The sequence below is a fragment of the Sphingomonas jaspsi DSM 18422 genome (assembly GCF_000585415.1).
Taxonomy (GTDB): domain Bacteria; phylum Pseudomonadota; class Alphaproteobacteria; order Sphingomonadales; family Sphingomonadaceae; genus Sphingomicrobium; species Sphingomicrobium jaspsi.
Window position 1 is genome coordinate 12,810 of sequence record NZ_KK073876.1, and the last position, 54,211, is coordinate 67,020.

General features: G+C 64.8%; 58 protein-coding genes, 1 tRNA gene and 1 pseudogene (1 of these 60 running past the window's edge). 29 read left to right on the forward strand and 31 right to left on the reverse strand.

Annotated elements, in window-relative coordinates:
• The first annotated feature begins 571 nt into the window (after positions 1–571).
• Entirely contained in the window at positions 572–871 is a 300-nt protein-coding gene (locus G570_RS00075) for a hypothetical protein (RefSeq protein ID WP_037497811.1), read from the forward strand.
• A 181-nt stretch (positions 872–1,052) separates the two neighbouring features.
• Here the strand turns inward: G570_RS00075 and G570_RS00080 are convergent, their stop codons facing one another.
• The 6 genes and pseudogenes from G570_RS00080 to G570_RS00100 form a co-directional block, all read right to left on the reverse strand.
• Positions 1,053–1,622 (reverse strand): DUF5681 domain-containing protein, encoded by a 570-nt coding sequence (locus G570_RS00080; protein ID WP_037497814.1) that lies wholly within the window; start codon positions 1,620–1,622, stop codon positions 1,053–1,055.
• Positions 1,623–1,829: 207 nt separating this feature from the next.
• Entirely contained in the window at positions 1,830–2,546 is a 717-nt protein-coding gene (locus G570_RS00085; RefSeq protein ID WP_037497816.1) for an IS6 family transposase, read from the reverse strand.
• Between the two features lie 100 nt (positions 2,547–2,646).
• Positions 2,647–2,943 (reverse strand): annotated as a pseudogene (locus G570_RS00090) (IS6 family transposase); the annotation flags it as partial.
• 129 nt (positions 2,944–3,072) lie between these two features.
• Positions 3,073–3,492 carry a hypothetical protein gene (locus G570_RS13515; protein ID WP_156930258.1) on the reverse strand — a complete coding sequence of 140 codons (420 nt, stop codon included), beginning with the start codon at positions 3,490–3,492 and terminating at the stop codon, positions 3,073–3,075.
• Between the two features lie 11 nt (positions 3,493–3,503).
• Positions 3,504–4,610 carry an RHS repeat-associated core domain-containing protein gene (locus tag G570_RS00095; protein ID WP_037497818.1) on the reverse strand — a complete coding sequence of 369 codons (1,107 nt, stop codon included), beginning with the start codon at positions 4,608–4,610 and terminating at the stop codon, positions 3,504–3,506.
• Positions 4,611–4,762: 152 nt separating this feature from the next.
• Positions 4,763–4,852, reverse strand: a tRNA-Ser gene (locus tag G570_RS00100).
• 122 nt (positions 4,853–4,974) lie between these two features.
• Here G570_RS00100 and G570_RS00105 point away from each other — a divergent pair.
• From G570_RS00105 to G570_RS00125, 5 genes are all read left to right on the forward strand, one after another.
• Positions 4,975–5,655 (forward strand): SDR family NAD(P)-dependent oxidoreductase, encoded by a 681-nt coding sequence (locus tag G570_RS00105; protein WP_037497821.1) that lies wholly within the window; start codon positions 4,975–4,977, stop codon positions 5,653–5,655.
• A gap of 100 nt (positions 5,656–5,755) precedes the next feature.
• Entirely contained in the window at positions 5,756–6,079 is a 324-nt protein-coding gene (gene hspQ / locus G570_RS00110; RefSeq protein ID WP_051504459.1) for a heat shock protein HspQ, read from the forward strand.
• Positions 6,080–6,219: 140 nt separating this feature from the next.
• Complete coding sequence (rplU, locus tag G570_RS00115) at positions 6,220–6,696, forward strand: 50S ribosomal protein L21 (RefSeq protein WP_037497823.1); 477 nt, start codon at positions 6,220–6,222, stop codon at positions 6,694–6,696.
• Between the two features lie 10 nt (positions 6,697–6,706).
• A complete protein-coding gene (rpmA, locus tag G570_RS00120) occupies positions 6,707–6,979 on the forward strand; it encodes a 50S ribosomal protein L27 (protein ID WP_037497825.1) in 273 nt (90 codons plus the stop codon).
• Positions 6,980–7,187: 208 nt separating this feature from the next.
• A complete protein-coding gene (locus G570_RS00125) occupies positions 7,188–7,739 on the forward strand; it encodes a GNAT family N-acetyltransferase (RefSeq protein WP_342665211.1) in 552 nt (183 codons plus the stop codon).
• On the opposite strand, the gene G570_RS00130 is transcribed toward G570_RS00125, so the two are convergent.
• On the reverse strand, positions 7,736–8,614 hold the full coding sequence (locus G570_RS00130; RefSeq protein ID WP_051503881.1) for a metal-dependent hydrolase: 879 nt from the start codon (positions 8,612–8,614) through the stop codon (positions 7,736–7,738). The genes G570_RS00125 and G570_RS00130 overlap by 4 nt on opposite strands.
• Before the next feature lie 61 nt (positions 8,615–8,675).
• Here G570_RS00130 and G570_RS00135 point away from each other — a divergent pair, with 61 nt between their 5' ends.
• The 6 genes from G570_RS00135 (at position 8,676) to G570_RS00160 (ending at position 14,812) form a co-directional block, all read left to right on the forward strand.
• The gene (locus G570_RS00135) at positions 8,676–9,266 is read left to right on the forward strand and encodes a TetR/AcrR family transcriptional regulator (protein ID WP_245600227.1); all 591 of its coding nucleotides are present in this window, start codon (positions 8,676–8,678) and stop codon (positions 9,264–9,266) included.
• 48 nt (positions 9,267–9,314) lie between these two features.
• Positions 9,315–10,361: a GTPase ObgE gene (gene obgE / locus G570_RS00140; protein WP_037497829.1), complete on the forward strand. Its 1,047-nt coding sequence runs from the start codon at positions 9,315–9,317 to the stop codon at positions 10,359–10,361.
• 41 nt (positions 10,362–10,402) lie between these two features.
• Complete coding sequence (locus tag G570_RS00145) at positions 10,403–11,263, forward strand: NAD-dependent epimerase/dehydratase family protein (protein ID WP_342665242.1); 861 nt, start codon at positions 10,403–10,405, stop codon at positions 11,261–11,263.
• A 61-nt stretch (positions 11,264–11,324) separates the two neighbouring features.
• The gene (locus G570_RS00150) at positions 11,325–11,570 is read left to right on the forward strand and encodes an acyl carrier protein (RefSeq protein WP_037503175.1); all 246 of its coding nucleotides are present in this window, start codon (positions 11,325–11,327) and stop codon (positions 11,568–11,570) included.
• A 1-nt stretch (position 11,571) separates the two neighbouring features.
• A complete protein-coding gene (gene spt / locus G570_RS00155; protein ID WP_037497840.1) occupies positions 11,572–12,774 on the forward strand; it encodes a serine palmitoyltransferase in 1,203 nt (400 codons plus the stop codon).
• A 46-nt stretch (positions 12,775–12,820) separates the two neighbouring features.
• Positions 12,821–14,812 carry an ATP-binding protein gene (locus G570_RS00160; RefSeq protein ID WP_037497842.1) on the forward strand — a complete coding sequence of 664 codons (1,992 nt, stop codon included), beginning with the start codon at positions 12,821–12,823 and terminating at the stop codon, positions 14,810–14,812.
• Here G570_RS00160 and G570_RS00165 read toward each other — a convergent pair.
• The 3 genes from G570_RS00165 to G570_RS00175 are packed head-to-tail and all read right to left on the reverse strand — an operon-like array spanning position 14,769 to position 17,105.
• The gene (locus tag G570_RS00165) at positions 14,769–15,632 is read right to left on the reverse strand and encodes a hypothetical protein (RefSeq protein WP_037497844.1); all 864 of its coding nucleotides are present in this window, start codon (positions 15,630–15,632) and stop codon (positions 14,769–14,771) included. The genes G570_RS00160 and G570_RS00165 overlap by 44 nt on opposite strands.
• Before the next feature lie 10 nt (positions 15,633–15,642).
• Complete coding sequence (locus tag G570_RS00170) at positions 15,643–16,617, reverse strand: diacylglycerol/lipid kinase family protein (protein ID WP_037503178.1); 975 nt, start codon at positions 16,615–16,617, stop codon at positions 15,643–15,645.
• Positions 16,617–17,105, reverse strand: a complete 489-nt coding sequence (locus tag G570_RS00175; protein WP_037497846.1) for a DUF2141 domain-containing protein — start codon at positions 17,103–17,105, stop codon at positions 16,617–16,619. The genes G570_RS00170 and G570_RS00175 overlap by 1 nt, the downstream gene beginning before the upstream one ends.
• A gap of 123 nt (positions 17,106–17,228) precedes the next feature.
• On the opposite strand from G570_RS00175, the gene G570_RS00180 reads away from it, so the two are divergent.
• A complete protein-coding gene (locus G570_RS00180) occupies positions 17,229–18,437 on the forward strand; it encodes an LptF/LptG family permease (RefSeq protein ID WP_037497848.1) in 1,209 nt (402 codons plus the stop codon).
• Positions 18,434–19,531: an LPS export ABC transporter permease LptG gene (gene lptG, locus G570_RS00185; protein ID WP_037497850.1), complete on the forward strand. Its 1,098-nt coding sequence runs from the start codon at positions 18,434–18,436 to the stop codon at positions 19,529–19,531. Before G570_RS00180 ends, lptG begins: the two co-directional genes overlap by 4 nt.
• Positions 19,532–19,582: 51 nt before the next feature.
• Here the strand turns inward: lptG and G570_RS00190 are convergent, their stop codons facing one another.
• Complete coding sequence (locus G570_RS00190) at positions 19,583–20,671, reverse strand: fatty acid desaturase family protein (protein WP_425423540.1); 1,089 nt, start codon at positions 20,669–20,671, stop codon at positions 19,583–19,585.
• A 160-nt stretch (positions 20,672–20,831) separates the two neighbouring features.
• On the opposite strand from G570_RS00190, the gene G570_RS00195 reads away from it, so the two are divergent.
• Positions 20,832–21,971, forward strand: coding sequence for a GNAT family N-acetyltransferase (locus G570_RS00195; RefSeq protein WP_037497852.1), 1,140 nt, complete (start codon positions 20,832–20,834; stop codon positions 21,969–21,971).
• A gap of 38 nt (positions 21,972–22,009) precedes the next feature.
• Here G570_RS00195 and G570_RS13520 read toward each other — a convergent pair whose 3' ends face one another.
• The 4 genes from G570_RS13520 to G570_RS00210 all read right to left on the reverse strand — a co-directional run bounded on the left by G570_RS13520 (position 22,010) and on the right by G570_RS00210 (position 24,586).
• On the reverse strand, positions 22,010–22,426 hold the full coding sequence (locus G570_RS13520; RefSeq protein WP_156930259.1) for a hypothetical protein: 417 nt from the start codon (positions 22,424–22,426) through the stop codon (positions 22,010–22,012).
• Between the two features lie 63 nt (positions 22,427–22,489).
• Entirely contained in the window at positions 22,490–23,269 is a 780-nt protein-coding gene (xth, locus tag G570_RS00200; protein WP_037497854.1) for an exodeoxyribonuclease III, read from the reverse strand.
• The gene (gene erpA, locus G570_RS00205; protein WP_037503183.1) at positions 23,269–23,592 is read right to left on the reverse strand and encodes an iron-sulfur cluster insertion protein ErpA; all 324 of its coding nucleotides are present in this window, start codon (positions 23,590–23,592) and stop codon (positions 23,269–23,271) included. Before erpA ends, xth begins: the two co-directional genes overlap by 1 nt.
• A gap of 37 nt (positions 23,593–23,629) precedes the next feature.
• Positions 23,630–24,586, reverse strand: coding sequence for a M23 family metallopeptidase (locus G570_RS00210; protein ID WP_037497858.1), 957 nt, complete (start codon positions 24,584–24,586; stop codon positions 23,630–23,632).
• A gap of 390 nt (positions 24,587–24,976) precedes the next feature.
• On the opposite strand from G570_RS00210, the gene G570_RS00215 reads away from it, so the two are divergent.
• A complete protein-coding gene (locus G570_RS00215; protein ID WP_037497861.1) occupies positions 24,977–26,098 on the forward strand; it encodes a phosphoserine transaminase in 1,122 nt (373 codons plus the stop codon).
• Positions 26,095–27,675 (forward strand): phosphoglycerate dehydrogenase, encoded by a 1,581-nt coding sequence (gene serA, locus G570_RS00220; protein WP_037497864.1) that lies wholly within the window; start codon positions 26,095–26,097, stop codon positions 27,673–27,675. The genes G570_RS00215 and serA overlap by 4 nt, the downstream gene beginning before the upstream one ends.
• On the opposite strand, the gene G570_RS00225 is transcribed toward serA, so the two are convergent.
• From G570_RS00225 to G570_RS00235, 3 genes are read right to left on the reverse strand one after another with little or no spacing between them, the layout of a single operon-like run.
• On the reverse strand, positions 27,672–29,126 hold the full coding sequence (locus tag G570_RS00225; RefSeq protein ID WP_037503187.1) for a S41 family peptidase: 1,455 nt from the start codon (positions 29,124–29,126) through the stop codon (positions 27,672–27,674). The genes serA and G570_RS00225 overlap by 4 nt on opposite strands.
• Positions 29,127–29,185: 59 nt before the next feature.
• The gene (locus G570_RS00230; protein ID WP_037497866.1) at positions 29,186–30,292 is read right to left on the reverse strand and encodes a helix-turn-helix domain-containing protein; all 1,107 of its coding nucleotides are present in this window, start codon (positions 30,290–30,292) and stop codon (positions 29,186–29,188) included.
• 41 nt (positions 30,293–30,333) lie between these two features.
• The gene (locus G570_RS00235) at positions 30,334–31,326 is read right to left on the reverse strand and encodes an alpha/beta hydrolase (protein ID WP_245600228.1); all 993 of its coding nucleotides are present in this window, start codon (positions 31,324–31,326) and stop codon (positions 30,334–30,336) included.
• Positions 31,327–31,418: 92 nt separating this feature from the next.
• On the opposite strand from G570_RS00235, the gene G570_RS00240 reads away from it, so the two are divergent.
• Complete coding sequence (locus G570_RS00240) at positions 31,419–32,036, forward strand: DsbA family protein (RefSeq protein ID WP_084607389.1); 618 nt, start codon at positions 31,419–31,421, stop codon at positions 32,034–32,036.
• Positions 32,037–32,102: 66 nt separating this feature from the next.
• Positions 32,103–33,392, forward strand: a complete 1,290-nt coding sequence (locus G570_RS00245; protein WP_037497869.1) for an adenylosuccinate synthase — start codon at positions 32,103–32,105, stop codon at positions 33,390–33,392.
• 889 nt (positions 33,393–34,281) lie between these two features.
• Here the strand turns inward: G570_RS00245 and fabI are convergent.
• Genes fabI through G570_RS00260 form a run of 3 tightly spaced genes read right to left on the reverse strand, consistent with a single transcriptional unit; the run spans position 34,282 to position 37,088 of the window.
• Positions 34,282–35,085, reverse strand: a complete 804-nt coding sequence (gene fabI / locus G570_RS00250) for an enoyl-ACP reductase FabI (protein WP_037497872.1) — start codon at positions 35,083–35,085, stop codon at positions 34,282–34,284.
• An 11-nt stretch (positions 35,086–35,096) separates the two neighbouring features.
• Entirely contained in the window at positions 35,097–36,125 is a 1,029-nt protein-coding gene (locus G570_RS00255) for a YihY/virulence factor BrkB family protein (protein WP_051503886.1), read from the reverse strand.
• A gap of 9 nt (positions 36,126–36,134) precedes the next feature.
• On the reverse strand, positions 36,135–37,088 hold the full coding sequence (locus tag G570_RS00260) for a DnaJ C-terminal domain-containing protein (RefSeq protein ID WP_037497875.1): 954 nt from the start codon (positions 37,086–37,088) through the stop codon (positions 36,135–36,137).
• A gap of 100 nt (positions 37,089–37,188) precedes the next feature.
• On the opposite strand from G570_RS00260, the gene pdxH reads away from it, so the two are divergent.
• Genes pdxH through G570_RS00275 form a run of 3 tightly spaced genes read left to right on the forward strand, consistent with a single transcriptional unit; the run spans position 37,189 to position 39,454 of the window.
• Positions 37,189–37,767, forward strand: a complete 579-nt coding sequence (pdxH, locus tag G570_RS00265) for a pyridoxamine 5'-phosphate oxidase (RefSeq protein WP_037497878.1) — start codon at positions 37,189–37,191, stop codon at positions 37,765–37,767.
• The gene (locus G570_RS00270; RefSeq protein WP_037497880.1) at positions 37,764–38,666 is read left to right on the forward strand and encodes a cation diffusion facilitator family transporter; all 903 of its coding nucleotides are present in this window, start codon (positions 37,764–37,766) and stop codon (positions 38,664–38,666) included. The genes pdxH and G570_RS00270 overlap by 4 nt, the downstream gene beginning before the upstream one ends.
• Positions 38,663–39,454, forward strand: coding sequence for a PhzF family phenazine biosynthesis protein (locus tag G570_RS00275; RefSeq protein WP_037497882.1), 792 nt, complete (start codon positions 38,663–38,665; stop codon positions 39,452–39,454). The genes G570_RS00270 and G570_RS00275 overlap by 4 nt, the downstream gene beginning before the upstream one ends.
• Here G570_RS00275 and G570_RS00280 read toward each other — a convergent pair.
• Together G570_RS00280 and mnmA are read right to left on the reverse strand one after the other, a co-directional pair.
• On the reverse strand, positions 39,451–40,026 hold the full coding sequence (locus G570_RS00280) for a PilZ domain-containing protein (protein ID WP_245600310.1): 576 nt from the start codon (positions 40,024–40,026) through the stop codon (positions 39,451–39,453). The two genes, G570_RS00275 and G570_RS00280, sit on opposite strands and share 4 nt — an antisense overlap.
• Before the next feature lie 48 nt (positions 40,027–40,074).
• A complete protein-coding gene (gene mnmA / locus G570_RS00285; protein ID WP_037497884.1) occupies positions 40,075–41,181 on the reverse strand; it encodes a tRNA 2-thiouridine(34) synthase MnmA in 1,107 nt (368 codons plus the stop codon).
• Positions 41,182–41,256: 75 nt separating this feature from the next.
• Here mnmA and G570_RS13815 point away from each other — a divergent pair, with 75 nt between their 5' ends.
• The 3 genes from G570_RS13815 to G570_RS00300 all read left to right on the forward strand — a co-directional run bounded on the left by G570_RS13815 (position 41,257) and on the right by G570_RS00300 (position 42,339).
• Positions 41,257–41,484, forward strand: coding sequence for a hypothetical protein (locus G570_RS13815; protein ID WP_169731711.1), 228 nt, complete (start codon positions 41,257–41,259; stop codon positions 41,482–41,484).
• Between the two features lie 97 nt (positions 41,485–41,581).
• The gene (gene sciP / locus G570_RS00295) at positions 41,582–41,881 is read left to right on the forward strand and encodes a CtrA inhibitor SciP (protein WP_037497888.1); all 300 of its coding nucleotides are present in this window, start codon (positions 41,582–41,584) and stop codon (positions 41,879–41,881) included.
• A gap of 203 nt (positions 41,882–42,084) precedes the next feature.
• The gene (locus tag G570_RS00300; protein ID WP_037497891.1) at positions 42,085–42,339 is read left to right on the forward strand and encodes a GlsB/YeaQ/YmgE family stress response membrane protein; all 255 of its coding nucleotides are present in this window, start codon (positions 42,085–42,087) and stop codon (positions 42,337–42,339) included.
• Positions 42,340–42,412: 73 nt separating this feature from the next.
• Here G570_RS00300 and G570_RS00305 read toward each other — a convergent pair whose 3' ends face one another.
• Positions 42,413–43,120: an SIMPL domain-containing protein gene (locus G570_RS00305; protein WP_037497894.1), complete on the reverse strand. Its 708-nt coding sequence runs from the start codon at positions 43,118–43,120 to the stop codon at positions 42,413–42,415.
• A gap of 80 nt (positions 43,121–43,200) precedes the next feature.
• Positions 43,201–43,470, reverse strand: coding sequence for a GlsB/YeaQ/YmgE family stress response membrane protein (locus G570_RS00310; RefSeq protein ID WP_037497897.1), 270 nt, complete (start codon positions 43,468–43,470; stop codon positions 43,201–43,203).
• A 210-nt stretch (positions 43,471–43,680) separates the two neighbouring features.
• On the opposite strand from G570_RS00310, the gene G570_RS00315 reads away from it, so the two are divergent.
• Genes G570_RS00315 through G570_RS00325 form a run of 3 tightly spaced genes read left to right on the forward strand, consistent with a single transcriptional unit; the run spans position 43,681 to position 49,348 of the window.
• Complete coding sequence (locus G570_RS00315) at positions 43,681–44,862, forward strand: efflux RND transporter periplasmic adaptor subunit (RefSeq protein WP_342665212.1); 1,182 nt, start codon at positions 43,681–43,683, stop codon at positions 44,860–44,862.
• 33 nt (positions 44,863–44,895) lie between these two features.
• Positions 44,896–48,057, forward strand: coding sequence for an efflux RND transporter permease subunit (locus G570_RS00320; RefSeq protein WP_037497909.1), 3,162 nt, complete (start codon positions 44,896–44,898; stop codon positions 48,055–48,057).
• Between the two features lie 31 nt (positions 48,058–48,088).
• A complete protein-coding gene (locus tag G570_RS00325) occupies positions 48,089–49,348 on the forward strand; it encodes a DUF445 domain-containing protein (protein WP_037497911.1) in 1,260 nt (419 codons plus the stop codon).
• Here the strand turns inward: G570_RS00325 and G570_RS13295 are convergent.
• The 4 genes from G570_RS13295 to G570_RS00340 form a co-directional block, all read right to left on the reverse strand.
• A complete protein-coding gene (locus tag G570_RS13295; protein WP_084607391.1) occupies positions 49,345–50,013 on the reverse strand; it encodes a phytanoyl-CoA dioxygenase family protein in 669 nt (222 codons plus the stop codon). The genes G570_RS00325 and G570_RS13295 overlap by 4 nt on opposite strands.
• Positions 50,014–50,022: 9 nt before the next feature.
• Positions 50,023–51,306, reverse strand: coding sequence for a UDP-N-acetylglucosamine 1-carboxyvinyltransferase (gene murA, locus G570_RS00330; RefSeq protein WP_037497913.1), 1,284 nt, complete (start codon positions 51,304–51,306; stop codon positions 50,023–50,025).
• A gap of 51 nt (positions 51,307–51,357) precedes the next feature.
• A complete protein-coding gene (clpS, locus tag G570_RS00335) occupies positions 51,358–51,693 on the reverse strand; it encodes an ATP-dependent Clp protease adapter ClpS (RefSeq protein WP_051504462.1) in 336 nt (111 codons plus the stop codon).
• 161 nt (positions 51,694–51,854) lie between these two features.
• Positions 51,855–52,592, reverse strand: coding sequence for a phasin family protein (locus G570_RS00340; RefSeq protein WP_051503888.1), 738 nt, complete (start codon positions 52,590–52,592; stop codon positions 51,855–51,857).
• 127 nt (positions 52,593–52,719) lie between these two features.
• Here G570_RS00340 and gmk point away from each other — a divergent pair, with 127 nt between their 5' ends.
• Complete coding sequence (gene gmk / locus G570_RS00345; RefSeq protein WP_037497916.1) at positions 52,720–53,379, forward strand: guanylate kinase; 660 nt, start codon at positions 52,720–52,722, stop codon at positions 53,377–53,379.
• Here the strand turns inward: gmk and G570_RS00350 are convergent.
• Complete coding sequence (locus tag G570_RS00350) at positions 53,376–54,065, reverse strand: ATP12 family chaperone protein (protein ID WP_037497918.1); 690 nt, start codon at positions 54,063–54,065, stop codon at positions 53,376–53,378. The genes gmk and G570_RS00350 overlap by 4 nt on opposite strands.
• Positions 54,062–54,211, reverse strand: partial view of a hypothetical protein gene (locus G570_RS00355; protein WP_037497921.1) — the 3' portion only. The gene runs 63 nt beyond the window's last position; the window shows 150 of its 213 coding nt (coding positions 64–213); its start codon lies beyond the right edge, outside the window — the gene reads right to left on this strand; its stop codon occupies positions 54,062–54,064. The genes G570_RS00350 and G570_RS00355 overlap by 4 nt, the downstream gene beginning before the upstream one ends.

Below are 54,211 nucleotides of genomic sequence, written 5' to 3' on the forward strand. Positions count from 1 at the left end.
CCGGTTCTCCAGCCGCCCGTCGTTCAGCCGCCGCTGCCCAACCAGGGCCCGGTGGCGATCCCGCAGCCGCAGCAGCCCCCGGTACGGACCCCGGTTCTCCAGCCGCCCGTCTTTCAGCCGCCGCTAAGACCGCGGCCGCCTCAGATCCGCGATCCGCACGACAAACTCGAGGTCGTCACAGTCCCGAGCAGACCAAACGATCGTCCGCTTATATCTTCCTACCTCGGCCGCGTGCCATCTGACGTCGTGGAAATCGATTCGTCTGAAGTCGATCGGCAATGCATGAACAGTGGGTTTGGGAGGCGCTATCAGTTGAGTCCCGATGGCAAGCTTTGGGCGAAGGGACTTGCGCCAGTGGTACGCTCTCCAGACAAGATTGCTCGCGATGTGCCTGCCGCGACTAATCGCTCCGCCGAATGCACCATCGCTCGCCAAAGAAGGTGGAAAGCCCGTTGACGCGGCCGCCGTGCGATGTCTCGATTTGCATAATCACAGTCTGGATTTGCCGATGGTCTCAAATCACAATTGATCCCAATATAGAACTTCCAGCCATCGTCGCGCGGAGGATTTCATGTCAGGCAAGCTTCTTTTCATCACAGCCGTCGCCGCATTAGCGGCGGCACCGGGATCGGCGAAACTGCCAATGCTCAACGCGACGTGCCCCGGCGGTAAGGAAATCCACGCCGACGCTGGGGGCCCCGTTTTCATCAACGGCAAGCGAGCAGCATTGAAGCGGATTAACAACAATTTCTACGAAGCCACTGGGCAGGGAATTAAGCTGTCGATCAGCGTCAATCCAGACGGAAGCGCTACGGTCTCCTGGACCGGACGTAATCGCGCTAACGGCATGTGCTCGGTCAAGGGCGCCTAAGCTCCTGCCGTTCGGACGGCGAGCACGCCGATCAAGTTCATCCGGTTTGAAATAATTGCATGAGCGCAATTAAGGTCCGCTTTGGGACGTTTCCGACGTTCGCAGCGATCCTGAACGAATGGCCGGTTTCGGGTTGCGCGAGACTCGCCCGTATCGGCCGCGATGGGCGCTTAGCGGACCGTCACCCGCGTACCGACCACCATTCCGGCCAATCGACCGTGTTGGGTTTATGCGTCGCAGCCCACACTTCGCGCTGCTCATGGATCATAAGCTGACGATCTCCCAACCGCTTGAGAGCGGCCTCCACAAGCCACCCCTTCAGCCGATATTCGGCATTGTCCGTATATTTGCGCAGTTTCACCGCCATCCCGAGCGCATCGAGCGAGCAACCCACCGAGCCGGGGCTGACCGACCTCCAGACAATCTTCGTGATCGTATCGGTCTCTTCCTGCCTGCCGCGCTTTGCCGTATCCAGCGCGGCCAGCGACGCTCGTGCCGCCGCCTGATCACCCTCCAGACCCTTCTTGGTCAGGTGGAGAAGGAACGCCTCTGCCGCCGTAATCCGTCGCTCCCGACCGTCTTCACGGATGGTCACCATTTGACCGAGCACATGGTCGTACGGCAGCTCCTTTCTGCGCGCCTTGGGTCTGCCTCTGGCATTGCCACTCACGCCTTTCCTGAACCGGGTCGAGCGCGGCGGATTGCGATAGCCGACCGCCGCCGGACCATCTTCCTGTTCGGGATCAGCCATGGATCGCTCTCCTTGGCCACTTCAGCTTCTCGGGTTCCAGCGTGTTGCGCTTGATGTCCTCGGCTTGCCTGCCGGTCAGCGTACGTCGCCCTGGTCGGCTTAGTCCGGCCTGTGCCGCCCAGGTCGCAAGCTTCATCCGCACAGGTGCTGTCAGACTAACTCGCACTATTCTCCGATTGGATGCAGCTCGGCCTTTGAGGCGAGCGCCTAGCTCATGAGCTGCTGCCACTCGGCCAGGGCGGCCGAGCGGCGATGCTTGTAGGTCTGTCGGTCGATGAGGTGTCGTTCGGTGTTGAAGTGGTTGTGGACATTGGCATGAACCGAGGCGAACTTCTGTAAGGTCTTCATTCGTCGGAACCGCAGCATCGATCGCTCCCGTCGTCGGAACGAGAGGTGGCTGTTCTCCACCCGGTTGTTCGCCCAGCGTTCGACCTCCTGCCTGTCGGCATTCCCGAGCTCGCTCATCGCTGCCTTGTAGGAACGCAGGCCATCGGTGGTTACCGCTTCCGGCCGCCCGTATCGTTTCATCGCTTTCTTCATGAAGGTCATCGCCGCGGCCTTGTCGCGGGTCCTGGTCAGATAGCTCTCGAGGATCTCACCCTCGTGATCGACGGCCCGCCATAGGTAGTGTATCTCGCCGTTGATCTTCACGTACATCTCGTCGAGGTGCCATCGCCACTGGCGGAAGCCGCGCATATGGCTCGCCCGCTGCCGGCGGATATCCGCGGCGAACATCGGGCCAAACCGGTTCCACCAGTAGCGCACGGTCTCGTAGCTGATGTCGATCCCGCGCTCAGCCAGCAGGTCCTCGACGTTGCGCAGGCTCAGCGGGTATTTGACGTACAGCATCACCGCCAGGCGGATCACCTCGGGCGAGGTCTTGAAGTAACGGAAGGGTGAAGCAGGAACGCGGGAACGGGGCATATCCCCTCTCCTAATCAGCCATTCTTACCGGTTGGTGCATTTGTTCTGACAGAGCCCTCTCGAGGATCTCACCCTCGTGATCGACGGCCCGCCAAAGCTAGTGCATCTCGCCGTTGATCTTCACGACCATCTCGTCGAGGTGCCAGCGCCACTGGCGCAAGCCGCGCATATGGCTCGCCCGCTGCCGGCGGATATCCGCGGCGATCATCGTGCCGAACCAGTTCCACCAATAGCGCATGGTCTCATGGGCAATGTCGATCACACGTTCGTGCAGCAGGTCTTCGACGTTCCTTAAGGACAGTGGGTATTTCACATACATCATCACCGCCAGGCGGATCACCTCCGGCGAGGTCTTGAAGTAGCGAAACGGCGAGGCAGGAACGCGGGAACGAGGCATGCCCCTTGCCCTACGCAGCGATCCTTACCAGACGGTACATTTGCTTTGACAGTGCCCTTTCGCAACACCAGCGAAACAATATCGCCAATTACGGGGATGACGCACCTGTCACCGTAATTCCACTTTGTTCTAGGCCGCTTCCAACGTCATATCACGACATACAATCGCAGCCTCGCAACCATCGCTGGGCTCGATGTAAGCAGCCATGAGAACCCCCTTCGAGATATCGCTCAAATATTGATTAAACGAATTCTCGCAAAGGTAACTTCCAGAATCACTTGAACTGCTTGCAAATTCAATAACCGACCGCAATTCATCAGAATCAAAGCCAGCTCCTTTGTATATAACCAGTCTTGAAACAATATTATCGAATTTAACATCGATAATTCTAAAGACCTTGCAATCAAAAAACTTTAGATCAAAAAATCGTCCGTCAGACGCCTTGAAAGAAAAAACAATAAGCGAAGGACTTTCGGAAATATCTACCTTCAGTAACAGGAAATCATGCAATGACGGAATTTCATCAGATTTTTTCATGGCAGCCTTCATAGGTATTTTGCTTAGGGGGCATTCGGCTTTCTAGGAGGCTTAGGCGGATCAATAGGTCGTCCTATAGGGTCACGGATTGGCCTGCCATCGGGGCCGCGAGTCCAACCATGCTCATGCGGAACTCCTTGACCGTGGTCGTGGTCAAAATCAACATCCCGGACGGGCTTCCCATCTGGACCATAGGTCCGCTCTTGCCCGCTTCCCGGATTCTTGTAGGTCGATCCTGGGTCACCCTCATTCGGGGTCTTACTAGGCCGCTGGCCTGCAGGATTTGAACCTGGCTGTTGAGGTTTCGGAGTAGCTGGTTTGAGGGCATCACGGATTGCCCTCAATGCAGGACCGACAAGGCGGCAACCAAATACACAACTCACTACCGCACCTGTGGTAAGCACAGCAGCCTTACGCGCAGCGGGGTCTCCAGGGTGTTCTCGCTCATCCGCCTCGATACCAGCCAATCCTTGCAAACTGACCTGAGCTGACTCAAGTCCCGTCGGGTCGGCCCTATCCACCGGATCGTTTGCGACGTAAGCATACAGGTTGACTTGATCCTCATACCCTATCGGATCGGTCTGCAGGAACCGACCTAGCGTCGGTGAGTAGATGCGGGCCTTGTAGTGGTACATGCCGAGTTCGGGCAGCCAGGCCTGGCCGGTGTACTGGAACCGGCCCTGGTTGGACGCGCCGGGGATGCCGTACTCGTCATAGCTGTTGATGGCCCGGCTGGTGCCATTGTCGTAGATCATGCCGACGATGCTGCCTCGCTCGTCGGTCATCAGGTATGTGCGGTTGGCCGCGCCGATCGCGGCGCCGTCATACTGCACCATCGGATCGTCGGCATTGTCGGAGTGGACGTAGCGACGCGCCATCGTGCCCGCCGCGTCATATTCGGCGACCAGCTCGTCGCCGTCGTAGAGGAACCGCGTGTCGGTGGTGGGCCCGGTCACTCTCGACAGCCGGCCCATCGGGTCCCAGGTGAGCCCTGCGGTCTTGGCCCCGCTCGCGCCCACCAGCCTGTTCTCGATGTCGTAGACGAACGTACTGCTACCATCGGTAATCCCTGTTTTGGGGCCGAATTTGACGAAAATTCCCTGTTTGCAGGGAAAGGGTACCGAGTGCATCGCCTGCAGAGAATGGGCTCGGGCGCGGTCGGCAAATTGGCCCTGAATTCTCCAGATACTGATGGGCGCAATGACCGAAAGGCCGAAATTCGTCCCTGTTTGCGGGGGGTTGGGTGGGCAGCTTCCGGCCGGAGAATAGTGCGGGAACTGCGTGGCGGAGAGGGTGGGATTCGAACCCACGGTACCGTTGCCGGCACGCCGCATTTCGAGTGCGGTGCTTTCGACCTCTCAGCCACCTCTCCGCAAGAGTGAAGGACGCTGGTCCGGCGGAGCGCCGGGAAGGTCGGGGGCGGCCTCTAGCAGCGCCGCGCGAGGATGCAAAGAGATTCTGCAACGCGCGGCCCCCAATTGCGTTGAGCGGGTCATGAAGGCCATCGTCATCGGCGCCTCGGGCGGCATCGGCAGCGCGCTGGCCGACGCGCTGGAGGCGCGTGGCACATCGGTCGTCCGTCTCTCGCGGTCCAGCGAACCGAGGCTCGACCTTGACGATGAGGCCGGCATCGCGTCGGCGACCGCCCATCTCGCATCGCACGGACCCTTCGACCTCGTCCTGATCGCCACGGGCCTGCTTCACGGCGGCGGCGTCGAGCCCGAAAAGAGCCTGCGCGCGATCCGCGGCGATACGCTCGACCGCTATTTCCGGGTCAATGCCACCGGACCCGCACTTCTCTTCCGTCACTTCCTGCCCCTGCTGCGCCGCGACGGGCGATCGGTGATGGCTGCGCTGTCGGCGCGGGTCGGATCGATCGAAGACAACCGGTTGGGCGGCTGGGTCGGCTATCGCGCGTCGAAGGCGGCGCTGAACCAGGTCATCCGGACCTTGTCGATCGAACTGGCGCGCACAATGCCCGATGCCATTCTGGTCGGCCTGCATCCGGGCACGGTCGACACAGCGCTCAGCCAACCGTTCCAGCGCAATGTCGCGCCCGGGAAGCTGTTCACGCCGGCGCGCAGCGCCGAAGCGCTGCTGGGCGTCATCGACGGTTTGAGCGTTGCCGACAGCGGGCAGGTTTTCGACTGGAAGGGGGAGCGAATCCCGGCTTGAAGCGCTTGCGTGTTGTCGCCAGCCTATTACATTGGAACCCATGAAGATCGTCGAAGTGTCCAAGTCCGTCACCTCCCTGCCCCCGCGCGCCGCCCTCGCCATGCCGCTGGCCCGCTACGGGATCGGCGATGTGGTGCGTCACCGGCTGCTCGACTTTCGCGGCGTGATCTTCGACGTCGATCCTGAATTCGCCAACAGCGACGAATGGTATGAGGCGATCCCGGCCGACATGCGCCCGGCCAAGGACCAGCCCTTCTACCACCTGCTCGCCGAAAATTCGGACAGCAGCTACGTCGCCTACGTCAGCCAGCAGAATCTGGTGCTCGACGAGGAAGGCGAGCCGGTCGACCATCCCGCCATCGGCACCATGTTCGACGGCTTCGATGGCGAACGCTACACGCTGAAGCGCGAGCACCGCCACTAAGTCGGCATTTTTCCGCCACTGGCGGTTGACAGAATCACCCCCCTCCCATAGGCGACCTCATTCCCGCGCGAGGCTAAGACGCCACGCGGCGTTAACACTTGCGCGGATAAAAGAGATTCTGACGAAAGAAGATTAGGCCCATGTTCGCTATCGTGCGCACGGGCGGCAAGCAGTATCGCGTTGCCCCCGGAGACAAGATCGTCGTTGAAAAGCTGGCTGGTGAAGCCGGCGACAGCATCGACCTCACTGACATCCTGCTGGCCGGCGAAGGCTCGAGCCTTCAGTCGACCGCGGGCCTGATCGTCGGCGCCAAGATCGTCGCCCAGGCGAAGGGCGAAAAGGTCACCGTCTTCAAGAAGCGTCGCCGCCACAACTATCGCCGCAAGGCGGGTCACCGCCAACAGCACACGATCCTCGAGATCGTGAGCATCGGCGGCAAGAAGGCCGAGAAGAAGGCCGCTCCGGCCAAGGCTGAAAAGGCTGACGCTGCGCCTGCGAAGGAAGCGGCTCCGAAGAAGGAAGCCGCGCCCAAGGCGGAAAAGTCGACAAAGGATGCTGCACCTGCTAAGGCCGCGGCGAAGAAGGCGGCTCCGAAGGTCGCCGCCAAGAAGAAGTAAGAGCTAGAAAATGGCACATAAGAAAGCTGGCGGCTCGTCGCGTAACGGCCGCGATTCGGAATCGAAGCGCCTTGGCGTGAAAAAGTTCGGCGGCGAAGTCGTTCGCGGCGGAAACATCATCGTGCGTCAGCGCGGCACGCGCTGGTACCCGGGGACGAACGTCGGCCTGGGCAAGGATCATACCCTTTTTGCGCTTACGGACGGTCGCGTCTGTTTCCGCGACGGCAAGCTTGGTCGCAAATACGTGCACGTAGACGCGATTATGCCGGAGGCGGCGGAATAAGCGGGATCGGTCGATAAAGGGCCGCTCCCGGGAGGGGGCAGCCCAGATCGAGACTCGAAAAAGGTCTCGAAAAGGGAGAAGAGGGAAGCCCCCTCTCCTCCCTTTTCTTTTGTCCCGGGCGGACGAAGCGAAAGTCGAGGCGTCAAAATCTTCTCCCGAAACTGAAACATGGGGCTCCTACCGGCCGCCCCGAAGGAGAAGGACGTACATGATGTTCGCTCGCACCGAACGCTTGCTGTTGAGACCCGGCTGGGGCGAAGACGCCCACCAGCTGGCCCGCGCCATCGCCGACGAACAGATCGTCCGCAACCTGGCGACGGCGCCCTGGCCCTACGCGCTGCAGGATGCCGAAGCCTTCCTCGCCACCCCGCGCGACCCGGCGATGCCCAGCTTCCTGATCACCGAACGCACCGACGCCGCGCCGCGCCTGATCGGCGCCTGCGGCCTGTCGCGCCGCCCGTCGGGCGCCGTCGAACTCGGCTATTGGATCGCCCGCCCCTTCTGGAACCAGGGTTTCGCGACCGAAGCCGGCCGCGCGCTGGTCGAAATCGCCTGCACGCTCAAGCTGCCGCGCCTCGAAGCGTCGCACTTCGTCGACAATCCGGCGTCGGGCCGCGTGCTCGAAAAGCTCGGCTTCATCGCGACCGGCATGATGGCCCCGCGCCGTAGCTGCGCGCGCGCCGAGGAAGCGATGACGCGGATCTACCGCCTGTCGCTCACCAACCGCGACTGCTGCGACCCGCAGCCGCTGGCGGCTTAAGCGGCCTTCTGGGCGCGCCGGACCTGGCGAGAGGTATCCGGCGCGTCCTGCACACCCGCATCATAGGCGGCGATCAGGTGGCGATCGTCGTCGTTCCACGGGTGGAAACCCGGCAGGAAGAAACTCAGCCACGCCCCGCCGATCTTGCGCATCATGCCCGGCTTCACCCACATGAACCACAACAGCCGCGCGACCGCCTTCGGGCCGGTGATGCCGTCCTGGCGCAGCAGGTCGAGTGCACCGGCGGTGCGGTCGATTACGAAGTTGCGCGTGATCAGCAGCATCACGCGCGCCTTCACCGACCAGCGCTTCCAGCGGGTCCAGTCCTTGGTCGCATGCATCCAGGTGTCATAGGCGACGCCCTTGTGCTCGATCTCTTCGGTCGCGTGCCAGCGCCACAGGTCGGCGGTGGCCTCGTCCGCTCCCGCGAGATGGCGCGGATCGGCCAGCAATTCATGCGCCAGGATGGCGGTGAAATGTTCCAGGCACATGGTCGCGGCCAGGCTGACGATCTTCGGCTTCTTCTTGGTCAGCGCCAGGCGATCCTTCACCTTCTGCTCGATCGCGCTGAGGTCGTAGCCGGCGTCGGTGGCGCGGCGGTTGAAGGCCAGATGCTCGCGGCTGTGCACCACTTCCTGCGTGGTGAAGTTCCGAATGTCCTCGGCCAGCCGCTCGTCGACCCCGTCCCGGAACGCGCGCACGCTGTCGATGAAAAAGGCCTCGCCCACCGGGAAGATCGACGACAGGGCGTTATAAAGCGCCGTCGCAACCGGGTCGCCGCCATGCCACCAGCGCGGCGTCTGCTCGTCACGGCCGAAACGGCGATCGCGCGGGACGATGGTCAGGTCGGCAGGGGTAACGCTTGCAACGGACACGGGACACCTCCAAAGGCTGGTCGAGCCAACATCGTGATAACTGACAATTATGTCAATAACATTGCCAGTCCGTAAACGCCTTTCACCGCAGGAAAGCCGCGCTCAGGCGCTTTCCGCCGCGCGCGACCTGCTGCGCGAGGAAGGGGTGCAGGCGATCACGCTGAAGGCGGTGGCCGGTCGAATCGGGCGCACCCACGCCAATCTGCTCCACCATTTCGGGTCGGTCGCCGACCTTCACCGCGCGCTGGCCGACCAGATCGCGCATGAAGTCGCGACCCAGATCACCAGCTCGATCGGTCAGATGCGCCGCGGCGAAAAGCGCATGCGCGACGTCGTCGAAGGCATGTTCGACGCCTTTATCGAGCAGCGGGTTGGCGAGCTCATTGCCTGGGTCGTCCTGACCCGCCAGCGCGAATCGCTGGCCCCCATCATGGACGCCATCGCCGAGGTGATCCGCGATATCCGCTCGCCCGACGACGCGCGCCCGCTCGACCAGGCGACGCTCGGCCTCGTCCTGTTCGCGATCGGCGACAGCCTGGCCGGGGTCGAAGTTGCCGAAGCCTGCGGCCTCCCACGCTCCGCCGCGCGCGACATGGCGACCGAACAGGTGCTGGCGGTGCTGGCCGGCAAAAAGGTGGTCGGTCAGGCCTGATCACGCCAGCGCTGCCCTTTTGCCACATTTGTCGCTAAGGGCCGCCACATGCATTTTCTGGATCAGGCCAAGATTTTCATCCGTTCGGGTGCCGGCGGCCCCGGCGCGGTGAGTTTCCGCCGTGAAAAATATATCGAATATGGCGGGCCCGACGGCGGCGACGGCGGCAAGGGCGCGGACATCATTTTCGAGGCCGTCCCCGGCCTCAACACGCTCATCGACTTTCGCTACACCCAGCATTTCCGCGCCCCGCGCGGCAAGGGCGGGTCGGGCAGCAACATGACCGGGGCGGGCGGCAAGGACCTTGTCATCAAGGTCCCGGTCGGCACGCAGATCCTCGCCGACGACGAGGACCGCACCCTCCTCGCCGACCTCACCGAAGTCGGCCAGCGCATCGTCTTTCTGAAGGGCGGCGACGGCGGCAAGGGCAACGCCAGCTTCAAAAGTTCGACCAACCGCGCCCCGCGCAAGCACGGCCCGGGCTGGCCGGGCGAGGAAATGTATGTCTGGCTGCGGCTGAAACTGCTCGCCGACGTCGGGCTTGTCGGGCTGCCCAACGCGGGCAAATCGACCTTCATCAACGCCGTCAGCAACGCCAAGGCCAAGGTCGGCGCTTACGCCTTCACCACGCTACGGCCCCAGCTGGGAGTCGTCAGCCATCGCGGCCGCGAATTCGTCGTCGCCGACATTCCCGGCCTGATCGAAGGCGCGGCGGAAGGTGCCGGCATCGGCGACCGCTTCCTCGGTCATATCGAACGCTGCCAGGTGCTGCTCCACCTCGTCGACGCCAATGACGAGGATGTGGCGACCAGCTACGACATCGTTCGCGGCGAACTCGACGCTTATGGCGCGGGCCTCGCCGACAAGCCGGTCGTGCTGGCGCTTAACAAGATCGACACGATGGACGACGAGCTGGTCGCCGCGCTGTCGAAGGAACTGGAAGACGCCAGCGGCCTGCCGGTCCTGGCGATCAGCGCGGCGGGCGAGATCGGCATCGAACCGGTGCTCGACGCGCTGATGGACAAGCTCCAGTCCCGCGATCACAGCGAGCCCGATCATATCGACGAGGACGAAAAGCCCTGGTCGCCGCTCTGACCATCGCGGTCACCGGCGCGACGGGCTTTGTCGGGCAGCGACTGCTCGATGCGGCCGTCGCATCGGGACATCACGTCCGCGCCCTCACCCGTCGCCCGCAAGCCGAGCGCGATGGCGTCACCTGGATCGAAGGCGCGCTCGACAGCACCGAGGCACTGCGCAAGCTGTGCGACGGCGCCGACGCCGTCATCCACGTCGCGGGCGTGATCAACGCGCCCGACGCGGCTGGGTTCGAGGCGGGCAACGTCACCGGCACGCTCGCCATGCTCGCTGCCGCGACCGCCAGCGGAGTGCACCGCTTCGTTCATGTCAGCTCGCTCGCCGCGCGAGAACCGTCGCTCTCGCACTACGGCGCGTCCAAGGCGCGCTCGGAGGAGCTGGTCGAAGGGTCGGGCCTCGACTGGGCCATCGTCCGCCCGCCCGCCGTCTATGGCCCGGGCGACAAGGAAACGCTGGAGCTATTCAAGATGGCGAGCGGCGGCGTGCTGATGATGCCGCCGGCCGGTCGTGCTTCCTATATCCATGTCGACGACCTCGCCCGCCTGCTCCTCGCGCTGGCCCGGCCGGATGCGCCCAAGGGCCTGACGATCGAACCCGATGACGGCCGCCCCGGCGGCTGGCGCCATGCCGATTTCGGCGCCGCGCTTGGCGCCGCGCTTGGCCGCAAAGTCCGCGTCCTTCATATGCCACGATGGATGCTGAAGGTCGGCGCCTGGGGAGACCGCCTCGCCAGGCGCGGCAACGCCAAGCTGACCCCCGATCGCGTCGCCTACTTCTGCCATCCCGACTGGTCGGTCGACCCGGCCCGCGCCGCGCCCGCGGACCTGTGGCGGCCTCAGGTCGTTACCGCCCAGGGCCTCGCCGATACCGCGCGCTGGTATCGCGACCACGATTGGCTCTAACCCGCCTTTCTTGCGCCCGATTTCGTTGCGAAAGGCCCATGGACACCATAAGGCGAACAACATGACCGACCGAGCAAGCACCGACGCAAAGATCAAGGAACTCATCGAGCCGTTCAACAAGAAGGGCGTCGAGGTCAGCGATGCGACCCGCTTCGCGCAGGACCTTGAATGGGACAGCCTGACCGTGCTCGACTTCGTCGCCAACATCGAAGACGAATTCGACATCCTCATCACCATGAACCAGCAGGCGGAAATCGAAAATGTCGGCCAGCTGGTCGATGCCGTGATGCAACTCAAGGGCGCGTAAGATGGGCGACCTGTTCGACAAGTTCCAGCCGCTGATCGACCAGCGCGAAACGCTGCTGTCGACCGGGGTCACCGACCCGTTCAATCTCGTCATGGAACGCGTCGTGTCGCCGACCGTCGCGATCTGCAACGGGCGCGAGACGATCCTGCTCGGCACCTATAATTATATGGGCATGACGTTCGATCCGGACGTCATCGCCGCGGGCAAGCAGGCGCTTGACGACTATGGCTCGGGCACCACCGGCAGCCGCGTCCTCAACGGCACCTATGCCGGGCACAAGGCGTGCGAACAGGCGCTCAAGGACTTTTACGCCATGGATCATGCCATGGTGTTCTCGACCGGCTACCAGGCCAATCTCGGCATCATTTCGACCATCGCCGGCAAAGAGGATTACATCATCCTCGACATCGACAGCCATGCGTCGATCTATGACGGCTGCGCGATGGGCAACGCCAACATCGTGCCCTTCCGCCACAATGACATCGAAGCCCTCGAAAAGCGGTTGCAGCGCCTGCCCGAAGGCGCAGGCAAGCTGGTCGTGCTCGAAGGCGTCTATTCGATGCTCGGCGACATCGCCCCGCTCGACAAGATGGTGCCGCTGGCCAAGAAATATGGCGCGATGGTGCTGGTCGACGAAGCCCATTCGATGGGCTTCATCGGCGAACATGGCCGCGGCGTCGCCGAAGCGCAGGGTGTGATCGACCAGGTCGACTTCATCATCGGGACTTTCTCCAAGTCGGTCGGCACGGTCGGCGGCTTCTGCGTGTCGAACCACCCCAAGTTCGAAATCATGCGGCTGGTGTGCCGTCCCTATGTCTTCACCGCGTCGCTTCCGCCGAGCGTCGTCGCCACCGCTGCGACCTCGATCAGGAAGCTGGTGCACGGGTCGAACAAGCGCGCCCACCTGTGGGAGAATTCGAAGAAGCTCCACGCTGGTTTGAAAGCGCTCGGCTTCACGCTCGGTACCGACGAGCCGCAGTCGGCGATCCTCGCGGTGATCATGCCCGACCTCGAACGCGGCGCGGCGATGTGGGAAGCGCTTCTCCACGAAGGGCTCTACGTCAATCTCGCCCGCCCCCCGGCGACGCCAGCGGGCATGACCCTGCTGCGCTGCTCGCTGTGTGCGGAACATAGCAGCGAACAGGTCGACCAGATCATCGGCATGTTCGCGGCGGCAGGGCGAGCCACCGGCTGCATCGACTGAGTTTTTAAGGGTTCCGCTTGCCGAATCGGGGGATTACAACGGCAGCATGACGGCGGGGGAAGAACAGCGGCTCGATTGGCGCCGCGGCGGCGCGGCGGCGGTGGCGCTCGTCGCCACGCTGGTCCTGCTTGGCATGGTCGTGCTGGTGGCGTTGACCAGCAACGCCCGCGACGAAGCGCTCGAAACCGAGCGTCATGCCTATGACGTCACGCTCCTCACCCGCACCCTCGACGGCAGCATCGCCCGCGCCGAAGCGGCGGTCGGCCAGTTCGCCCTCGACGAGGATGTCGCTGGCAGCGGCAGTCGCTATTACGCCTCCTGGCGACTTGCGGGGCAGCAGGTGGCCGAACTCGACCGCCTCCTCGCCCAGGATCCCGAACAAAGCCGCCGTGTCGATGAGCTGAAGGTCCTGATCGACCGCCGCGGCGAACAATTTGCGCAGGTCGCCCGCTTCGTGAACGGCCGGCAGAAGGATTATGGCCTGCGCCAGTGGTACTATATTTCCACCCAGGCCGACCTCGGCAAGGACGTCCGCGCCAAGCTCGCGGAAATCGCCGATGCCGAGCGCTCTTCGCTCGCGTCGAAAATGCAACAAACGCAGCTTTTCTCGGCCGAGGCGGACCGGCTGACCGATTACCTCAGCTGGCTGGGCATGACCGTCGGCGTCATTGCCATTTTCATGGGCCTGGTTGCTTTCCAGGCGCTGCGCCAGAACGCCGCTGCCAAGAAGGTCGCCGAAAGCGAAACAGAACGCGCCGCCGCGCTGCAGGCCGCGGTCGCCGAGCGGACCAAGGAACTGCGCCTCGCCAACGAAGCGCTGAAGGCCGAAGCGGTCGAGCGCCAGGCGGCCGAGGCCCAGCTGCGCCAGGTGCAGAAGATGGAGGCCGTCGGCCAGCTGACCGGCGGCATCGCGCACGACTTCAACAACATGCTGGCGGTCGTCGTCGGCGGCATCGATTTGGCCCGCCGCCGCCTCAACGGCCCGCGCCGCGAAGTCATGGCGCACCTCACCAATGCGATGGAAGGCGCGACCCGCGCCGCCGCGCTGACCCGCCGCCTGCTCAGCTTCGCCCGGTCCGAGCCGCTGATGCCCGAACGGGTGGAAAGCGACCGGCTGCTTGAAGGGATGCGCGACCTGCTGGACCGGACGCTGGGCGAACGCATCACCATCCGCACCGATTTGGTCGATGAAGCCTGGCCGGTGTTCGTCGACGCGCACCAGCTCGAAAACGCGATCCTCAACTTGGCCGTCAACGCCCGCGACGCGATGGATGGGCAGGGCACGCTGACCATTCGCACCCGCAACGTCACGCTTCCCGCCAATGCGGTCGGCGACATCCAGGCCGGCGATTATCTGGCGATCGACGTCGTCGACACCGGCTGCGGCATGAGCCCGCAGGTGATGGAACGCGCGTTCGAACCCTTTTTCACCACCAAGGAAGTCGGCAAGGGCACCGGCCTTGGCCTGTCGCAGATCTTCGGCTTCGCGCACCAGTCGGGCGGCGAAGTCGGGATCGAAAGCGCGGTCGGCAAGGGTACCACCGTGACGCTGCTGCTGCCGCGTACCAGCGCCATCGCCCCGGCCAGCAATGTCCGCCAGCTGCAGACCAGCCAGCGGCCGGAGGACGACATCACGGTCCAGGGTGCCCGCATCCTGCTGGTCGAGGACGATCCGCGCGTGCGCACCGCGACCATCGGCGCGCTGGAGGATTTGGGTTACGAGCCGATCGCCTGCTCGAGCGGGGCCGAGGCACTGGCTTTGTTCGACAGCATGGAATTCGACCTCGTCATCTCGGACGTCATCATGCCCGAAATGACCGGCCCGGAGATGATCCGCATCGTCAAGGCCCGCCGCCCTGACGTCGGCGTTCTGTTCGTCACCGGCTATGTCGGCGACGGCGAGGGCGATGACCTCAAGGGCTACGACCTGCTGCGCAAACCCTTCACCGTCGGCACGCTGGCCACCGCCGTCGCCAATGCGCTGACCGGCCGCCCTAGCGGATCGCCCCCGATTTCAGGAGCTGCGGCAGCAGGCTGATCGCGGTCAGCAGCGGGTGGCGCTTTTGCCATTCGCTCAGCTGGATGTCGGTGCCGGCATGGCGATTGATCTTCCACGCGATATATTCGGCGCCGCCGGCATAGGTTGCGCTCGCCTTGGCCAGCCTGGCGACGCTCAACAGCTTTCCTTCGATCCGCCTGCGGCCCCAGCCGCCCGCCATCGCACCCGGTTCGATCGCAGCGATCGCGGGCTCTGAAAAGCGCTGGTAGCGCTGCGCATCGGCATCGACCACGGACCCGGCGCGGCCCTTGCGCTCGGCCCGTAGCTCTACCGAATAGGTCAGCGCGAAGGCACGGCGCCACCAGTCCAAAGGCGCTTCGCCCTCGATCCGTCCCGCCGCCGCCAGCAGCGTCGGGGCGGCGCGCGACACGGCGGTAACGGCCCGGTCGGCGGCGTCCCGCCCGCTCGACCACACCAGCCGCGACGGCTGGGCGAAGCGCGCCCATACCGAAACGTTGCGCGTCTCGGGCCCATTGAGGCGGTGGAAGTCTGCCTCGCTCAACACCGCATATTTGGCCATCAGCCCGTCATGCTGGAACGGGAAGACGTTAGGCGGGATCAGCGAATTGGCGCCTGCCAGCCAGCGCTTGCCATAGGCCGCGCGATAGTCGCTGACGATCAGGTAGAAATCGAGCATCAGCCCGTCGAGCTGGCTCTCGCGCAGGCAGCTGCCGTAGAACAGGACGGCGCGCGATGCCGCGCCATATTCGGCGGCGATGTCGGCGGCCATGGCCGCCACGCGCGGGTCGACCGGCTGCGTCAGCTCCTCTTCGACGAGGTCGCGGATCGTGTCGGCCATGATGACGGGCTCAGGCGGCGATGCGTACGAACGACAGCGGCTGGGCCGGCCGCAGCAGCAGCGGCTTGCCGACCCCGGCGCGGAAGGTTTCGCCGTCGAGGATGACCTGGCTCGCGTCGCCCTCGATCGCGATTTCATCGGCTTCCTCGACATGAACCCCGTCTAGCTTGGTCCGGCCAAGGCGGCCGACGAGGCTGGCGAAGAAGGCACGGATCAAGGAGAAGGGCTTCTGCTCGACCGCGACAAATTTCAGCGGCCCCTTGCCGTGCGACCCGAATTCGCTCGACAGCAGCAGCTTGTCGAGCGTCGTCACGAACAGGAAGGCGAAGCGCGCGGTGATCTTTCCGCCCTTGCGGACCTGGACGCTGAGCGGCGCCGGTTCGGGCGGCAGGAAGCTGGCCTTGAGGCCGAACAACTGTTGCAGCAGCACCGCGATCGCGGTGATGACATGGCTGATGCCGTTGGGCAGGCCGAGCGGATACACCCGTTCGCGGCAGTAGAGCATGACGTCGGCAAGACCCGCGCCGCCCATGAACATGCCGATCACCGGCTTGATCCCCGCTTCCCCGCCCGACAGCGAGATGAGCTCGCGCGCGACGAGGTGCGGCGACACGTCCGACTTGGCGATCTCGAGCAGCTTTTCGAGCGCGACCACCGGGTCGCCCTTCGCGCCAAGGTCCAGCGCGATGAGGTTGGTCTTGCCGCTCGGCAGCACGGCGACCGGCGGTGCATGGTCGCCGAAATAGCCGCCGTTGTGGATTTCGGTGAGCGCTGCCTGGACGGTGCCGTCGCCGCCGTTGATCGCCAGGACCGTCGGATTGATCCGGGCGATGGTCTTCAGCGCGGCGCCGATCTGGTCCGCAGCTTCGACTTCGTAATGGAAGATGTCGGGATGCTCGGCGCAAAAGGCGCGGATGCGCGGAAGCTGGGCGATATTGCCCGTGGATTTGGGGTTGCTGAGCAGGGCGATACGAGGGCGCGACATCAGCTGACCCATGGCGCGACCTTCAACCCGTGAAGGTACAGCATCGTCACCTGGACCCGCGCGGGTCCCTTGCCGACGGCGAAGGCCGCCTGCTCGAAATCGGGCTTGGGATCGAACAGCGTAACCTTGGGGTTGCGCGAATAGCCGCCGCCGTCCGCGCCGTCGCGCTTCCCGTCGAGGTTGAAGTCATGATGGACCGCGACGGCATAGCGTCCCGCCGCCGGTACCGCGACGCACACGTCCATCGCGGTTCCCGTCACCGGCACCTTGAGCTTGGCGATCCGTCCCTGCTTCGCCAGCCAGCGATCGCGATCGGCGCCATAGATCGACAGCTTCAGCCGGCCGCTGCCCTGCTTGATGCCGCTGACATGGACCAGCACCGACGGCTTGCCGGCCGCACAGCTTGCCGCGTCGCCTGTCACGACCGCATGCGCCGGCCCGGCGCAGAGCACCGCCGACGCGATCATGATCAGGCGAGAATAGGACATGATTTCTCAGAACGTTCCGCTATAGGCACCAGTGGTGTCGCCGCGCAGCGACGGCACCCTGTTCCTTCTCGAACGGCTTTGCGGCCAAATCATGGTGCGGCGGGGACCAAAAGGTACAAATTCGTGGCGTTGATCGATCGCTACCTTGCCAGGAACATCACCGTGCCGCTGGTCGGCACGCTGATCCTTGCCGCCATGTTGCTGGTGCTCGACAAGATGCTGCGCCTGTTCGATTTCGTCATCAATGCCGGCGGCCCGGTCAGCGTCGTGTTCCGCATGCTCGCCAACATGCTCCCCGAATATTTCTCGCTCGGCATCCCGATCGGCCTGATGCTCGGCGTGTTGCTGGCCTTCCGCAAGCTCGCGCTCAGTTCCGAACTCGATGCGATGCGCGGCATCGGCATCGGCTACGGCAAGCTGCTGAAGGTGCCCTACATGTTCGCGGTGGGGCTGATGATCCTCAACCTGTTCATCGTCGGCTGGCTGCAGCCCTATTCCCACTATCGCTACGAGGGCCTGCGTTTCGACCTCCGCTCGGGTGCCCTCGGCGCGTCGATCAAGGTCGGCGAGTTCAACGACTTCGGCAAGCGCATGACCTTGAGGATCGAACAGAGCGAGGATCGCGGCGCCCGGCTGATGGGCATCTTTACGTCGCTCAACGACAAGGGCGGCACGCGCGTCACCGCAACCGCCAAGGAAGGACAGTTCCTCGGCACCGACGATCCCGAAACGATCATTTTCCGGCTGAAACACGGCCGGCTGGTGCAGGAAGGCAAGAATTTTGCGACGCCGCGCACGCTGGCGTTCGACAGCTACGACCTGCCGATCAAGCTGCCCAACGTCGACAATTTCCGCGGACGCGGCGACGATATCGGCGAGTTGACGCTGCCCGAAGTGTTCGGCCGCGCCTATGGCGGCGAGGCCAAGTCGCATGACGACAATCTCGCCGCGCGCGCCAATCTCTTCTTCCGGTTGGTCGAAGTGGTGATGATGGCGATGCTGCCGCTGCTGGCGGTGGCGCTGGCGGTGCCGCCCAAGCGCAGCAGCTCGGCGCTCGGCATCTTCGTCGGCATCGTGATGGTGGTGACCTACCACAAGATCAACCAATATGCCGAAAGCGCCGGCGCGCAGGACCGTCTCATCCCCGAGGTCGCGCTGTGGATCCCCTTCGTCTTCTTCGCCGCGCTGATCGGCTGGATGTATCACGTCATCGCCCATCGCCCGGGCGGGCAGCCGATCGGAGCGCTTGAAGCCGCATTCGCCAAGCTGTCGAAGTCGCTGCGCAAGCTGCTGCCCAAACGGCGGTTCCAGCGGATCGAGGAAGCGGCATGATCAACCTCGACTTCATGCCCTCGCGCCAGCTCGCCTTCTACTGCGGCAAGCTGTTCATCACGCGGATGCTGGCGGTGCTGGTGGCGCTGGTGCTGGTGCTGATGATGCTCGACCTGCTCGGCGAATCGGGCAAGATCCTGGCGGTCCCCGGCAATGGCGAAGCCGAGCTGTGGAAATATGTGACGCTTCGGGTGCCGATGCTGATTTCGCGCTTCCTGCCCTTTTCGGCGCTGCTCGGTGCATTGATCGCCTTCACCGGACTCAACCAGAACAGCGAAGTGGTATCGATGAAGGCCGCGGGCCTGTCGGCGCACCAGATCCTGGCGCCGATGATCGTCGCCAGCGGCCTCGTCGCCGGCCTGCTGTTCCTGTTCAACGAAACGGTCGTGGTGAAGTCGGCACGCGTGCTCAACGCGTGGAGCGACAATGACTATGCGCTGGTCCCGCCCGACAGCGGCGTGCTGTCGAACGTCTGGGTCAGGAACGGCGACCAGCTGATCCGCGCCGGGCTGGTCGGCGGTAGCGGGCCGACGACCCAGCTTCGCCGCATCACCATCTACCAGCGGCAGGGCGCCGAAATCGCGACCATCACCGATGCCGACCGCGCGGTGCAGGTGCCGGGCGGCTGGCAGCTTGAGCATGTTAAAAGCTACGATTCCGCGACCAACGTCGTCCGCAAGGCCGATCGGCAGGTCGCCCTGCAGGGGATCGAACCGCAACGCTTTACGCTGGCCCATGTCGATCCCAGCGAGCGCGGCTTCCTCAACCTCCGGAAGGCGATCCGCGACCTCGAACAGGCGGGCCGCCCGACCGACGAAGTGCTCACCGGCTGGTGGCACAAGCTGAGCAGCCCGCTGTCGACGATCCTGATGCCGCTGCTGGCGGCGACGGCGGCGTTCGGACTGGCGCGATCGGGACAGGTGCTGCTGCGGGCCTGCATCGGCATGGCGCTGGGCTTCGCCTATTTCGTCGCCGACAATTTCAGCATCGCGCTGGGCAATTACGGCGCCTACCCGCCGGCACTTGCAGCTTGGGCGCCCTTCTTCCTGTTCCTGCTGATCGGCGAATTCGTCCTGATAAGGCAAGAAGAGTAGAAAATGGACCGTCCGGGGGACGGTTCTTTTTCTACTCTCAGAAGGCGAAAATCAGGCGGCCGGCCCGCCGCGCCAGCTACTCTTCGCCAGCCTGACGACCAGCGGCAGCAATGCCTTGTGGTTCGACGCATGATAGGCCGAATCCGGCGCCAGTTCGGCAATCAGCCGCCGGTGCGCGACCGGCAGCGCATGATAGGGGATGCCCGGCAGCAGGTGGTGCAGCGCGTGGTAGCGCAGGCCCACCGGCGCCCAAAGCTCGGCCCACACGCCCGGCGGCGGGACGTTGACCGTGTCGAGATATTGCTCGGTCACCGTCATCGCCTCGCCGTCATTTTCCCACAGATGCGCGACCAGCGTGCGGATCTGGTTCAGCACCAGCGCCGCCGACGTGATGCCGATGTAGATCGCCGCCGCGCGTAGAGGCACGACACCGCTAACCACCAGCGCAATCAGCCCGATCGCAAAGATCGACGCGCCGGCTTCCTGCCACGCCCATTCGCGCGCGAACTCGCCTTCGGGGCGGCGCCGCACGAACTTGGGGTTGATCTGCAGGCCCGACATCTTGCCGACCACGACATCGCGCAGCTTCGGGATGAGCAGCGACAGCGGCGTCAGCACGGCAAAGCGGAACAGCAGCGCCACCGGCCCCAGCACCGCGATCACCACGAACATCGGCAGGGTCCACGGCTTCATCAGCGCCAGCGGCAGATATTCGGGATCCTCGACCGTGCCGTAGCGGGTCTTGGCGTGATGCATGTTGTGGATGCCTTCGTACATGAACGACGGCGCCATCAGCGGCACGCCCACCAGCAGGTTCCAGCCAAGCTTGAAGCCCGGCAGCGCGCCCGCCTTCAAATGGGTGATTTCATGGATGAACAGGCCCGCGCGATACAGCGTCAGCACGGCAATCACCGCCGCGCCCAGCGCGACCCATGGCGAGCTGGCAAGGATCGCCACCGCGACCATCGCATAGCCGGTCAGCGCGGACGCCAGCATGTCGGCCCAGTAGATCGCGGCCTTGGGCTGGTTGAGCTCGCGCGTCAGGTTGGCGGCGGCGCGCAGCATCGCCTTATCGTCCCCGCGCGGCTTGGCGGAGGCGGCATGGGCCTGGTCCAGCGGCTGGACGGCGTCAGGGGTCATCGTGTTGGCAGACATGTCTTTTTCAATTTCCGAGCCCGCGGATGCCGCGAGATAGTGGCACCATCATGGCGATTCCAGAGCGAAGGTGGATTGACCGGCGTCAAGCGGCCTCTCCAACATCGCCGTGACATGGCGCGTTTGAGCGTATAGCCAAGCGCGCATGAACAGCGCCCTTACCGTCCGTCCAGTGGCCAGCAAGGCCGACCTGAAGGCCTTCGTCGACTTCGCTTGGGAGGTCTACAAGAACGATCCCGCCTGGATCCCGCCGCTGAAGGACGAGGTCTACGGCCTGCTCACCCCGGGCAAGAACCCTTGGTTCGAACATGGCCACGCCGCCTATTTTCTCGCGGAGCGCGACGGCAAGGTCGTCGGCCGCATCAGCGCGCAGGTTGACCAGCTGGTGCAGGAGCATATGGGCCAGGGCATCGGCCAATGGGGCATGTTCGAGGCGCTGGATGAAGAGGTCGCCCACGCCCTCATCGCCAAGGCGGAAGACTGGCTTCGCGGCGAGGGCATGACCACCGCCATGGGCCCCTTCTCGATCGGCATCTGGGACGAGCCGGGCCTGCTCATCACCGGCCATTCGCAGCCGCCGATCGTCATGATGGGCCATCACCTTGCCGCCTATGAAGGCTGGGTGGAGCGCGCCGGCTATGCCAAGGTGAAGGACCTGCTGACGTTCGAACTCGACATCCGCATCGACATGATCCCGATGATCGACCGGCTGATCAAGGCGGGCGAAAAGAACCCGCGCATCGTCATCCGCGACGTCGACAAGTCGAAGTTCGATGCTGAAGCCGCGATCATCCTCGATATCCTCAACGACGCCTGGTCGGACAATTGGGGCTATATCCCGCTCACCGACAGTGAAATCGCCTATGCCGGCAAGAAGCTGAAGCCGATCATCGTCGAGGATTTGGTCAAGATTGCCGAAGTGGATGGCGAGCCGGTCGCCTTCATGCTGACCATCCCCGACTTGAACGAGATGATCGCCGATCTGAACGGCAGCCTGTTCCCGTTCGGCTGGGCCAAGCTGCTGTGGCGCCTGCACAAGGTGTCGACCCGCCGCGTCCGCGTGCCGTTGATGGGCGTGCGCAAGAAGATGCAGGGCGGCCGCCTCGCCAGCCAGCTGGCCTTCATGATGATCGAATTCACCCGCCGCGTCTGCGTCGAAAAATACGACGTCTATTTCGGCGAATTCGGCTGGGTGCTGGAAGACAACCAGGGCATGATGTCGATCGCCCAGCTACCGGGGGCGCATGCCAATCATACGTATCGGATTTACGAAAAAGCACTCTGACGGCAGATGTCCGCAAACGACCCATTGCGGACATTAGGTCACGCCGTCTTTTCCTTGCACGACATGGTAGTTTGGCTGTGACCCACTCGGCGCGGCGGTATATGTTTAATTGCCCAACCGTCTCCGTCCTTCGCCGGAACAAATGTTGCACCGCAAGTCAGCCTATCGGGCGCATGTTCACCTAATAATGTCGTCACACCGCCATCGCGAAACAAGGTGAACGAGCATCGATAGCCGTCGCTACTACTCTGGCACTCCAAGTCACGGATGTGGAGGTCTGCTGCGTTCGGATCTTCACGTCCTGCGTTATACCAAAGGGAGCCGACCCAGTTGCCATTCCCAATCATGGCATTGACCTGAAGGTCATACCAAATCGCAGCGCGAAGCTGGCCAGCTAATGGCTCCGTCGGCGGAGCGGACGGTGCGGCGGCCAACAAGGCGAGAAGCGTGAACATTCCACCAATGTTACATGTCTAATTATCGCATTCCACCCCTAGCGGACGTTCAGCGATGTTGGTCTAGTCCGCCAATTCGATGCAAACAGGCGCGTGATCCGACGCCTTCTCCTCTGCCCGCGCCCATTTATGCACTTCCGCACCGCGCAGCCGGTCGGCGGCTTGCGGCGAGCACAGCAAATGGTCGATGCGGAAGCCCGCGTCGCGCTGCCAGGCACCGGCCTGATAGTCCCAGAAGGTCCACAATTTCTCTTCGTTGGGCCGCAGCGCCCGTAGCGCGTCGGTGTACCCCAAGTTGACGATGCGGCGGAAGGCGGCCTGGCTTTCCGGCTGGAACAGCGCGTCGTCGGCCATCGCGCGGCGGCTGAAGGTGTCGCGGTCTTCGGGGATGACATTGTAATCGCCCGCCAGCACCGTCGGCCGCTCCGCCGCCAATAGCTCGGCGGCATGCTCGCGCAGCCGTTCCATCCAGCGCAGTTTGTAATCGAACTTCTCGGTCCCGACCGGATTGCCGTTGGGCAGGTAGATCGACGCCACCACCAGCCCATGCGCCTCCGCCTCGATATAGCGGCTGTGCGTATCGTCCGGATCGCCCGGCAGGCCCACCCGGCGCAGCGTCGGCGCCTCGCCCTTGCTCAGGATCGCGACGCCGTTGAAGCCCTTCTGCCCATGCCACACGGCATGATAGCCCGCCGCTTCGATATCCTTGATCGGGAAGGCGTCGTCGTCGGCCTTCAGTTCCTGCAGGCAGGCGATGTCGGGCTGTTCGCGCTCAAGATATTCGATGAGCCGCGGCATGCGCGCGCGGATGCCGTTGATGTTGAAGGTGACGAGCTTGACCATCAGATGGAAAAGCTGCTGCCGCAACCGCAGCCGCTGGCGGCATTCGGGTTGGTCACCTTGAACGCCGCGCCGCCAAGATCCTCGACATAATCGACCTGGCTGCCGTCGAGCAGGTCGAGGCTGACCGGATCGACCACCAGCTTGACGCCGTCGGTCTCCGCGACCGCATCGTCGGCTTCGACCTCGCCCAACCCGAACTTGTAGGAAAAGCCCGCGCACCCACCGCCGTCGACGGACAGGCGCAGGATGGCCGGCTTGCCTTGCTTGTCGGCGATGAAGGCGACGCGCTTTGCGGCGTTGCTGGTCAGGGAAATCGTGGTCACGAAGGCGATGTAGGGGGCAGCGCCCCCTGCGGCAAGCTTAGCGCTTGCCGCTCGCCGGGCCGCCCAGCGCAACCGCGTCCATCGAATGGGTGCCGGCACCGTTCTTCTGCATGGCGAGCAGATAGTCGTTCGACTTCATGAACGGGATCGGGTTGACCGCGCGGCCGTCGATGCGGACTTCGTAGTGAAGGTGGCTGCCGGTCGAACGGCCGGTCGAACCCATGCGGCCGATCTGCATCCCGCGGGTCACGCGCTGGCCCGGCTTGACCATGATCGCCGACATGTGGCCGTAGCGGGTTTCGATACCCTTGCCATGGTCGAGCTTGACGAGGTTGCCGTAGCCGCCGGCATTCCAGCCGGCTTCTTCGACGACGCCGTCGGCGGTGGCGTAGATCGGCGTGCCGATCGGGCCGGCCAGGTCGATGCCCTGGTGACGCGCCGCGCCGCCGTTGAACGGATCGCTGCGCACGCCATAGCCCGAGGTGAAGGCGGCGGTGCGGACCGGCTTGTCCGACGGAACCGCGATCGCGCCGTCGGCAAGGTTGTCGAGCTTCTTCCAGCTGGAAAACAGCGACTTGAAGGTCGGATCGCTCTTGTCCGCCGATTCGAACGGTCCGCCGACAGCCAGCTCTTCGGTGGCGCTCGGCAGGTGGTAGCCCAGCTTGGCGATGGTTTCCGGCGCGACCTTTTCGCCCGCGATCATCGCGGCGAGGATGCGCTGGCGTTCTTCGATCTGGCGGACCCGGGTTTCGGTTTCGGCGGCGAGGCGGGCGATGTCGGCGTTGGGAGCGGTGGCGGCGGCAGCGGGAACGGCTTGGGCGGTGAAAAGTCGCACCGTCGCAAAGGTCGACCAGCACAGCAGCAGCGCGGTCACGACCAGCAGCATCGCCTGAACCGGCGCCGACAGCGTCAGCTTGCGCAGATGCTTTCCGTCATGGACGAACAGTTCGCGGTCGCGGATCATCGATTTCTTAGCGGTTGCCGCTACAGTCATCACCCTCACACGCTCCTTGCGTACTCTCACCAGGCGCAACACACCGCGCTCGGCCAGAAACATCATAAGTCGTGGAGCTCCCCAGCCCCGGCACTTCCGGCAACGGTTGCCCACCGAATGCCGAAGCCAAGGAACTGACCCTCATTGGTTAATCAATTCAACACTTGGTTCCGAAGGACAGGGTGAAGCGTCCGGTCGCGGCGATGAGTTGAGTCGGAAACTTGCGCTAGGTTGCGTTTTAACCGGAAATAAACGGCGGATTTCTGCGAACGTGACGAATCGTTCGATCGGCGAAGATTTCGCGTTCCCCTTTTCGTGTTCGCTCGTTAAAGCCGTCAGCGGGCCACGCCGTCCCAACGCGGCGCGAGCTCTCTGTGAGGAGAGTCTACATTGACGAATACACGACCAGACGTGCGTCCCGCGCGTCCCCATTTCTCTTCCGGTCCCTGCGCCAAGCCGCCGGGCTGGGCCCCCGAAAAACTGTTCCTTGACGACCTTGGGCGTTCGCATCGCGGTGCGCTGGGCAAGCAGCGCTTGGCCTATTGCATCGACCTGATGCGCGAGATGCTGGAATTGCCCGACACCCACCGCATCGGCATCGTCGCGGGCTCCGACACCGGCGCCTTCGAAATGGCGATGTGGGCAATGCTCGGCGCTCGGCCCGTCACCACGCTGGCTTGGGAAAGCTTCGGCGAAGGCTGGGTCACCGACGCCGCCAAGCAGCTCAAGCTCGACCCCACCATCATCCGCGCCGACTACGGCCAGCTTCCCGACCTCAGCCAAGTCGACTGGTCGAGCGACGTGCTGTTCACCTGGAACGGCACCACCAGCGGCGTGCGCGTGCCCGACGGCGACTGGATCCCGCAAGACCGCGAGGGCCTGAGCTTCGCCGACGCGACCAGCGCGGTGTTCGCCTACGACCTGCCGTGGGCCAAGATCGATGTCGCCACCTTCAGCTGGCAGAAGGTGCTGGGTGGCGAAGGCGCGCACGGCGTCCTGATCCTCGGCCCGCGCGCGGTCGAGCGGCTGGAAAGCTACACCCCCGACCGCCCCCTCCCCAAGCTGTTCCGCATGACCAAGGGCGGCAAGCTGGTCGAAGGCATCTTCAAGGGCGAGACGATCAACACCCCGTCGATGCTGGCGGTCGAAGATGCCATCTTCGCGCTCGAATGGGCAAAGGGGCTCGGTGGCCTCAAGGGCCTCATCGCCCGCAGCGACGCCAATGCCGCCGCGCTCGACCGCATCGTCGAGGGCCGCAACTGGCTCGGCCACCTCGCGCAGGATCCGGCGACGCGGTCGAAGACCAGCGTGTGCCTCACCGTCGACGGCGCCGACGCGGACATGATCAAGCGGTTCGCGAAACTGCTCGAAACCGAACACGCCGCCTACGACATCGCCGGCTACCGCGACGCCCCGCCGGGCCTTCGCATCTGGTGCGGCGCGACCGTCGACACCGCCGATATCGAGGCCCTCGGGCCGTGGCTCGATTGGGCCTGGGAGAATTTGAAATGACCGTTCGCGTACTGATTTCCGACAAGATGGACCCCAAGGCCGCGGCGATCTTCCGCGACCGCGGGATCGAGGTCGACGAGATTACCGGCGAAACGCCCGAACAGTTGATCGCCCGTATCGGCGGCTATGACGGCCTTGCCATCCGCAGCTCGACCAAGGTGACCAAGGCCGTCCTCGACGCCGCGACCAATCTGAAGGTCGTCGGCCGCGCCGGCATCGGCGTCGACAATGTCGACATTCCCGCCGCCACCGCGCGCGGTGTCGTGGTGATGAACACGCCCTTCGGCAATTCGATCACAACCGCCGAACATGCCATCGCGCTGATGTTCGCGCTCGCCCGCCAACTGCCCGAGGCGGACGCCTCGACCCAGGCCGGCAAGTGGGAAAAGAACCGCTTCATGGGCGTCGAGGTCACCGGCAAGACCTTGGGCCTGATCGGCGCGGGCAACATCGGCTCGATCGTCGCCAGCCGCGCGCTGGGCCTCAAGATGAAGGTCGTCGCATTCGACCCCTTCCTCACCCCCGAACGCGCGGTCGATCTCGGCATCGAAAAGGTCGAGCTGGACGAACTGCTGAAGCGCGCAGACTTCATCACCTTGCACACGCCGCTGACCGATCAGACCCGCAATATTTTGTCGGCGGCAAATCTTGCTAAGACCAAGAAAGGCGTCCGCATCATCAACTGCGCGCGCGGCGGCCTGATCGACGAAGCGGCTTTGAAGGACGGATTGGATAGCGGCCATATCGCCGGCGCCGCGCTCGACGTGTTCGAAACCGAACCGGCCAAGGACAGCCCGCTGTTCGGCACCCCCAACTTCATTTCGACCCCGCACCTCGGCGCGTCGACCAGCGAAGCGCAGGTCAATGTCGCCATCCAGGTCGCCGAACAGATGAGCGATTTCCTGCTCTTGGGCGGCGTCACCAACGCCATCAACATGCCTTCGCTGTCGGCCGAGGAAGCGCCGAAGCTCAAGCCCTACATGGCGCTAGCCGAAAAGCTCGGGAAGCTGGTCGGCCAGGTCGTCGGCGACGATATCAAGGGCGTGTCGATCGAGGTCGAAGGCGCGGCCGCGCAATTGAACCAGAAGCCGATCACCGGCGCGGTGCTGGCGGGCCTGATGGGCACCTATTCGGACACCGTCAACATGGTCAACGCACCCTTCCTTGCCAAGGAACGCGGCCTCGACGTCCGCGAAGTGCGTCATGACCGCGAAGGCGCCTATCACACGCTGATCGCGGTCGAAGCGACCTCGGCCAAGGGCGTGCGCCGCGTCGCCGGCACCCTGTTCGGCAACGACAGCCCGCGGCTCGTCGAATTGTTCGGGATCGAAATCGAGGCCGAACTCGAAGGCGCGATGCTCTACATCGTAAACACCGACACGCCGGGCTTCATCGGCAAGCTCGGCACCGCGCTCGGCAACGAAGGCATCAATATCGCGACCTTCAACCTCGGACGCCGCAAGGCGCGCGGCGATGCCGCGTCGCTGGTCGCGGTCGACGGCAAGATCGGCCCCGACACGGTCAAGGCGCTGTGCGCGCTCGACGGTGTGCGCAAGGTCGTCCCGCTGAGCTTCTAGCTCGACCCGATCCAGCGGCGGGCCGCGGCCAGTACCGGGTCGCGGCCCGCCGCAATATCGGCCACGGTCGGCCGGACCGCGACATCGGGCAGGACGCCGCGGTCGGGCTGCGGCGTCGTCGGAAAATTGCCGACGATCGGCAGGTCATATTCCAGTCCGCTGCCGGGCAGCCGGACGAAGAAATAGCCATTGCCGTTGATGCCGCGCAAATTGCCCCCGGTGGGCTCGCCGAACAATTTGACCAGTCCCGATTCCTGCGCCCTTCGCGCGAAGGAAAAGGTCGCCGAACTGCATGCCGGCCCGACCAGCGCAGCGACCTTGATGGGAAGCGGCTTGCCGACCGCCTGGATCGTATCGCTCTGCTCCTTGCCAAGCTCGAAAAAGCCATTGCCCGCGTCGCGCGCATTCTCGCCAATCGTCCGGAAGCTGTCGTCCCAGGTATCGAGGAAGGCATCGAGCTCCTTGGGCGTGCGACGATAGCGGACCAACTGCCGATACCCTGCGAAGTCGAGGTCGCGGCCCGCCAGCCGCGCAAAAATCCGGTTGCCGACTTCGTTGCCGCCCTCATTGTCGCGCAGGTCGACGATCAGCCCCCTGGCGCCCGCGAGGCTGTCCAGCCGTTCGTCGAGCCATGGCTCCCACGCCCATTTGCTGTTGTACATCACCCAGCTCGGCATGGTCAGCAGCGCGATCCCCTCCTGCATCTCCCACGTCCAGAAAGGCTCGGTCGTGCCGTCGGTTTCCAGCGTATGGCGGGTCGCACGCCGCTGCTGTTCCGTCAGCGCCGCAAATTCGCCGCTACGGACCGCGCCCGTGGGAGTGCGGTAGCGCAGCCGGAACACGCCGTTGGTCGGCGGGAGCATCAGGCCCTGGAAGATGTCGAAGGTCTCCCATCGATCGGTCCCCAGCATCGCCATCTGCTTCACGCGCTTGGCGTCGTTCGCCCCGTCGGCGCGGGCATAAGCCACCAGACGGTCGAGCATCCGCGATGCCGGAACGCCGTCAATCGACAGGATTTCGGATCCCCGGACCAGCCGCCCCGTGCCGCTACGATCGGCCAGCACCACCATCCGCCTGCCGATCCAGTCAAATTCGAACGGCACCCGCGTCGGCCGCTCGAACAGCTGCGCGACCACCGCCTTCTTCTGGTTGTAGGGATTGCACTGGGTGTGGCCGCAGCGGACCGTGGCGGTGAAGGCGGACAATAGCAGGAACCGTTCGTCCAGGCTGCGCGCGGCGCCGTAATCGCGCGCCAGTCGCCCAAGGCGCGCGTCGACCTGGCTCTGGGTCTGGTATCGCAGCAGGCCCGGATGCAGCGCCAGCGAGCGCCGGACGATGTCGATGTCATCGGCCAGCTCGCCCGCGCCGGGCGCGGCGCGCACGGCGGCATGGCTGGCGATCAGGGCCGCGCCGCTGGCGGCGATCATCTGGCGTCGGGTGAGATAAATCATGGCGCACTTCATGCTCCGCCGCGCGCCGTCGCTCGCCTCACTTTGCCCGATGGCGCACATTATTTCGATTTTGAGCCGTGGGTGCGGCGATAGGCCGAGGGGCTGCAGCCGAAAGCGGCGCGGAAGGCGCGGTTGAAGCTGGCCTTCGAACTGAACCCGCAATCGAGCGCGAGGTCGAGCAGGTCGGCGTCCGCGCCCCCGTCGATCCGCCGCGCCACTTCCTCGCTCCGCAGCCGGTTGATGACGGTCGAGAAATTCTGGCCCAGCCCTTCGTTGAACGCGCGCGACACATAGGCGGTGTTGGTGGCGAGCAAGCGCGCCAGGCGCGGCACGCTCAGCTCGGGATCGACATACAGCCGCTCCGCCCGCACCCGCTCCGCCCATTCGGCTGCCCGGCTTTTCCAATCAGGCCCGGCCTGCGGCGGCGGTTCCAGTTCGGTCAGGCGGGGAAAGGCCAGCGCGGCATGCCGCCAGCCCTCGATGCCGAGGAACAGGGCGAAGGCCGCAATCGCCACGTAAAGCCCCATCAGCCCGCGGTATCCAAGCGGCGAGACGAGATCCCACACGCCGTAGACCGTCCACACCGCCAACAGCAGGAACAGCGCCGCGACCGCGCGGATCAGCCAGTTGAGGGCGAAGCGATGATCGTCGCTGCGCTGGCTCGCCAGCCGTTCGCCATAGTCGCGGACCAGGCGCCGCGCCGCCCTGCCATAGGCGGCAAGGCCGACCACCACCCCGGTCCCGACGATGAGGTCGTAGCCGACCGACGCTTCGACCAGCCAGTCGTTCTTCAGCGGCTGGCGCAGCAGCAGGAAGCAGCCCGCGAGGTAGGCGAACTGCACCGCCCCGGGCAGCAGGTGCCGCCAGCCCCGCTCGGGCCAGGCCCCGACCACCAGCGCATGGACGTAAAGATAGGCGAGCGGCGCGATGGCAAGCGGGATCGCGACCGGCACGAAGCTCAATTCCTGCCAGCGGTCGTAAAATCCGGCAAAGCCGATCATCCACGGCGTAATCTGTCCCGCCAGCACGATCAGCAGCGCGGCCAGCGTTCGATTGGCGATGCGGTTGCGCAGCGGGCGCATCAGGGCGGCAGCAAGCAGCAGCAGCTGGACGAACGCGACCAGCAGGACTGCACTGCGCCACCCGAAGACGAGACCGGCCCCCATCGCCCCGTCATAGCCGCGGCAGCGCTAGGGCAAAAGCGCCCTCAGCGCAGCGACACCAGGAAGCGCTCGACCTCGCCCGTCGCGAAGTCGCCTTCCTCGCCCAGACCTTTGTTGAGGCTGCCGTGGCTCTCGCCCGGCACCACCGCCACCACCGCCGACGCGCCTGCCTTGCGCAGCGCGTCGGCCAGCCCGCACGACTGGGCCTGGCTGTCGGCGCGGCTCTGGATCGGCAGGATCAGCCAGTTTGCAACGTTCGGCGCGCCGGCATGCCGCGTCGGCGACAGCGCCGCCTGCCGCTTGGGATCGTTCGAGAAAGCCGCTTCGTACATCGGCTTGACGATGTTCATCTCCGCGCTCGACTGGCTCGGCACGTCATAACCGGCACCGTCGAGCAGCACGACGCCCTTCACCGCGGACAGCGGCACACCCGCATCCTTGAGATAATGCGTGTCGGTGCCGAGCAGTGCGACGAGGTGCGCGCCGGCGCTGTGCCCCATCAGCACGATGCGATCCGGGTCAAGGCCCCGCGCTGCCGCATTGGCCCTGAGCCACGCCAGCGCATTGGCCAGGTCCGCCGCCTGCTGTTCGACGCTCGCCTGCGGCACCAGCCGGTAGTTGGCGCTGGCAAAGGCCCAGCCCTGACCCGTCGCCCATGGCGCCTTCGTCTTTTCGCCCGCGACCTTGTCGCCGATCGACCATCCGCCGCCATGGACGAAGAACAGGATCGGCGCCTTCGTCGTCCCGCCCGGCACCATCAGGTCGAGCCGTTGCTTGGGGTCGCTGCCATAAGCGATTTCGACCATGCCGTCGGGCCGTTCCTGGCGCGCCATCGCGCGGTCGCTCATCGCCTTGCGACACGGATTACTAAGCTTGGGCAGCGCCGTCCGCAAACACTGGCCGAAACCGCCCTCCGCCCCGCGGCACAGCTGGATCAGTTCCTGCCGGCATTCGGCGGACATCCGCTCGCGCTGCGCAACCGCCGCCGCGCTGATCGCCAGGACGCACGCCGTCGCCGCCAATACCCACTTTTTCATCGCTTCCCTCCGGTGAAAACTGGACGTCAGGGGCCATATTCAATAGGCGGGGCGCTGAACCGCGCCTGAGCGGAAATGGTTAAGGCCTGTCGATGCGTATGCCCCTTTCTTTGCTGGTCGCAGCCCTGCTCGCCGGGCCTTCGATCGCCCAGTCGGATTTCGCCCAGCCGCGCCCCCCGACGCGCCAGGACTATTATGTAGTCGGCAATGCGCCGGTCCGCGCCCTGCCCGGCGCCAACCTCACCGTCACCTATTTCTTCGATTATCAATGCTCGGCCTGCCGCCGCTTCCACGCCGACGTGCGGACGGTCTTCGCCGCCGATCCGAAGCTGCGCATCATCTACCGCGACACGCCGATTTTCGGCCAGCGTTCGACCAATGCCGCGCGCGCCGCGATGGCCGCCAAATATCAGCGCAAGCATGATGCGTTCCACCACGCGCTGATGATCCAGCCGCTGCCGCTCGACGATGCCGCGATCCGCGCCGCCGCCGCGCGCGCCGGGGTCGACTGGCCGCGGCTGCAGCGCGACCTTGCCCTGCATGGCAAGGCGATCGACGCCCAGATCGCGCAGAACCAGAACCTGTCCGAAGCCGCCGGCATTTCCGGGACGCCGGGCTTCATCATCGGCGACACGCTGGTCGACGGCGCGCTCGACGCGAAAACCCTGCGCCTCGAAATCGCCGACGCGCGCAAGGCGAAAAAGCGCTGACACCGCTCCTTTGACCCCACGGTTTCAGCCGCTAAAGGGCGGCGTACCGCAAAGGAATTTCGAATCATGGGCAATGTCACCGTCATCGGCGCGCAGTGGGGCGACGAAGGCAAGGGCAAGATCGTCGACTGGCTGGCCAGCCGCGCCGACGTCGTGGTCCGCTTCCAGGGCGGCCACAACGCCGGTCATACGCTCGTCGTCGGCGACAATGTCTACAAGCTCTCGCTGCTGCCCAGCGGCATCGTCACCGGCACGCCGTCGGTGATCGGCAACGGCGTCGTGCTCGACCCCTGGGCGCTGAACGCCGAGGTCGAAAAGCTGCGCGGCCAGGGCGTCCGCATCGAACCCGACGTGCTGATGATCGCCGAGACCTGCCCGCTGATCCTGCCCATCCACCGCGACCTTGACGCGATGCGCGAAGACGCCAGCGGCGCGGGCAAGATCGGCACCACCCGCCGCGGCATCGGCCCGGCCTATGAAGACAAGGTCGGCCGCCGCGCCATCCGCGTCTGCGACCTGGCGCACCTTGACGAGCTCGACCCGCTGCTCGACCGCCTGTGCGCGCACCACGATCACCTTCGCGCCGGCTTCGGCGAGCCTGCCGTCGACCGCGAGCGCCTGAAGGCCGACCTCGCCGAAATCGCCGACTTCGTGCTGCAGTTCGCCCGCCCCGTGTGGCGCGACCTCGACGAGGCCAAGCGCCGCGGCCGCCGCATCCTGTTCGAAGGCGCGCAGGGCGTGCTGCTCGACGTCGACCATGGCACCTACCCCTTCGTCACCTCGTCCAACACGGTGGCGGGGACGACCGGCAGCGGCAGCGGCATGGGCCCCGGCGCGGCGGGCTTCGTGCTTGGCATCGTCAAGGCCTACACCACCCGCGTCGGCTCCGGCCCCTTCCCGACCGAACTGGAAGACGAGGTCGGCCAGCGATTGGGCGAGCGCGGCCATGAATTCGGGACCGTCACGGGCCGCCGCCGCCGCTGCGGCTGGTTCGACGCGGTGCTGGTCAAGCAATCCGCCGCGGTCAGCGGCATCACCGGCATCGCGCTCACCAAGATCGACGTGCTTGACGGCATGGACCGGGTGAAGATCTGCACCGGCTACAAGATCGGCGACACCGTCTACGACTATCTCCCGCCTCACGCCGCCGACCAGGCGCGCGCGACCCCGATCTATGAAGAAATGGACGGCTGGCAGGGGACCACAGCCGGCGCCCGCAGCTGGGCCGACCTCCCCGCGCAGGCGATCAAATATGTCCGCCGCATCGAAGAACTGATCCGCTGCCCGGTAGCGCTGGTCAGCACCTCGCCTGACCGCGACGACACGATTTTGGTGAGCGATCCGTTTTCGGCTTAGGCAGCGAATGTCCGCCAACGACCCATTGCGGTCATTAAACCATTAGGCCAACCTGCCCTGATGTTTTCGTCCGCTTTGCTTGGGCTAGCGTTGGCCGCTTACGTCGAGGCGGGTTCATCGCAGCTATCAACCGCACCGGCGTCGGTCGTCGAAGCTCGGCTAACTAGGGTCGAAGATATTGCAGGGCGGCCGGGCGCACCCTGCATCTGCGATGAGAATGGCACCCTGATGTTGGACAGTTCTTGGCGGCTGTATTTCGCACCACTGCGTACTTTATACGGACCAGCATTTCGGGCTCCCTTGTATTTCGACCAAGCCTCGGCACAGCCGATTACGGGCCGCAAATATCTGCTTGTCGTGTCGCACGAAGACAGCGGGAGCGTAGTGGTCTGGACAGGATCAGTCGCGGGGGGACTATGCTTGGAAGCCAATGAAATCACTTCTTACGGGATTGAGGCGGCAGCGCGGAAGCGCCCCTGTCGCAACTGATTAGGCCAGTCGGCTAAAGTCAGCTTTCCACCCATTGGGGCCCGTCCGCTTTTCGCTGTCCTACAGCGCTGATCTTGTGTCACCGTCATCGAGGGCTCTTTGAACCCGTCGAACGTTCCCGATGTCGCTCGCGCGATCGACGTCACGACTGTGAAAAGTGTGAAAAGTCGCGTAGTCCATGCTCGCCTGTCCCCCGGACAGGCTGCGCGTGGCCTAAGTTCACGCAAACGGTCGAAAAAGGCGCCTTTGGTGAGCCGATAGTGAAGCTAAGGGCGTGCGGAATGCGTCGCGGCGAAGCCGCGCCGTCGGTCCTGTCTGCGCTTCGCTTGCAGGCCGTCCGCTTTCGCTAGCTCTTCGCGCTGGCTCGCGATTGTCACGACAATCGCTCCCCTGCGCTCGGTTAGCTCAAGGTCAAATCCGGCGCGTCTTCGGCCTTCATGCCGACGACGTTGTAGCCCGCGTCGACATGGTGGATTTCGCCCGTCACGCCGCTCGCCAGGTCGCTGAGCAGGTAGAGGCCAGCGCCGCCGACATCCTCGATCGTCACGTTGCGGCGCAGCGGCGAATTATATTCGTTCCACTTCATGATGTAGCGGAAGTCACCGATTCCGCTAGCGGCCAGCGTCTTGATCGGGCCTGCGCTGATCGCGTTGACGCGGATGCCTTCGGGGCCGAGGTCGGCGGCGAGATACTTCACCGATGTTTCCAGCGCCGCCTTGGCCACGCCCATGACGTTGTAATGCGGGATGACCTTTTCCGCGCCGTAATAGCTCAGGGTCAGCAGCGATCCGCCCGGCTTCATCATCGCCCGCGCCCGCTGGGCCACCGCGGCGAAGGAATAGACGCTGATGTTCATCGTCATCAGGAAATTGTCGAGGCTGGTGTCGACATAGCCGCCGCGCAGCTCGTTCTTGTCCGAAAAGCCGATCGCATGGACGACGAAGTCGATGCCGTCCCAGCGCGACTTCAGTTCCGCGAACGCTTCGTCGAGCTTGGCCATGTCGCTGACGTCGCAGTCGAAGCAGAAATCGCTGCCCAGCTGCTCGGCCAGCGGCCGCACCCGCTTTTCCAGCGCCTCGCCCTGGTAGCTGAACGCCAGCTCGGCGCCCTGCTCGGCCAGCAGTTTCGAAATGCCCCAGGCCAGCGACTTGTCGTTGGCCAGCCCCATGATCAGGCCGCGCTTTCCGGCCATCAATCCCGCCATGCGGTCTTCCCCTATTTTCCGGCCGCCTGACGCGACCGATCGACTGCCTCGTCGGATGCCGGCTCGCCGACCTTCAACTCGTCGGCGTACGGCCCCTCATACTGCTCGCCCCTTAGCGCCAAATCGCCCGGTTCCGCCAGCGCCGCGTTGAGCTCCGCCCCCGCGACCACGCCAAGTCCGACGACGAAGAAGAACAGCAGGACGACGATCACGCCGCCCAGGCTGCCGTAGGTCAGGGCATAGCCCCCGAACAGTCCGACGATGTCGGGCAGGATTTCGGCGGTGGCGAACCACCACAGGGTGACGACCAGCGCGCCGGGCCACTTGCGGCACTCCAGTGTCCGGTACCGCGCCGGGGTCAGCGCAAGGAAGAGGATGTAGAAAGTGAAGAACAAGGTCGCCACCGGGACCAGCCGGTAAAGGCCCAGCTCATGCGCCAGCCCGTTGGAAAAGGGCAGCCGCTGGACGATCACATGGTGGATCGACGACAGCGCGACCGTCACAGCGAAGGCGACCAGCAGCAGGATCACCGACCCGATAATCATCAGCATCGACCCCAGCCGATACTGCCAGAAGCTGGCCGAATATTTGACGCCATAGGCCCGCCGCAAAATGTCGCGGATCGTTTCGATGAAGCTCGCCGTGGTCCACAGGCCGACCAGTGCGCCGAACCACAGCAGCGCGCCTGAACGACCGGCCAGCACTTCCTGGATCGGCCCGCGCAGCACGTCGTCGACCACCGCCGGCAACCGCGCAAGGATCGTTGACACCGCGCGCGCCGTGTCCTCTGCGCGCCCCAACAGGCGGGCGACGGCCGCGGCGAGGATGATGAACGGGAACAGCGCCAGCAGTGACAGGTAGGCAAGGTTGCCCGCGTGAATGAAGCCGTCGTCGTAAAGGCCGACCGCGACCCGCTTGGCGATCACCAGCGGCTGGATTTCCCGCTTCGCCCGCTCGACCGCTTCCTTGCCGAAGCGTGCCCTGAGCCGGGCCAGCCGCTTGCGCCGTTCCTCGGGCGAGTGGGGATGATGTTCGAGCATCAGGCCCGCTTAAACGCCGAGCCCTGCGCGCGGGTTGCCACCGCCGTCCCAGCTTTCGGCAAAGCGTTCCAGCGCCTCGTCGCCTTGCGGCACATCGATTGCCAGTTCGACCAGAAGGTCGCCGCGCTGCCCGTCCTTGCCCAGAAATCCGCGGCCCTTGAGTCGCAGCAGCTTGCCGCTGCTCGACCCCTTGGGCACCGACAGCATCACCGGCCCTTCGGGCGTCGGCACCTTCACCTTGGCGCCCAGCACCGCTTCCTTCAGCGTCACGGGCAGCGTCAGGCGGATGTTCTGGCCGTCGCGGACGTAAAAGGGATGACTGCCGATCTCGATCGTCACGATTGCGTCGCCCTTGCCGCCAGGACCCTCTTCGCCCTGGCCGGTCAGGCGGACCTTGGTGCCGCTGTCGACCCCCTTGGGCAGCTTGAGGTCGATGGTTCGATTGCCCGACAGGGTCACCCGCTGGTCGCGCATCGTCACCGCGTCGACAAACGGCACCTTCAGCCGATACTGGACGTCGGCGCCTTTCTGCGGCGCGCGCTGCTGGCGGAACCCACCGAATCCGCCGGTACTGCCGCGACGCTGGCCGGTCGCCGCGCCGAACAGCCCTTCGAACAGGTCGCTAAGGTCTGCGCCTTCACCGAAGCCACCTCCGCCGCCGCCCGGAAACCCGTCGGCACCGCCGCGGCTCGCCGAGCGGGAATAGCCGCCGCCGCCGAAGCCTGCGCCGAACGGGCTGCGCGGATTGCCTTCGTCATCGATTTCGCCGCGATCATACTGGGCGCGCTTTTCCTTGTCGGCCAGGATGTCATAGGCGCGCGTCACCGCCGAAAAGCGTTCGGCGGCCTTGGGATTGTCCTTGTTTCGGTCAGGGTGCAGCTGCTTGGCCAGGCTGCGATAGGCCTTCTTGATCTCGGCCTCGGTCGCGCTGCGCTGCACACCCAATTGCTGGTAAAGGTCCAATTTGCGTCCTTTGTTGTCTTGCGTCCCGTTTCCAGCCGTCGGCGCTGCGCGTCAAGCTTCCCCTCGACAGGCGGCGGCGCAATCGGCAAAGGCTTGGGTCATGGCGGACGATCCTTTCTTGCTGTTCGACAGCTGGCTGGCCGAAGCGAAGCAGAGCGAGCCGAACGATCCCGAAGCGATGGCGCTGGCCACCTCGACGCGCGAGGGACGGCCGTCGGTCCGCATGGTCTTGCTGAAAGGTCATGGCCCTGCCGGCTTCGTCTTCTACACAAACGCCGACAGCCGCAAGGGCGGCGATCTGGCGGACAATCCGCACGTCGCGCTGCTGTTTCACTGGAAGTCGTTGCGCCGCCAGATCCGGATCGAGGGTCCGGTGGCCGAGGTGAGCGACGACGAAGCCGACGCCTATTTCGCCAGCCGGTCGCGCGACAGCCAGCTTGGCGCCCATGCCTCGCTCCAGTCCCGCCCGCTCGACCAGCGCGCGACGTTCGAGGCGCGATTTGAAGAGGTGAAGGCCAGGTTCGAAGGGCAGGATGTGCCCCGCCCCGCGCGCTGGACCGGGTTTCGCGTCACGCCCGAGCAGATCGAGTTCTGGAGCGATCGCGCCCATCGCCTGCACGAACGCCGCCTGTTCGTCCGTGACGGCCAGGGCTGGAGTGAAGGATATCTGTATCCATGAGCAACGACCGCACTGCTCTCACCACCCGCGCCGCCGCCGCCAGCATTTCGATGGCGGTCTTCCTGGTCGCGATGAAAGGCTATGCAGCCTGGAAAACCGGGTCGGTGGCCATGCTGGGCAGCCTTGCCGATACGGCGCTGGACCTGGTCGCAAGCATCGTGACGCTGCTTGGCGTTCGCTGGGCGGCGATGCCCGCGGACGAGGAGCATCGCTTCGGCCACGGCAAGGCTGAAGCGCTGGCGGCGCTGACCCAAGTCATCCTGATCACCATCTCGGCGCTGGGCATCGCCTGGCGCGCGATCGACCGACTGGGCAAGGGCGCGGCGACCGAAGGGCTGGAAATGGGGGTCGGCGTGTCGGCGGTGGCGATGGCCGCGACCGTGGCGCTGCTCGCCTACCAGCGCTACGTCATCCGCAAGACTAAGTCGGTCGCGATCGAAACCGACCATGTCCATTACCAGTCCGACCTGCTGCTCAACCTGTCGGTGATCGTCGCGCTGGTGCTCGACCAATATCTCGGCTGGCGCAGCGCGGACCCGATCTTCGGCATCGGCATCGCCTTGTGGCTGATTTACGGCGCCTTCCGCGCCGCAAGCCGGTCGATCGACCAGCTGATGGACCGCGAATGGCCCGAGGAGCGCCGCCTGCAGTTCCTCGAGTTGATCAAGAGCCACCCGGAACTGCACGGCATTCACGAACTTCGCACCCGCACGTCGGGCGGGCATGATTTTGCCCAGTTCCACATCTGGGTCGATCCCGACCTGACGATCGTCGAAGCGCACCGGGTGATGGACGAGGTCGAAGCGGTGATCCAGGAGCATTTCCCGGGCACGGAGGTGCTGATCCATCCCGATCCCAAGGGCCTCGCCGAACCCGGCCAGAACCTGATGGCGACATGACCCCCATTCCCTTTTTCCAGGTCGACGCCGCGGCGGATCGGCCCTTCGCCGGCAATCCGGCAGCGGTCATGCCGCTGGACCACTGGCTGGCCGACGAGGTGATGCAAGCGATCGCGCAAGAGAATAACCTGTCGGAGACCGCCTTCACCGTTCCGTGCGACACGGACGAAGCGGATTACCACCTGCGCTGGTTCACGCCGACGGACGAGGTGGACATGTGCGGCCATGCGACGCTGGCCGCCGGCCATGTGCTGTCGCACGGCAAGCCGCTGCGGTTCCTGACGCGGTCCGGGGTGCTCACCGTGTCGCGCGACGAACAGGATGAGGGACTGTTGCAGCTCGACCTTCCGGCAGGCGTGCTGCGCGAGGACGAGGTGCCCGGTCTGGCCGCTGCGCTGGGGCTGAGCGAGCGCACCGCCTGGCTGGCGGACGGCTGCAACGACAGCGCAATCATGCTTCTCGACAACGAAGCGCAGGTGCGCGCGGTGCGGCCCGACTTTGCGGCGCTGAAGGCGCTGCCGCACATGGCCATCGTCACCGCCCCGGGCGCCGAACACGCCATCGCCAGTCGGGTATTCTGCCCCTACCTAGGCATTGACGAAGATCCGGTGACCGGGTCGGCGCATGCCGCGCTGGTCCCGTTCTGGGCGGAGCGGTTGGGCCGGACGCGCTTCACCGCGTTGCAGGCAAGCAAGCGTTCCGGAACGTTCGATTGCGAATTGAGGGGCGACCGGGTGGTCCTCGGCGCGCGCTGCGTCACCGTAATCGAAGGCTATTTCCAGCTTTAGCCCAGCCGACGACCGAGCGCTCGAAGACGCTGCTCGATCTCGTCGATGAGTTGCAGCGATTGTCCGTGAGCGGCCAATATATGCGGGTCCGAGGACAGGGCATCCCCCAACGTTTCGAGCCGCTCGAGCATCTGGTCGATATCCGCCCCGGGCGTCGTCAAAACAGCGTCGAATCCGCGCATGGGTTCGATCGGCGACACGTCGGGTCTGGGGTCGACCGCGATGGCGGCGCGGGCCTCGGCGATGCGCTGATCGACCTCGGCCTGGTGTGCGGGCATTCGCGACATCCATGCCTGGGTATCGATCGTGCCGGTCAGCGTCAGTCCGCACCGACCGCTGTCGCACCAGGCGATCGTGCCGACGGCCGCCAGCGCGCCGCGCGACAGCTCGATGACCGTTCCGACGGGCGGCAGGCTGGGCGCTTCGATCAGCGCGCCCTTGGCCGACATGTTGCGAACGCGGACGGGATGGGCGTTGGTGGCGGTGCGAAGTGTCGCTGACACGAACATCGACGTCCGCACCGACTTTCGCAGGTCGTTGGGGCGGCCGCCCGCTTCGGCAATCGTCATCATCACGCCACCCGCCTTGAAGTCGGACCGAGCAGGATGGTGATGCATCCATTACGCGGCGGAAACAAGCTCCTGCGCCATTGTGGAAGTAATCGTCCCGCCACCGAGCACCCGGTCGCCGTCGTAGAAGACCGCCGACTGACCGGGCGCAACGCCATATTCGGCCTGATCGAAGGTCAGTGACCGGCCGTCCCACCGCGCGGAAACAGGGCGCGCGAGGCTGCGGACCTTGGCTTCCACCAGTTGTTGGTCTTCGGCCAGCCAGTTGATGCCTTCAACGGTCGCGGACGCGACGGCCAGTGCGCGGCGCGGGCCGACCACCAGGCGCTGCGTTTCAGGTTCGATGCGAACGACGTAGAGCGGTTCGGGCTGGCCGCCGATCTCAATCCCGCGCCGCTGGCCGATGGTGAAATGGACGACGCCGTCGTGACGTCCGAGCACCTCGCCGTTCAGGTCGACGATGTCGCCCGGCGCCGCCGTTTCGGGGCGCAGGCGCTTGACCAGGCCGGCATAGTCGCCGTCGGGCACGAAGCAGATGTCCTGGCTGTCGGGCTTGTCGGCGACGATCAGGCCCGCCTCCGCGGCCAGCTTGCGCACCTCGCTCTTGGGCAGGTCGCCGAGCGGGAAGCGCAGGAAGTCGAGCTGGTCGCGGGTCGTGCCGTAGAGGAAATAGCTTTGGTCGCGCGACGGATCGCGGCCCTTCCACAGTTCCACCCGGCCATCGCGTTCGACGCGGCGAACATAATGGCCCGTCGCCAGGCAGTCCGCGCCAAGCTCGCGCGCGAAGGCGACGAGGTCGGTGAACTTCACACCCTGGTTGCACAGGCTGCACGGCACCGGGGTCCGGCCCGCCGCATATTCGTCCGCGAAGCGGTCGATCACGCCGGTCCGGAAGCGGCTTTCGTAATCGAGCACATAATGCGGAATGCCGAGCCGGTCGCAGACCGTCTTGGCATCATAGATGTCCTGGCCCGCGCAGCAGGCGCCGCTGCGCTTCACCGCTTCGCCATGATCGTATAGCTGCAGCGTGACGCCGACCACTTCGGCGCCGGTCCTGGCAGCCAGCGCGGCGACCACTGACGAATCGACGCCGCCGGACATGGCCACGACAATTCGCGCCGAATTGGCGTCTTTTTTGAGGTCGAAACTGGGAAACATCGGGCGGGCCTTTACCGGAAATTCACCCTGTTCGGCTAGACCGTGCTGATCGACAACGGGCTCAAGGGGCAAAAATTGGCTCGAATCGACGGAGATTTCGAAAAGGCAGGAGAGGCTTCGGTCGACCTTGCCGAACTGATGCTGGTGCTGTCTTCGGCAGCGACGGCGGGGATTCGGGACCGGCATGACGCCATGGCCTGTTTCCTCTCTGCCAGCGAGGGGTGGCGGGACGCCAAGGGGGCGCTGAAAGGCACCTTCGCGGGGCTTGCCGAGCGGGCAGGGTTAACGGGCGAGAAGGAATGATGAAGAATCGGGTTACCAGCCCGTTTCAGACCTTTTCAACGGCCTTCGGTTAAATCGAGGCCATCGGTTGAAGTTTAACGTGACTGAGGTTTAGCGAATGCTCGAGAACCAGAAAATCCGGCCCGCGCAGGTCATCGGCCCCTTGGGTGAGCCGTTGACGCTCGATTCGCTGCCGCCCCCCAGCACCACCCGTTGGGTCGTGCGTCGCAAGGCGGAAGTCGTAGCGGCGGTCGCCGGCGGCCTGCTGACCGTCGACGAGGCGTGCCAGCGCTATACGCTGAGCCTTGAAGAATTTACCGGCTGGCAGCGTGCAGTCGACCGGTCGGGCATGCCCGGCCTGCGCGTGACGCGCATCAAGCATTACCGCGACCAATATGAGCGGCAGCAACGCTACTGATCATTTTCGTCCGTCCCCGTGACGAAATTTCGGCCCCGTCGGTTATCCGGCGGGGCCTTTTTTTTCAACAGCTTGGCCGATCGTTTCGTTTCCGACACTAGACAAAACGATGCTTTGCCGGAACAACCGCAGGGCATCGTGCGTCTAGGATGCCGGAAGGCGCTCCGCGTGTAAGGGAGCGGCCTAAAACAGGAGGAACGCTCATGGGTATCATCATTTGGCTCGTCGTCGGCGGCGTTGTAGGTTGGCTCGCCAGCATCGTCATGCGCACCGACGCGCAGCAGGGCATCATTCTCAACATCGTGGTCGGCATCATCGGTGCCTTCCTCGCCGGCCTGGTCGTCGGTGGCGGCTCGATCAATCAGGACATCAACCTGATGAGCTTCCTCTGGTCGCTGGTTGGCGCGATCGTCCTTCTGGGCATCGTCAACCTGGTCCGTCGCGGCAGCGTTCGCTAAGCGCGCTACCAGACTAACCTCACGACATGAAAAGAAGGGCCGGCGGTACGAACCGCCGGCCCTTTTCTGTTGGTCATTGCAGTTCGAAACTCATCGACACGCTGACCTGCAACTGCTGCGTGCCGGGGTCGATCTCGGTCTTCGCGACGCGCGCACCCGTCACGACAATGTCGGACGCATAGGGCATCGGCGGCGGGACGGACGCGCCGGCCTCGCTGACCGAGATCAGCTTCACCACCCGCTTGCCAAGCGCTTTTGCATAAAGGTCGGCCTTGGCCTTGCCGTTGGCGATCGCCTTCACCCGCGCTTCGTCATAGGCGCTGTCGGGCTTGTCGATCGTCAGGCTCGGCCCGCTGATCTGGTTGGCACCTTCCTTGACCAGCGCATCCAGGATCGCACCGCTGCGCTTGAGGTCGCGGAACTTCACACTGACGTTGTTGCTGGCGCGATATCCGGTGAGCACCGGCGGCTGGTTGTTGTCGTAGCGATATTCGGGGTTGAGGCTGATCGTCGACGTTTGGATGTCCGCATCGGCGATGCCGGCCCGCTTCAGCGCGGCGCGAACGCGTTCCATGCGCGTCGCATTGTCTTCGATCGCCGCAGTCGCGGTCGGCTGCAACGTCTGCACGCCCGCCGAAATGACGGCGAGGTCGGGCACACGGGTCACCTCACCGCTGGCGACGATGTCGAGCCTGGTACCGGCCAGCGCCTGCGCCGATGCCGTTGTGGAAATGCCCGCTGCCGCTGCCAGCGCCAGCGGGGCAATCAAAGATTTACGCATCCATCACTCCATCCAAAGAAAAGGGCCACCGCCCAACGCTTGCGCGCGGACAATGGCCCCAAGCTGAACGATGGTCGGGTTCAGCCGCGGCGGCGCAGCACCAGACGATATACGATGAGGATGAGGATCGCGCCGACGATGGCGGCGAGGAAGCCCGCGGCTTCGCCGTCCTGGTACCAGCCCACCGCCTTTCCAAGGAACCCGGCCAGCAAGGCGCCGGCAATGCCGAGGAGGATGGTCACGATGCAGCCACCCGGGTCCTTGCCGGGCATCAACAGCTTGGCAATACCGCCGGCCAGAAGGCCGATGATCAGCCAGGCAACCACTCCATGATCCGCCAGATAACCCATCGATCGCTCTCCCATTGAACAATGTGGCCGGCATAGCACCACGGCGATGACAGATTGGCAACAGCCTTCGTGGGTGGAAGCCAGCCAGCCGTTCGTAGAAAATAGCCTTCCGAACGACGCCGGAACGATACAGTTGCTACTGGTGACTTATTGGCGTAATACAGCTGCTGCAGATTGCAGCGCGCTGCATTACGGAAAATGGCGGAAAGAATGCGTCTTATGAACCGGGAATCGAGATTTGGGCCCTCCGACACGCTGATCGTGGTCGATCGCAGCAAGGGCCGACGGAACATCATCATCGCGGTGGTCGCGGTGCTGGTGCTGGCGGTCGCGGCCTATATGATGTTCGCCAAGAAGCCGGCCGAAAACGCCGCCGCGGCGGACGCCGGCGGTCGCGGACAGATTCCGACGGTCACTGTCATCGTCCCGGGCCGTAGCGAAGTCGCGCGCACCGTCACCGCATCGGGCGCACTGGCGGCCCGTCGCGACCAGCCGGTCGGCGTTGCGGGCGAAGGCGGCCTTGTCCGCGCGGTGCTGGTCGATGCGGGGACCTGGGTCCGCCAGGGCCAGGTGCTGGCCACCATCGACCGTTCGGTACAGGCGCAGACCGCGGCGCAGCTGGCGGCTCAAGTGTCGGCCGCGCGCGCCGACGCCGCGCTGGCGCAAAATGAATATGAGCGCAGTGCCGCCTTGGTCGATCGCGGTTTCGTGTCCAAGGCCGACCTCGATCGCAAGCGTGCCGCCCGCGATGCCGCCGCCGCGCGTGTCCGCGTCGCCGAGGCGCAGCTGGGCGCGACCCGTGCGCAGATCGGCCGCCTCGACGTCCGCGCGCCGAAGAGCGGCCTCATCCTCGCCCGCAATGTCGAAGTCGGCCAGATCGTCAGCGCCGGCAGCGGCGCGCTGTTCCGCCTGGCGGAAGGCGGCGAAATGGAAATGCGCGCGCAGATGAGCCAGCAGGATCTTGCGCTGGTTCACACCGGCATGCCGGCGGGCGTCACCCCGATCGGTTCCGACCGCACCTTCAGCGGCCGGGTGTGGCAGGTCGCGCCGACCATCGATCCGACGTCGCGCCAGGGCCAGGTCCGCATTTCCGTGCCCTACGACCCCGCCATCCGTCCCGGCGGCTTTGCGGAAGCCAAGATCGCGGCCGGCACCATGACCGCCCCGCTGCTGCCGCAAAGCGCGGTGCTGAGCGATGAGAAGGGCAATTATGTCTACATCATCGACGGCAAGAACCAGGTCCAGCGACGCGACGTGAAAATCGGCAGCGTCGACGATCAGGGCGTGACCGTTTCGGAAGGTATCAGCGGTGCCGAAACCGTGGTGCTGTCGGCCGGTCCGTTCCTCAACCCGGGTCAGAAAATCTCGCCCAAGCGCCAGGCAGCCCGTTAAGCCGCCCGGCATCCATTTGAAGGCAGAGTGTCGATGAGTTTCCGCAATATCTCGTCCTGGTGCATCAAGAACCCGGTTCCGCCGATCGTGCTGTTCATCGGCCTGATGCTGGCCGGCCTGGTCACGTTCGCGCGGATGGAAGTGAACAATAATCCGGACATCGACTTTCCGGCCGCGTCGATCGACATCGCCCAGCCGGGCGCAGCGCCGACCGAAATGGAAAACCAGATCACGCAGAAGGTCGAAGCCGCCGCGCGATCGGTCACCGGCGTGGACGAGATCAATTCGACCGTCCGCGAAGGCAGCAGCAACACCTTCGTCCAGTTCAAGATCGGCACGCCCACCGACCGCGCGGTGAACGACCTGCGCGACGCGATCACCCAGATCCGCGGCGACCTGCCCGACGGCATTCTGGAACCGCAGATCAGCCGCGTCGACATTGCCGGCGACCCGATCCTGTTCGTGGCGGCCCAGACCACCGACATGACGCTGGAAGAGCTCAGCTGGTACATCGACAACAAGGTCAACCGCCGCCTGCTCGGCGTGTCGGGGGTCGCCGCGGTCAGCCGCGAGGGCGGCGTCGATCGCCAGATCCGCGTCGTGCTTGATCCGGCCGCGCTGCAGGCCCAGGGCATCACCGCAGCGCAGGTCAACCAGCAGCTGCGCCAGACCAACCTCAACGCTGCCGGCGGCCGCGCCGAAGTGGCTGGGTCGGAACAGTCGGTGCGCGTGCTCGGCAATGCCAAGACGGCCTACGACCTGTCGCAGACGCAGATCGTAGTTCCGGGTGGCCGTGTCGTCCGGCTGGCCGACCTTGGCCAGGTCAAGGACGCCTATTCGGAACAGCGCACGCTGGCCAAGATGAACGGCCGCCAGGTGATCAGCTTCAATGTCCAGCGGTCGAAGGGCTCGTCCGAAGTGACGACCTATGACGACGCTTGGAAGGAACTGCACAAGATCGAAAAGGAAGACCCGCGGGTTAAGTTCGTCGAGATCGTCAACCAGGTCGCCTACACCAAGGATCAATATAAGTCGGCGATGGAAGGCCTCGTCGAAGGCGCGGTGCTGGCGGTTCTGGTCGTCTTCCTGTTCCTGCGCGATTTCCGCGCGACCGCCATTTCGGCCGTCGCCATCCCGCTGTCGGCCATCCCGGCCTTCTATTTCATGGGCCTGATGGGGATTACCCTGAACGGCCTGTCGCTGCTGGCGCTGAGCCTCGTCGCGGGCGTGCTGGTCGACGATGCGATCGTGGAAATCGAAAACATCGTGCGCCACATGCGCATGGGCAAGACCGCCTATCAGGCGGCGATGGACGCGGCCGACGAAATCGGGCTGGCGGTCGTCGCCACCACCATGTCGATCGTCGCGGTGTTCCTGCCGGTCGCGCTGATGCCCGGCATTTCGGGCCAGTTCTTCAAGGCGTTCGGCTTCACCGTCGTCATTTCGGTGCTGATGAGCCTGTTCGTGGCGCGCATGATCACCCCGCTGATCGCGGCTTATTTCCTGAAGTCGCACGGCGTCCAGGAACATGCGTCGGGCAAGGCGATGGACAAATATCTGTCGATCCTGAAGTGGAGCCTCGATACGTCGAAGGCGGAAAGCTATCGCGCCCGCAACCCCGGCAAGTGGAACGCCGTCAAGTCGATGTTCCGCGACCACCGCATGGCAATGGTCGGTATCGGCACCGGTGCCTTCCTGCTGCAGATCGTGCTGTTCGCAACCCTGTCGATGTCGTTCCAGCCGCCGCTGAACCTCGACTTCTCGAGCGTCCGGATCGGCATGCCGCCGGGTGCGACGCTGGAACAGACGGCGGCGGTTGCCGACCGCGCGGCCTCGATCATCGAAAAGGACCCGAACGTCGAACGCGTGTTCCAGCGCGTCTATGTCGGCGCCGGCTTCCTCAACATCGTGCTGAAGGAAGATCGCAGCGTCACCTCGACCGAGTTCGAGCGCAGCCTGACCCCGCAGCTGTCGTCGATTCCCGACGCGCGCGTCAATTTCCAGAGCCAGGGCGGCGGCGGACCGGGCGGCGGCGGGCGCGACATCGTGCTTTACCTCGGCAGCGACAATCCCGACCTGCTCAGCGAAACCGCCAACAAGATCGCCGCCGAAATGTCGGGGATGAAGGAACTGGTCGCACCGCGCGCCATGGGCGACAACGTCCGGCCGGAAATCGTCATCAAGCCGCGCTTCGACCTGGCCGCCGACCTTGGCGTCACCACGGCGGCGCTTAGCCAGACCATCCGCATCGCGACGCTGGGCGATATCGCCCAGAACAGCGCCAAATTCTCGCTCAGCGATCGCCAGGTGCCGATCACCGTGTCGCTGGCGGAAAGCGCGCGGCGCGACATTGCGACGCTGGAAAACCTGCCGGTGCCGACGACCAAGGGTCCGTCGGTCCCGCTGAAGGCGGTCGCGGACATCAGCTTCGGTTCGGGCCCGACCACCGTCCAGCGATCGAACCAGATCCGCCGTATCGCGGTCGGTGCCGACCTGGCGCCGGGCCTGGTGTCGGGCGACGTCTGGCCAAAGATCAACAACCTCCCGACCGTGAAGAAGCTGCCCGACGGCGTGCAGAAGCTCGAACTGGGCGACAGCAAATGGCAGGCCGAACTGCTGTTCTACTTCTTCATCGCGCTGGCGTCGGGCGTGATGCTGGTGTTCGCGGTGCTGGTGCTGCTGTATCGCCGCTTCCTGTCGCCGCTGGTCAACATGGGTTCGCTGCTGCTGGCGCCGCTGGGGGCCGCGGTCGGCCTCCATATCGCCGGCCAGCCGCTGTCGCTGCCCGTGTTCATCGGCATCCTGATGCTGTTCGGCATCGTCGCCAAAAACTCGATCCTGCTGGTCGATTTCGCGGTCGAGATGATCGAACATGGCATGACCAAGAACGAGGCGATCTACGAAGCCGGCCACAAGCGCGCCCAGCCGATCGTGATGACCACGGTTGCGATGGTCGCGGGCATGGTGCCGATCGCCCTGTCGCTGACCGGCGATGGCAGCTGGCGCGCACCGATGGGCGTGACGGTGATCGGCGGCCTGTTGTTCTCGACCATGCTGACGCTGCTGCTGGTGCCGGCCTATTTCTCGATCGCGATCGATCTGGAACGGGCGATCGGCAAGCGCTTCCGCAAGCTCATCGACAACGGCGAAGAGCATCGGCCGATGGAAGGTCCCGTCCCGCAACCGGCGGAGTGACAAGCGCGTCAGTGCGGCTAGAGTGGCGGCGATGACCTCGCCGCCACCGCTGTCCCGGTTCAACCCTGCCCAGCCCGGTGCGGCCGGCATGAAGGCCGCAGCCACCGGCCTGCTGGTCCTGATGGCGGCGGTGTTTTTCGCGGCGCGCCATTATGAAGGACTCCACCCGGCTGTCGGCTATGTGAAGGCCTTTGCCGAAGCGGCGATGGTCGGTGGCCTCGCCGACTGGTTCGCGGTGACGGCACTGTTTCGCCACCCGCTGGGCCTGCCGATCCCGCACACCGCGATCATCCCCCGGAACAAGGACCGCATCGGCGAAGCGCTGGCCAATTTCCTGCAGACCAACTTCCTGATCGCGCCGGTCGTCGCGCGGCGGATGCGCAATATAGACCTCGCCGGAGCGGCGGGACGCTTCCTGCAGGCACCTCAGGGACAGGAAACCCGCATTCGCCAGGGCGCCAGCCGCCTGATCGCCGATCTGTTCGAAAGCCTCGACGACGAGCGACTGGGCGGCCTCGTCAAAACCTCGGTCGCCAATCGCATCCGCAAGATGGAGGTTGCGCCGCTGCTCGGCCATGCGCTCGCCAGCGCGATCAACGAGGACCGCCACGTCCCGATGCTCGAAGCGACGATCCGCTGGACCGCGCGCGCACTCGACGCCAACGAAGAGCTGATCCGCGAAATGGTCAAGAAGCGGGTCAACTGGGTCCTGAAACTGGCCGGGCTCGACGAGAAAATGTCGGACTCGGTGGTCAATGGCCTTCGCAAGCTGACCGTGGACATGCAGACCGAACCGGCCCACCCGGTGCGGATCAAGATCGAAGAGGCGCTCGCACAGCTCGCCAACGACCTGCAGACCAAGCCCGAAACGCGGGCCAAGGTCGAGGAGATGAAGGAGCAGCTGCTCGACAACCGATCGGTGTCGCTGTGGCTCGACACGCTCTGGCAGAAGGGGCGCGAGGCGATCATCCGCGCCGCGCGCAACCCCGACGCGGCAATGGCCGGAAAGCTTGGTGAAGTGCTGCAGTCGATGGGCCAGAGCCTTGAAAAGGACGCGCGGATGAAGCGCGCGATCAACCAGTTCGCCCGCCGCGCGGTCGCCGGCATGGCCGCCAGCTACGGCAGTTCGATCGTCAAGCTGGTCAGCGAAACGGTGCGTGGGTGGGATGCGCAGACGATTACCGACCGACTAGAAAACGCCGTCGGCCGCGACCTCCAATATATCCGCATCAACGGCACGCTGGTCGGCGGGACGGTCGGCGTCTTGCTGCACGCGTTGGACGCACTTTAGGCCTGGCCGATTCCTCGCCACCGTAACGGGTTTGGCAATTCGTCACCGGAAAAGTCGACATGAAGCACCCGCCGGCGTCGGCCCGAACGGTTCGGGCCTGATGAGTGGAGAATTGCCGTCGCGTAGAGCCATGCATCTCCTTGGCCGGCATGGCATTCTTGAACCGCACTAGCGCTGACCACCCGCTCGATGTCCGCTTCTGCAATCTTGCCAAGACGATGCGACCCCTCCGCGACGAGCAACGGGCCATTGTCCCGATCGACTGGATCAAGGTGGATGCGCGCCGTGACCATCCTTTCGATCAACGCGAAAGGCGGCTCAACATGAATGGTGCCGGCCTTGATCGACCATGGACCGTAGCCAGGCACGTCATGCCGCTCGGCGACTGCAATCGTACGGTCTTGATGCCACGCCAAAACCCAATTCAACGACTTCGTTTTATCGAACAAAATCGCGCGAACCGGGCGGGCAGGTCGTCCCAGCCTTTCGCTCACCAGACTATTCAGCGACGAGGACCGAAGCCACCAGTCCAGAGCCGGCGTGTCGGTAAGACGATGCCCTGGGCTAGGGTCTTGTGGATCGGGTAGCAAACTCGAAAGTCGATCGATTTCGGGCCGTCCGAAGAGGGCCGAAACATGTTCCCAGCCGCCCGTTTCCAGCGTCATCGGGGCATCTTAGCCGCCGCTGACGCGCTCGATCGTCGCGCCGACGGCGGAGAGCTTTTCTTCGAGCCGCTCATAGCCGCGGTCGAGGTGGTAGACGCGCATGACTTCGGTCTCGCCTTCGGCGGCGAGGCCGGCGAGGATGAGGCTCATCGAGGCGCGCAGGTCTGTTGCCATGACTTTGGCGCCGGTCAGCTTGGCATTGCCCTTGACGATCGCCGAGCGGCCATGGACCTCGATATCCGCGCCCATGCGGCGCAGTTCGGGGACGTGCATGTAGCGGTTCTCGAAGATGGTCTCTTCAAGGAAACTCTGTCCGTCGGCGACGCACAGCATCGCCATGAACTGCGCCTGCATGTCGGTCGGGAAGCCGGGATAAGGCGCGGTCGATACGGCGAGCGGCTTCAGCGACTTGTCGGCGGTAACGCGCATGCCCTTGTCGGTCATTTCGATGACCAGGCCCGCCGCCGCGAGGCCGTTGGTGATCGCCAGCATGTCGGCCGGACGCGCGCCGACCAGTTCGATCGACCCGCCGGTGATGCCCGCCGCGCAGGCGTAGCTGCCCGCTTCGATACGGTCCGGCATGACTTCATAGGTGCAACCGCCAAGCGCCTCGACCCCGTCGATGATGAGGTGCGAGCTGCCGATGCCTTCGATCTTCGCGCCCATCGCGACCAGCAGTTTGCACAGGTCGACGATTTCGGGTTCGCGCGCGGCGTTGAACAATTGCGTGCGACCGGCGGCGAGCGACGCCGCCATCAGCGCATTTTCGGTCGCGCCGACCGACACCACCGGGAAGCTGTAATCGCCGCCAGCAAGACGACCGCCGGGCGCGACGGCCTTCACATAGCCCGCCGCCAGTTCGATCTGCGCGCCCATCGCTTCGAGCGCCTTCAAATGTAGGTCGATCGGACGGTCGCCGATGGCGCAGCCGCCGGGCAGCGACACGGTCGATTCGCCGGCGCGGGCGAGCATCGGGCCCAGCACCAGGATCGACGCGCGCATCTTGCGGACCATATCGTAGGGCGCGACGGTCGAGGCGATCTCGCGCGCTTCGATCGTCATCCGGCGGCCGATCTCGCCCTTCTTCACCGCGGCGACCTTGGTCGATCCGCCCAGCTCGTTGAGCAGGTGCGAGAAATTGTCGACGTCGGCGAGACGCGGAAGGTTGGTCAGCGTCACCTTTTCGCTGGTCAGCAGCGCGCAGGGCAGCAGCGTCAGCGCGCTGTTCTTCGCGCCTGAAATGGGGATTTGACCTTCGAGGCGGTTGCCGCCGGTGATGCGAATGGAGTCCATCTTCGCGCTTTAGCGCAAAGCGCCGGACTCACAAGCGGCTGTCATACGATGTCAGGCCTTCTCCAGCGTGCACTGCAGCGGGTGCTGGTTTTCACGGGCGAAGTCGATCACCTGGCCGACCTTGGTTTCGGCGACTTCGTAGGTGAAGACGCCGCACACCGCGACGCCCTGTTGGTGAACCTGGAGCATGACGCGGGTCGCGTCCTCGATCCCCATTGAGAAGAAACGCTGCAGGACGAGCACGACGAATTCCATCGGCGTATAGTCGTCGTTGAGCATCAGCACCTTGTAGTTGCTGGGCTTCTTGGTCTTGGGACGGGTGCGCGTGACGACGCCGGTCTCGACCTCGTCGAGGCCGTCGCCGCGGCCCGGTTCGTCGGGGCCCATCAGAATCGGCAGTCGCTTGCTCATCATCGTTCCCGAATATGGCATTGGCGAAACGCGCTGCAAGGCGTGACGCTCCCGCCGTCCTGAATTGGGCAAAGAAAAGCGGCCGCCCCGGATGGGGGCGGCCGCCTCACATGGTTACCTTCCAAGAGGGGGAGAGGTTAGGCAACCAGCGTGTTGACGCGCTCGGCGTTGAGGGTCGCGCGGGTCTGGAGCGGTTCGACCGCTTCACCGGCGAGCTTCACCATGCGCTCGGTCAGCTTCGAGCTTTCGGCGACCATGCGGTCGAACGAGGCGCGGGCCAGTTCCGACTGGATCTGGAAGAATTCGGTCGGCGACTTGGCTTCGGCCAGCGTCTTCACCGCGTCCGAGGCCTGTTCGATGCCGTCACGGCCCGACGCAAGCACGTCCTGGCCGATGGTGCGGGCACCCTTGGCCGCGATCTTGCCGGCTTCGACGATGGCTTCGACGTTCGCCTTGGCGACTTCGGTCCACTCTTCGGCGGCCTTCTGCGACTTGGCGACGAATTCCTGACCCTTTTCGTTCGCGTCGGCGAACAGGGTGTTGAACTTGTCAGCGGCCGGAAGCTGGAAACCGGCGAACAGCTGGTTGAAATCATAGGTCATGGTCTTGGTCCCTTCGATCTGTTGAGCGACGGCCGCGCTGGCCGCCTTACGCACGCGCTTCACCGTCTTGGCGGTGCGCTGATTAACTTGCTTCACGGCCTCGACGACCTTGGCCGGCGCCTTCTTGGCGCGGCGGGCGCGAACGACCTTCTTCACCTTGGCGACGGGCGCTTCGACGGCCTTCTCGACCTTCTCGGCAACCGCCTTCACCGGCGCTGCGACGGCTTCCACCACCGCTTCGATCTTTTCTTCCACCTTGGTTTCGTCAGCCACGTGAGAACTCCTTTGCTGCGGTGCAACATAATGCATTGCAGCATCGGTTTCAAGGGATTTTGTTGCGTTGCAGCATGAGACCGATCGGCGGGTTGACGGGCACCCCTCCGCCAAGGCAAGTGCACCTATGGCCGAACCGACCAAATTGCCCGAACATCGCCGCCGCCGCGGCCTCCTCGTCGTTCTCTCCTCGCCGTCGGGTGCGGGTAAGACGACGATCAGCCGCATGCTGATGGCAAGCGACCCAAGCATCACCATGTCGGTCAGCGCGACCACCCGGCCGATGCGCCCCGGCGAGGAGGAAGGCGTCCATTATCATTTCGTCGACGAGGCCGAATTCCAGCGGATGGTCGACGACGAGGAACTGGCCGAATGGGCTTACGTCTTCGACCATCGCTACGGCAGCCCGAAAGAGCCGATCAAGGACGCCTTGAAGGACGGCCGCGACATTTTGTTCGATATCGACTGGCAGGGCACGCAGCAGCTGCGCGGCGCGTTCGGCACCGACCTTGTGCGGATCTTCATCCTGCCGCCGTCGATGGGCGAGTTGGAACGTCGCCTGCGCAGCCGTGCCACCGATAGCGAGGATGTCATCCAAGGTCGCATGCGCCGCGCGGCGGCCGAGATCGGTCACTGGGGCGAATATGACTATGTCCTGATCAACGAGGACATGGACCGCTGCCTCGACGAGGTGAAGGCGATCGTACGGGCCGAACGGTTGAAGCGCGACCGCCAGCCTTACCTCATCCCCTTCGTCCGCGACCTGGTCGAGCGGCCCAACAACTAGAGCAGGTAGAGGAACCGCGCCGCGGCGAGAAAATCGCGGCGGCGATTGTCGAGCGACTTCACGGCTTCGTCGTCGGCACCCCATTGTTCGATCTGCCAGCGATCGTCGAGGCTGACCGCTTCCCACGCGTCTTCCGGCGTCGATGCGCCTTCAAGGATCGCCAGCGCTGCGATCAGCGAACCGCCGATCGTGACCAGCGGCGAAAGGCCGGCGAGCCGAAAGGCGTCGAGAGCCGCCACCTCGTGCGCCAGACGCTTCACCGTCGCATCGGGCTGCTGGACATGCATGATGCCGGTCGAGGTTGCGAAGTCGACATCGTAGCGCCGCCGCGCCCAGTCGATCAGCGCATCCCAATGCTGGGCCTGCTGCGCCACGAGCGCGGCCGGCCCGTCGGCGCGGTAGCAGGTGAGGTCGCTTTCGCCATAAGCGGCGAGGTCGGCTGCGAAACGGTCCTTGGCGGCAGCGACGCGGTCGATCGCGGCGTTGGCAAGGCCCGTCAGCGGCATCGCGCGCGGATCGACGGTTTCAGCGCAATCGCGCCATTCGTCGGCGACCGCTTCGGCCAGCGCCCCGGAGGGAACGACCAGATCGGCGCGTGCCGGTGTTTTCAACCGCCGCCCGTCGAGTTCGACCGCGTAACCGCCATCGACGACTACCGGCGCAGCGTCCTTCCAGAAACGCTTCATTTCTTCTCCATCGCCCGACGGATCAGCGGCGGCGCGATCACCGCATCGAGGACGCCGACCACGGCCAGCAAGCCGCCCACCAGCGGCCACCCGCCCGGCTGCAACAGGTCGGAAAATGCAATCGCCACGCCAAGCAGGAAGGTCGC

What these genes read in the sequence shown, in the direction of transcription:
- G570_RS00075 (WP_037497811.1), top strand. Translation starts at nt 572, where the DNA reads ATGTCAGGCAAGCTTCTTTTCATCACAGCCGTCGCCGCATTAGCGGCG.
- G570_RS00080 (WP_037497814.1), bottom strand. Translation starts at nt 1,622, where the DNA reads ATGGCTGATCCCGAACAGGAAGATGGTCCGGCGGCGGTCGGCTATCGC.
- G570_RS00085 (WP_037497816.1), bottom strand. Translation starts at nt 2,546, where the DNA reads ATGCCCCGTTCCCGCGTTCCTGCTTCACCCTTCCGTTACTTCAAGACC.
- G570_RS13515 (WP_156930258.1), bottom strand. Translation starts at nt 3,492, where the DNA reads ATGAAGGCTGCCATGAAAAAATCTGATGAAATTCCGTCATTGCATGAT.
- G570_RS00095 (WP_037497818.1), bottom strand. Translation starts at nt 4,610, where the DNA reads ATGCACTCGGTACCCTTTCCCTGCAAACAGGGAATTTTCGTCAAATTC.
- G570_RS00105 (WP_037497821.1), top strand. Translation starts at nt 4,975, where the DNA reads ATGAAGGCCATCGTCATCGGCGCCTCGGGCGGCATCGGCAGCGCGCTG.
- hspQ (WP_051504459.1), top strand. Translation starts at nt 5,756, where the DNA reads ATGCCGCTGGCCCGCTACGGGATCGGCGATGTGGTGCGTCACCGGCTG.
- rplU (WP_037497823.1), top strand. Translation starts at nt 6,220, where the DNA reads ATGTTCGCTATCGTGCGCACGGGCGGCAAGCAGTATCGCGTTGCCCCC.
- rpmA (WP_037497825.1), top strand. Translation starts at nt 6,707, where the DNA reads ATGGCACATAAGAAAGCTGGCGGCTCGTCGCGTAACGGCCGCGATTCG.
- G570_RS00125 (WP_342665211.1), top strand. Translation starts at nt 7,188, where the DNA reads ATGATGTTCGCTCGCACCGAACGCTTGCTGTTGAGACCCGGCTGGGGC.
- obgE (WP_037497829.1), top strand. Translation starts at nt 9,315, where the DNA reads ATGCATTTTCTGGATCAGGCCAAGATTTTCATCCGTTCGGGTGCCGGC.
- G570_RS00150 (WP_037503175.1), top strand. Translation starts at nt 11,325, where the DNA reads ATGACCGACCGAGCAAGCACCGACGCAAAGATCAAGGAACTCATCGAG.
- spt (WP_037497840.1), top strand. Translation starts at nt 11,572, where the DNA reads ATGGGCGACCTGTTCGACAAGTTCCAGCCGCTGATCGACCAGCGCGAA.
- G570_RS00160 (WP_037497842.1), top strand. Translation starts at nt 12,821, where the DNA reads ATGACGGCGGGGGAAGAACAGCGGCTCGATTGGCGCCGCGGCGGCGCG.
- G570_RS00165 (WP_037497844.1), bottom strand. Translation starts at nt 15,632, where the DNA reads ATGGCCGACACGATCCGCGACCTCGTCGAAGAGGAGCTGACGCAGCCG.
- G570_RS00170 (WP_037503178.1), bottom strand. Translation starts at nt 16,617, where the DNA reads ATGTCGCGCCCTCGTATCGCCCTGCTCAGCAACCCCAAATCCACGGGC.
- G570_RS00175 (WP_037497846.1), bottom strand. Translation starts at nt 17,105, where the DNA reads ATGTCCTATTCTCGCCTGATCATGATCGCGTCGGCGGTGCTCTGCGCC.
- lptG (WP_037497850.1), top strand. Translation starts at nt 18,434, where the DNA reads ATGATCAACCTCGACTTCATGCCCTCGCGCCAGCTCGCCTTCTACTGC.
- G570_RS00190 (WP_425423540.1), bottom strand. Translation starts at nt 20,671, where the DNA reads ATGACCCCTGACGCCGTCCAGCCGCTGGACCAGGCCCATGCCGCCTCC.
- G570_RS00195 (WP_037497852.1), top strand. Translation starts at nt 20,832, where the DNA reads ATGAACAGCGCCCTTACCGTCCGTCCAGTGGCCAGCAAGGCCGACCTG.
- G570_RS13520 (WP_156930259.1), bottom strand. Translation starts at nt 22,426, where the DNA reads ATGTTCACGCTTCTCGCCTTGTTGGCCGCCGCACCGTCCGCTCCGCCG.
- xth (WP_037497854.1), bottom strand. Translation starts at nt 23,269, where the DNA reads ATGGTCAAGCTCGTCACCTTCAACATCAACGGCATCCGCGCGCGCATG.
- G570_RS00210 (WP_037497858.1), bottom strand. Translation starts at nt 24,586, where the DNA reads ATGACTGTAGCGGCAACCGCTAAGAAATCGATGATCCGCGACCGCGAA.
- serA (WP_037497864.1), top strand. Translation starts at nt 26,095, where the DNA reads ATGACCGTTCGCGTACTGATTTCCGACAAGATGGACCCCAAGGCCGCG.
- G570_RS00225 (WP_037503187.1), bottom strand. Translation starts at nt 29,126, where the DNA reads ATGATTTATCTCACCCGACGCCAGATGATCGCCGCCAGCGGCGCGGCC.
- G570_RS00230 (WP_037497866.1), bottom strand. Translation starts at nt 30,292, where the DNA reads ATGGGGGCCGGTCTCGTCTTCGGGTGGCGCAGTGCAGTCCTGCTGGTC.
- G570_RS00235 (WP_245600228.1), bottom strand. Translation starts at nt 31,326, where the DNA reads ATGAAAAAGTGGGTATTGGCGGCGACGGCGTGCGTCCTGGCGATCAGC.
- G570_RS00240 (WP_084607389.1), top strand. Translation starts at nt 31,419, where the DNA reads ATGCGTATGCCCCTTTCTTTGCTGGTCGCAGCCCTGCTCGCCGGGCCT.
- G570_RS00245 (WP_037497869.1), top strand. Translation starts at nt 32,103, where the DNA reads ATGGGCAATGTCACCGTCATCGGCGCGCAGTGGGGCGACGAAGGCAAG.
- fabI (WP_037497872.1), bottom strand. Translation starts at nt 35,085, where the DNA reads ATGGCGGGATTGATGGCCGGAAAGCGCGGCCTGATCATGGGGCTGGCC.
- G570_RS00255 (WP_051503886.1), bottom strand. Translation starts at nt 36,125, where the DNA reads ATGCTCGAACATCATCCCCACTCGCCCGAGGAACGGCGCAAGCGGCTG.
- pdxH (WP_037497878.1), top strand. Translation starts at nt 37,189, where the DNA reads ATGGCGGACGATCCTTTCTTGCTGTTCGACAGCTGGCTGGCCGAAGCG.
- G570_RS00270 (WP_037497880.1), top strand. Translation starts at nt 37,764, where the DNA reads ATGAGCAACGACCGCACTGCTCTCACCACCCGCGCCGCCGCCGCCAGC.
- G570_RS00275 (WP_037497882.1), top strand. Translation starts at nt 38,663, where the DNA reads ATGACCCCCATTCCCTTTTTCCAGGTCGACGCCGCGGCGGATCGGCCC.
- G570_RS00280 (WP_245600310.1), bottom strand. Translation starts at nt 40,026, where the DNA reads ATGATGACGATTGCCGAAGCGGGCGGCCGCCCCAACGACCTGCGAAAG.
- mnmA (WP_037497884.1), bottom strand. Translation starts at nt 41,181, where the DNA reads ATGTTTCCCAGTTTCGACCTCAAAAAAGACGCCAATTCGGCGCGAATT.
- sciP (WP_037497888.1), top strand. Translation starts at nt 41,582, where the DNA reads ATGCTCGAGAACCAGAAAATCCGGCCCGCGCAGGTCATCGGCCCCTTG.
- G570_RS00300 (WP_037497891.1), top strand. Translation starts at nt 42,085, where the DNA reads ATGGGTATCATCATTTGGCTCGTCGTCGGCGGCGTTGTAGGTTGGCTC.
- G570_RS00305 (WP_037497894.1), bottom strand. Translation starts at nt 43,120, where the DNA reads ATGCGTAAATCTTTGATTGCCCCGCTGGCGCTGGCAGCGGCAGCGGGC.
- G570_RS00310 (WP_037497897.1), bottom strand. Translation starts at nt 43,470, where the DNA reads ATGGGTTATCTGGCGGATCATGGAGTGGTTGCCTGGCTGATCATCGGC.
- G570_RS00315 (WP_342665212.1), top strand. Translation starts at nt 43,681, where the DNA reads ATGCGTCTTATGAACCGGGAATCGAGATTTGGGCCCTCCGACACGCTG.
- G570_RS00320 (WP_037497909.1), top strand. Translation starts at nt 44,896, where the DNA reads ATGAGTTTCCGCAATATCTCGTCCTGGTGCATCAAGAACCCGGTTCCG.
- G570_RS00325 (WP_037497911.1), top strand. Translation starts at nt 48,089, where the DNA reads ATGACCTCGCCGCCACCGCTGTCCCGGTTCAACCCTGCCCAGCCCGGT.
- G570_RS13295 (WP_084607391.1), bottom strand. Translation starts at nt 50,013, where the DNA reads ATGACGCTGGAAACGGGCGGCTGGGAACATGTTTCGGCCCTCTTCGGA.
- murA (WP_037497913.1), bottom strand. Translation starts at nt 51,306, where the DNA reads ATGGACTCCATTCGCATCACCGGCGGCAACCGCCTCGAAGGTCAAATC.
- clpS (WP_051504462.1), bottom strand. Translation starts at nt 51,693, where the DNA reads ATGGGCCCCGACGAACCGGGCCGCGGCGACGGCCTCGACGAGGTCGAG.
- gmk (WP_037497916.1), top strand. Translation starts at nt 52,720, where the DNA reads ATGGCCGAACCGACCAAATTGCCCGAACATCGCCGCCGCCGCGGCCTC.
- G570_RS00350 (WP_037497918.1), bottom strand. Translation starts at nt 54,065, where the DNA reads ATGAAGCGTTTCTGGAAGGACGCTGCGCCGGTAGTCGTCGATGGCGGT.